Raw genomic sequence first — 46,956 nt, 5'->3', positions numbered from 1 at the left:
GCAGCGCCTCAAGCGCCACAGCAGCTTTAAACTTGTCTGAAAAGTTCCGTCGCTTTGTCATTCTCGTATCCATTCGTGCGCGTTGGATACATCTTAGCACGCTGTCCAAATTTGCCGGACCACTTCACCCTCGTTGCTGGACCAGTTCACCGCCGGTAATGGTGTTCGCGCAAGCGTACCCGCCAGTGACGAGGCGGTGACGTTTCTGGCGCGGGTGGCGCTTGGGTCTCCGGCCGTTTGTTTGCTCAGGTCGCTGCGCCGTTATGCAAAAGAGCCGTCGCCAGATCTGGCATCGGCCTCTGCCAGTATCGCGCTAGGCTTCCTGACAATGTTCAACCACCGCGAAGTTCGACCTTTGCTACTTTCTGGCGGAGAGGAAGGCGCTTGGTCAAAAGTCATCGACTATTGCGCTGAACATGATCTTCAGGCCGTGCTCGATGAATATTTGTACCAGCTCACCGGAGGAAAACTGACCCCCGAAACCATTCCCGGAAAGCCGCCATACGAGGGGCTGGCTAGGCGAGTAAAAGATGCGGTGGGCCTGCGCACGGCGCAGATTACCGCGCGCAACCCGTTCACAGGCAAAAGCTTCAACATGCCTTCGCATCTCGCGGCCCGTTTTGCTGCAAACGCCGCGAAAGACGGCGAGGGCGGCCAGACGCGCCTGGACACCCTTCGCGAAGCGTTCAACTCGCCCTTCCGCCCCTTCGTTCTCGCATCGACATCCGTTGGGCAGGAAGGTCTGGACTTCCATCACTACTGCCACCGAATCTGGCACTGGAACCTGCCTGGAAGCCCAGCAGACCTGGAGCAACGCGAGGGTCGGGTTCAGCGATATCTCAATCACGCGGTTCGCAGCAACATTGCCACCTGCCAGGTTGCGGCCGCCCGCGAAACCGATGGCCCCGCTTGGCCGGCGATGCTTGCTGCCGCAGAAGAAGAGGCCCAAAACCTGGGCATGTCACGTTTAGGGATGTGCCCGCACTGGCTCTATACTGGCAATCTCGATGCACCTGCCCTCATTGAGTCTATTCTGCCTTTGCCTCCTTTTTCCCGCGAGGCGGGACTTGCACCTTGGTTGATAAAGACCACGGCACTCTATCGGCTTGCCTTCGGGCAGCCGCGCCAGTCAGACCTGCTCGCGATACTCGAAACTTCCGCATCCCAAGATATACAGTCGCTCATGATCCGCTTGGCACCAGGGGATTTTACACACCTACCCGATAGCGACTACACCAACCTGCAAGGAGACGAACAGCATGAAATACCTTGACCACGACGACCCAAAGATCTTCAAAGAATGCGTTTCGGCCATCACGTTGAAAGGCCGCCCGCAAGGGCTTCTGGAAGAGTGGCTTACAGAAGCAGAAATCATCGTTAATGTTGCCCCTGGGCCGCGGAAAGGGCCGAAAGAGGCACGGCCATGGCTTGCCGTGGACGAACTCGATGAAATGCTATGGGCGAGTAAAATCCGTGAGGCCGTGATTGAATCCGACCATCTCGAAACATCATCGGGTCTGTTTATGCTGAGTAATTTGGAGCGGATTACCATCTTCGTTCTAGGCGATTCCTTTGCCGATTCTGATCTCGAGACGTTCCAAAACGCCATAGAAAATTTGGAAAAATTAAGCCATCTCAGTATTGTGGTGGCTCCAAGTGCGCTCGCCTATGCAAAGGAGCACTTCGTGTGGAAACGTTCAGGCGTTACCTATGCCATCGCGACGGAATCTCGCCGCCGCAGTTAAAAACCTCGACATCGGCACCTTATCACCTCCGCGCTCTTACACTTCATCGCCCGCGGGTTTTGACCTGCCCCCCGAGGCTCCCTCATTCAAAACGGGAGTTTGCTTTGGTCAGGTGGCGGATCGTCTTCGCTACTAATTGATGTTTGCTTTTTCTTGTTTCTGGGCTTCGTGCTCGGTTTGGGCTTGCTCTTTTTCGTTGATGCTGTCTGCCCATCATCCTCCGCTTTACTTTCCAAGGGCGCAACTGTCGCGGAAACCATACTTGGCTGCGGTTCTGTCTCGCGATCAACTGCAACTGCAACTGCTTCAGGATTCGCGCCAGAAGGCCCACTTTCGTTATCAATGGCCTCGCTCACAGCGATCGAATGGGGCACCGTAACAGCAGGATTTCCAGGCGAAACTATTTGCATTCCATCCTCGGCTATTTCTTGTTCTTTGTTGCCTTGAAGTAGTGGAATTCCCCAACCAGTTTTGAGATCGGTCTTAGCGATAAGAGCGCCTACAGCAGTACCGGGCAACAACCCACCGAGAGCCAAAAGTGCTGTGGACAATATTAATTTCTGACTGTCAGGCCTGACTTTGGCGACAATATCTGACAGAATATGAAGATCCGAAACTAGTGCTCCAAGATCGGGTTCTTGCCCCGTATTCAAACGCAGCGCATGATGTTCACCGATTGCCACGGCCACAAACTCTGCCATCTCGATGCGGTCGAGAGGAAGTGCCTCAAAAGCATTAGAAAAGGCGGGGTCAGCGTTCTGGAAAAAAGCGGCATTCAACTGTCCGGTCCGCGCACAAGATGTGATGTAGGCTCTGGTCGTTCGACGCCATTCCGCATCATCTTCCGATGCAAGAAGTTCCCTCTGCTCTGCTGCAAGGGCCATATGCATCCACGCTTCAGCAGAAGTTCCGGCAATTTTTTCTCGTAGGTCAGGTTTCTCTGCGAGTAGCCGTGACATTTCAGCGATGCACTTTTTCGAATTTCTAAGAAGTTGCTCTTGCGGGCTTTGCGGATCAGATGGCCAAGGATTTGCCCAAGCCCAAGCCCAGATGCGGCGTGACTGCTGGTCTGCGCTCTCGCTGTTGTAGCGCTTTTTCCAGCTTACCCACGCGTCTTGGATACTTTCTATTGCAAGTTCAAGACTAGCATTCATTCGCTTTGCGGCGGGCGAAAGGAGCCGAGAACTGCGCTCTGACAGCACCTCGAACTTAGTTCCGTCCAAGGGAAGTAAAAGTGTGCCGTTTCCCGAGTCGCGCGGCGGCGTTTCGACATTGGCGATGAGAAAAGCGTCGTCCACAGGCTCGAGATCAGGTGCGAACTGCAGAGACGATTGAAAAGCTGCAGCGGCGCCGTCGCCGTGGCACCATACTAGGCGTTGCGACGCAACGCGAAGCAGACCCTTACTGTTCCAGTTCAGCAACTCAAGAAAAGTGATGACAACGATGTGCCTATTCATTTGATGGCTCCCGGTCAAAAAAACAGCTCGTCGTCTACATTGGTCGGGCGGCGCGGCTTCCACCTTTTCACGACGTCTTCTGGTAAATTGTCGAATGGCGTTTCCATCGCGCCCTGCGAGTGCGACAAGAACAAGTTCTCAAAACTTCTGGTTACGCCAACGAATGATACTGGGCGCTTAAAATGCTCAGATGGAGAAAGGGTGCTATTAGGCCCGCGGTTCAAGCCCGGCAGAAATACATTCTTAAAATCGAGCCCTTTGGCGCTGTGGATCGTCATCAGATAGACATGGGGACCCTTTTCGCCATGGATCAGCGTACCCACCTTGTTACCATAGTAGCTCAAAGGAATGCCTGCAGCTTGCATTGCGTCGTTCATGTTAATGTATCGTTCCGTCAGATCTCGCGGATGTTCAATCGGCAAGTTGATTGATCGCACACGGAAAACTGCTTCGTAGAAAAGCCTCAGATCGTGATGATGGTGAAAAAGCAGTGCCGAGGGGCTACCCGCGCCCGCGCGCACTGTCCATGCCTCGCTCAAAACCCACTCGACCTCTTCTTCCAGGGTGTCAAACTCCACATCCCTGATATCGGCATCTCCCACTTTGACAGGATCTGCTTCAACGATGTTGTCTGCAGCAGGATAAATCGATACTGCAACTCGCTTGAGAGACGGAGTTAAGCGGAATACTTCCCGCAGTTCGTGGACCATCGGATCGAAGACCTGAAGAATGTCATTGTAAGACGCCGTTTCATCATAAATGGACTGAACGAAGTCACCAGCCAGAACAACGTGACGGGACTTGCGTTTTATCTTATCGAGCCAGTCCGCTTGCAGATCTTGAACTTCATCGACAAAAACGTAGTCCGCCTCCCGATCTCCGTACATAAAGCTGTGTACCGTCGAAAACTCGATGCGTTTCATAGTCGCCTCATCGAGCCCCGAGCCCATTAATGCTGTCTTGGTCATTCCAACAAGCGCATGGGTATAGCTCAAAAAAACGATGCGTGATCCAATCCGGTCTGCGGCAACACGTTCAAGGACGTGGGTTAAAAGTACAGATTTCCCGCTCCCCGCGAACCCATTAATGAAATGGTTCCTCGCATCGATACCGCGTGTGATTTCTTGGATAATTGCCGACTGTTGTTGGCCAAGCTTTTCAAACGGAACATACCACCCCAAACCATCAATTTCCTTCTATCGCGGGTCTGGCAAGAGCAGCGAGGTTATCTTCTGAATACGCTGCGGATGTCTGCTGCTTGGGTGAAAGCGTCTTTGCACGAGCTTCAGCTTCCTGAGCAACATCCGTCTGGCCAAGTTCGCGTGATACACTTGCCAGCACGCGGCATCCGCTCTCATCAATATTGTGCGTGCTCAGCTGCTGGCTGAGCTTCTTAGCGGATCGCTCTAGGAGTTCAGTCCCTTCTGAGTCCCCTTTCCTCAACAATACCCGCCCAAGAGCGAGGATAGCGGAGTGGTAGTCCGGCTCATAGCGAAGCGCTTCGCGGAATAATGTTTCCTTCTCGTCCGAACCTTCAACATTGATGGCCAAATTGTAGGCCGCAGCAGCCGAGGGCTCTCTCTCGTAGGCCTTCCGCGCCCACAGTTCCTTTAGTTGATGTTTTCCAGCGCGAGCATAGTTATAAGTGATAGACACAGCAAAGTTGCGCGTCGGATCAAGCTGCTCAGCTTTCTGAAACAGTTCAGCGGCAAGTTGATGATCGCCTGCAGATTCGGCGGCGTTCGCATAAGCAATTACTTTTGCCGCCGGCGGGCGCGGGCCATGTTTCAGAAGCACTTCGTTGAAGGCCTGTTTCGCCTTTAGGAGTCTTGCCTCGGTTTCCGATACGGGTCGGTTGGCCATCGGGTTGAGCATAGCAGTTTTTGCGACGCGATCTCCGATCCGCGCCTCTACCACAAGCAGTTTGTCTCGCGAAATGCTGGCAGAAATTGAAATTCTGGTGCCACGCTGAAAGCCCTTTCGGTCTGGAGAATCGATCACGATCACGCCAAGCAGCTTGTCTGCTGTTGAGACACAGATCGGTATCTCGATGCGTTTCTGCCCCTCGTCTTCCACGATAAGTTCATCACTTATGGTCACTTGGCTGGGCAGCGGAGTGGATGCCGGAAGGATCGTTTCAAACGCGCCACCTCGGACCAACGCGAGGATCGGTTCAGAAGTAATCGGTTGTATGAAGTCAAAGCCACAACCATTGTACCAGTATGAATGCAGAGCCGCACCCTTTGAGACATGGCTTCTAAGATCCTTTGGCACGATCGCTTCGACTGTCCCTCCAAGCGCCTTCATTACAGTATGACGGACGATAGTATTTTCACTGCTGCCACCGATGAAGAGAACGCCGTCTAGATCATCCGCAGTAAGTCCAGACTTTTCCAGAGCATCCTGGACCGGGATAAAAACATGCGCAGTGCGATCGTCCGCTGGCACTGGAAATCGGGTGAATGGCTCGAGCGCAGTGGCAAGGTCAATGAGCGTGGCACCAGGTTTCGGCAGATGGAACTCATCGGCTCCTATCTTGAAGCTTTCAATATCCAGAGCAGTCACCCGCAGGTCACTGGCCTCTCGCAGCCCGTCGGTCGTCTCGATGCCCTTGTCGCGTGCGTGCTCAAGAAGTCGGATCTTCAGTAGCTCTGCTGTGGGCTGAAGCCTTGGCAGGATCCGCTCTTCGATATCCCGTTGGGACGGTTGCACAGGAGCGGACGATTCGATGAGTTGCGGCAGCAGCACCTGACGGGCAAGAGCGAGATCGATATCGTCGCCGCCAAGAGCAGTAAAACGCGAAACCGCCAAGTTTCGAGACACGATCCCCTCCTCACGACTCTCCAGACAAAGCACCGAAATGTCGCAGGTACCGGCGCCAAAATCGTAAACCAGGACGTTGATAGATCGTTCGCGCAGTAGCTCCAGAAGCTTACTGTCGTTCAACCCTCGTGATGTCTCGAAGAGGTAGGAGAGAAAAGCGGCGTTCGGTTCATCTATAAGAGCGACCGAACTGGTAACTATACCCGCGGCTCGCAAAGCTGTCTCCAGATCCTTGCGCTGGTTTGCCTCAAATGAGGCGGGCACAGACACACACCACTCGGGCGTTTTCGGCAATTTTGCGGTATCCAGCGCGGTTTGCACGCCTCTCTTTATGAAGCGGAAGAACATTGCTGCGGCGTCTTGTGCGGACTCGATCTTGTGGCCAGACTTGAGCACACCAGCGCGCACGGCCGTCTCTGGATAAGTTGGACCAAGATCGACGCCTAAACGCATTTTGAACGAAGAAAATACATTTCGCCCTTCGTGGAGAAAAGATCTTTGGCGGAATGCTTCGCGCCCGAACACTAGCCGTTTGTTGACATAGGCGATGACGGTATTGACCAAGTGATTGCGCGTCATTACGCCATCCTGGTCAGGTTGCTCGATGATAAGAGCATCCACCTGTTCAGCTCCGTCCCTTAGTGAGACTGCACTCAGAACGGTAGTCGAGGTGCCAAAATCCATTCCGATGTACGTTTTGTTCTGAAGACTATTTTCAGGCAACAATGGTTCCGGATGGCGCAGCACGGCAAGCGGGCTTTTTCTAGATGATGTTGCAGCTTTTGCGGGCTTCAACATAGATTCCTGATAGAGGAGTTGCTTCGCTGCAGCTCGAAGCTGGTCGGGTAGAATTGAAGACTTGTCGATGCATGCAACGAAATCAGCACTACTTTCAAGGTCACGCGCCTCAATTGCAACTGGAATGCCATCGGCCGGGGAATGTGCATGCCTGTTCCGTATAGCCTTCATCGCTTCCAGAAGATCATGAAACTCCCGTGTCGCGCATTTCTTGACAGTCATCTCCTCACAACTGGCCAAAGCCACCCGAATAAGGGCCGCGAGGTCCAACTGCCCAAGCGACTGCCCCCGCGCTTTCTGAAGGCGATGAGCCTGATATGGATTAAGTTGATCTAAGACGTAGAACTTCCACCATCGATCACCACCTATAGCCGGAAGTGTGTTCGAAAGGAAAACGGAGAGGACTTGCACAATATCCTTCTGAAAAATAGGCCAAGTACTCAAGTAGATTCCCCCAAAGATTTAACAGTAATCTGATTGCTGGCGGTAACCATTACCATCCCCATTTTTTGTACCCACTTTTTGAGAACAAATGGGCGATTTAGTGATGCTTTTTGGGCAGCCTCTCCGAGGAGCGAGCGATGGCGTCCAACGAAGCGCAAGAGGTGAGTGAAATTGATGGTAACTTCCTCCGCGCACAAGAATGGGTCTGCTCGTCTTGCACGTCCACGTCCCCTCTACCGCATCTACCACACTAAATTACCAAGATGAATCACTCTCAGCATTTGCGCAACTAAGCCTAAGCATGGACGATCAATACTCACTGAATCCTGAACGGCGCGATGGATGTCGAGCGGATACTGTTTTCAGACGACGCCACGCCACATCCGAAACCGCCCTTGCCCCGTCACTTCCCGGATCAGACCTCGTGTTTCCATCCACGCGAGGTTGCGCTGGACTGCTGCCCGGCTTGCACCCGTCAGGGTTTCGGCCATTCGGGCGGACAGGAGTGGCCATTCGTTCAGCACCACGCGCAAGGCCCGCGGCGTGCGGCCCGACAACGGACCCATCACAATTTCAGCCCGCGCCGACCAGGCTTCAATATCGTCTAAATGACGCGTCGCGTTTAGAATGGCATTCTCCATACCGTCAAGCCAGCGGACTAGTCGCTCGGCAGGCGGGCCACTAGCACGCAAGCCCCCAGCCCCGCCCATCGCCATCGGCGCGAAGGCCGCCCCTTTTCCCTCGCCGGCCGCGATGCGCCCCGCCGTGACGGCTGCTTCCATCCGGTCGCCTTGCTGTCCGAGGCCCGCGAGGTTCCAGAGGTGAAAGCCCATGCAACTGCGGCTAATCGGATGCAGATCAGCTGCTGCTGCCATCAGGTCGAGCCACCCGCCTGCGCGATCCGCGAACGGCTCGGCATCATCTGACACGTTTTCGGGATCGCGGCGATCGAGAAACGAGGGCAGGTCTGCCTCGGGCACGGGACCGCCCGTCAACCGCCGCACAGCCCATGCGGCACGCGCAAGCGCCCCAATGTCCTCTTGCACGCCCGACAACTGCATGGACATCCAGAGCGCCAGCCGATCCGAGCCGACCCGGTCGCCCACGAACCAACTGAGATCTGCAGCTTCGATAAGGGCGAGCCGATGTCGCCATCCCTCCGGGCCGCGGTGCAACCGGTCGTCCAGCGCGCCGAGCCGACCGGCCACTCGGCCGAGACGGGCGGCATTGCCCGCCTCGGCTTGTCGCCAATCGTCGACGACTGCGGTTTCATGTGGCTCTGACTTTGTTCCGGGCGGCAGATAGTCCGGCTCCTCTTCCATCGGGCCGGGCAGGAACCACAGGTCGTCCTCGGACGTCTGTTCAGGCTCCTCCGCGACCTCAAAAGGATCGTCAAACGTATTATACTCTAAAGGCACCTGAGTCTTCATATCTGCAAAATACGGCACTTCTGCATATTACCCAAGGGTTTTCCAAAGATGTGTCTGCACACCTTATATAGCATGCGCGTGCGACGGCCCGCGAAAGCTCCCTGATCCTGCTGGCTATACTGGAAACCAAGGGGTTTCTGACGAATAGCGCAACAGAGCACGCCCTTGCATTCGTTTACAAACGGTCGTTTATCAGTGATGTATGAAACTGCAAAAGGCCTGTTTTGATGCCATTGATAGGCTACGCGCGCGTTTCAACCGAGGATCAAACCCCCCTGCCCCAGTCGCAGGCCCTGAAATCCGCGGGTTGTGCCGAGATCCATGAAGAACAGGCCTCGGGCGGAAATCGTGCGCGGCCGGTCCTTGCGCGCGTGTTGGAGCGCGTGGTCAAGGGCGACACTCTGGTTGTCGTTCGGATCGACCGACTGGCGCGGTCGCTGTCGCATCTGCTGGAGGTGATCGAGCGGCTGGAGGCCAAGGGTGCTTTCTTCCGCTCGATCCAGGACCCCATCGACACCGGATCCCCGCAGGGCAAGTTCACGCTGCAGGTTCTGGGGGCCGCGGCCGAGTTTGAACGCGCCCTGATCCGGGAACGCACGAAGGCCGGCTTGGCGAGCGCAAGGACCAAAGGACGCGTGGGCGGCAATCCGGGCCTGCGCGCGCGAGACCCTGCTGCTCTTCGCAAGGTGCGGCTGGCGCGACAGGACGGTTACATGGAGCGTCTGAATGAGACCGCGCAAGACTGGGTGCCCCATGTGCGCCGGTTGCGCCCCGACTTGGCCTGGGAGGACGTGTTGCGCATCATCAACGGCCCCTTACCCGAGGCGCGTCGCTGGACCCAAAGCCGCCTAATACGCGCTGTGAAGGCCTATGTCCGCGACGGCTTCCTGCCTGCCGAGGTTCTGGCCCGCGCCGGGCGCCGCGAAACGGACGACCGCCTGCCCGCCATCATCGCCGGCATTAAGGGTACGGACCCCGACATCACGCTTCAGGCGATTTGCACCCGGCTGGAAGCGATGCGCGAGCGCACACCCCGCGGGCGGACAAGCTGGCAGCCTTCGTCGGTGAAAATGCTATTGGAGCGGGCCGAGAAACTGGGGTTGCTTGAGTGACCTTTGGGAATCAGATTCGTTCAGAAGTAGAGAAAGGTCCCTATGGTTATCGCGTATATCTTGGGTCACCACGCCAATGGCACCACAAGCAGTTGTTGAGACGCAGGGAGGAGACGGCGTAAGTTATTGTATTATGTGTATTTTTTTCTGCGGGACCGCCGTGTCCGAGAAATCTCTTGCCCGTCAAGGCTTTTAGTGACATTTTTCCAGAAGAACGCAAGCCATCAGTTTCGGTCGGTTTCGCGTTCTTTCTCAAATTAGACCCGAAACACGGGCAGCGAGACGAGCATGAACGAGCAGCGGATTCGAATGGATCAAAAGATCCAGGCCATGGCAACACGTCTGAGTAAGTCGCTCGATGTGAACATGCGCAAGTCCTTTCTACCAGATGAGCGAAAGGCCTTGCGGCGTTTCAGTTCAACAGAGGTTGCCCAAGTCCTTGGGGTCAGCCAAGACTTTCTAAGGAAGATGTTCTTCGAAGACAGGCTCAATCTAGGCGAGATCGAGACAGACGCCCGCGGCCGTAGGTTCTACACGGCAGAGCAAATCGACATCGCCCGTCATGAGATTGCAGCGTCAAGCACAAAGTTCCATCACATCGTACCTCGCCGCCGAGATGGGGAGCAAATCCAGATCATCTCTATCGCCAATTTCAAAGGCGGAGCGGGCAAGACGACAACGGCAATTCATCTGGCACAAAAACTGGCCCTAGATGGATACCGAGTCATGGCAATTGACCTAGACCCTCAGGCATCCATGACCACCATGTTCGGTTTCCGGCCGGAGCTAGATTTTCCTGAAGTAGGCACCGTCTATGATGCCCTTCGCTATGAGGATCCCGTCCCTTTCCGAGATATTTTGCTCAAGACATACTTCCACAATCTTGACCTGGCACCGGCCGGTTTGCTTTTGTCCGAGTTCGAAACGGAAACTGCACATGCCCTTCGGAACAACATCCGTCCGCCGTTCTATCAGAGGCTTGCCCTGTGCATAAATGAGGTCGAAGCCGACTACGACGTTGTCGTCATCGACTGTCCTCCCCAGCTCGGATTTACGACACTCTCTGCCTTGGTTGCATCAACTTCGCTGATCGTGACTGTCATCCCGAGCATGCTTGATGTGGCCTCTATGGCGCAGTTCCTGCAGCTCACGTCCAGCCTAATGGCAACAATCGCAGATGTAGGTGCTTCTCCAGACTGGGACTTCATGCGATTCCTGATCACACGCTTTGAGCCGAATGACGGCCCCCAAACACAGATGGCAGCTTTTCTTCGGACAATGTTCACCGATGATGTACTCACACAGCCATTCCTGAAGTCTTCTGCTGTTTCGGATGCGGGCCTTACCCAACAGACGCTCTACGAAATTGCAAGATCCGATTTTCACCGGCAGACCTATGATAGGGCAATTGAATCCATCAACGGGGTCGTTGACGAGGTTGAAGGTCTTATCGGGACCGCATGGGGGCGCAAATAATGGCCCGCAAAGTTACATTCGACATTCCTGACGACGAGGAAAAAGTGGAAGATCCCTCCTTTTCCTCCACCCAAGCCCAGTCCAGAGCCCCTGCCCTTTCCGGCATGGCCCGTTCCCTTCAAGATGCAGCACAATCTTCCATTCAGGAGATCAGTACGGATCTGATCGATGACTCTGAGTTCAAGGATCGTCTTTCACTAGATGACGATCAAGAGATCCGGGAACTTGCCGAGAGTATCGAGAAACAAGGCCAGCTAATCCCAATACTCATCAGCCCGACAGGACGCCGATACAGGGTAATCTACGGGCGTAGACGTCTCGCAGCGCTTCGCCTGATCGGAAAGCCAGCAAAGGCCCTGATCAGATCCCTCGATGAAGATCAGGCTATTCTTGCTCAGGGACAAGAAAACAGCTTCCGCAAGGACCTTAGCTGGATCGAAAAGGCCCTATTCGCACGTTTTCTCCTGGATTCCGGGAAAGATGAAGGATTGGTCTGTGATGCCCTGAATATCGACCAGAAGGCGCGGCGCGGCGGGGCTAAGCTCACCGGCCTCGCCCGGATGAAGCAAGTCACATCCTGCATTCCCACAGAGATCATAGAAGCAATTGGACCTGCCTCGGGGGTTGGTCGTGATCGCTGGTATGCGGCTGCGAAATCCTACGAAAGCCTCGGGTTTCCGGCCGGAAACCAGAACTTCACGGCAGAAATTTTGAAATCCAAAGATGCCGGGAACGGTTCGGACAAGCGATTCGCCACCTTTGAGGTAATGATGCGGAGGCAAAAACCTCCTTCCCTCTCAGCGATCGCGACAGACTACGGCTCTGTAAAGATCACCAAAAGGAACGTGGTCATTACCGTTAAGAGCAGTGAAAACGGACTTCATGCATGGATATCAGAGAACCCGAAGGCCGCCTTAGCGGCTTTGGCTGCCGCGCGAGCGGCGGACAAGAGTGCGGGTATGAGTGCCACAATCGACACCAACGAGGTGGATAGGAGCCAAACCGTCCTGCCGAAGCCCACAAGTGGTGATCCTGACGATTTTTCAAATTTGGCCGCCCCGACATCGGAGGATCTCGACGTCGAGGACACGTAACCAAAGACAACAAAAACAGAGCCGAAAGGAGGACACGTCAGAAAAGGAAAGACCCCCCGAAAGCAACGCTTCCGAAGGGCCTCAATTAGCTTCGACACCTGATTGATACCCCGAAGGCGAATCGATTTCAACACCGTTCGCGGTGAACGGGGAAGCTTTTTCTGTCAAAATCATCATGAGACAGGTATTTTCTCACACCCCCGCCTTGGCGGAACGATCTTCTGTACTCAGTACAAACCCGTACAGGGTCATCGAACCGATCCGAGTGCTTCGCAAAGAACTCGGGCTAACACCAAATGATCTAGTAACGCTTCAGGCCTTGATCAGCTTCATGCCGAAGAAGGCTGGACAAGTGGCTTCAATGACCATTGTCTTCCCCTCAAACGCGTCCTTGTCGGAGCGAACGAACGGCCTGAACGAGAGAACGATCCGGCGGTGTATCGGACACCTCGTGGATGCGGGGCTGATCCGCCGCAGGGATAGCGCAACCCGGAAGCGGTTCCCTCTTCGCTACGGTGGATTGATCAGAGATGCATTTGGCTTCGATTTGCAGCCAATGTTTGAACGGGAAAGAGAGCTCACCGAACACGCAGAACAGCTTGTGGACGATCAGGAAAAGCTACGGTCACTTAAGGCCGAGGCACTGGCTCTTCGTGTCGAAGCTCTGCGTCAAGCAAAGGATGAGGAGACAGTCTCGTTTCTCCAAAAAGTGCGCAACATCCTACGGCGTGCCACTCTGAAAGCCGAAGAGATCATAGAACTCATCAAGAAATTGGCAGAGTTGACCGGAGTAGAAATCAAAGAGTTTCCGGCCGGAAACCACGACGCTCACGCACTGATGCCCGACGAAATGTCCGGCGACGACGGACAAAATGTCCGGCACGTAGAACCCACAAGATTGAATATAAAAAAGGATGCGATAGGTGGTCACACCAGCTCTGATTACCGGGAACGAGGAGACCCAACCACTATGGCTTGGGAAGACCTAAAAAACGTGTCAGAGTTTTTCCCCAATGAACCAAGAGACCATCAATCGGTTATAAGGATTTTGGCAGACGTAGGGAAGTTGCTAAGAATAGGACAAGACAAAATCTTAAAACATCTCAGAGAACACGGCCCAGGACGGCTTCTTCTTGCACTCGACGAGATGCTTCTGAGGGCCAGCTCAGGGCATGTGAGAAATACCAACGCCTACTTCGACGCAATGATGAGGCAAGGAATGTGATAGCAAACTTGCAACGAGATGGGCATTACCGACCACTATCAAGGAAGCCAATGACGGCGACACTTAGCAACCTCCATACGGAAAAGCGTCAACACCGCGGTGGTCAGAGAATCAACACGAATCTTTATGAACATCAAGATGACGGCGCGCTAAGCAAGCTTTCTTACATCCGGGACAGTCGGCCTTCGTCATCCACAACGTCAAGTCTGCATCCTTCGCCAGTCCAGCGCCACAGCACAATGTTGTTGTCTACCGCCGATGTGCCCTTAGCAAAGCTTCGGATCAGAAGGCCCGCAAAGCCGTCAGTGATGAGACTGGCGGCAAAGTCCTGCGTCGGAACAGTTTGCCCATCGAGCATCCTTGCGCGCCAGCCCGGATCTGCGAGTGTGCCTTTTGTCATTCCGTATTGCGCAACTGCGTCTGCGTTGCGGGTATCAAGAATCGGGCCAAGGTCGGCAGCGTAGGACACAAGGATCGTGGGCTGCAGGCTTCCCACCTGGTTGGCTTCGCGCAACGCCGTGGTTGGGTCGAGCGCGGTGTAGAGGGCCGGGGTGCCCTTCGCGTTGAATCGCCCTCCATAGAGTTCAGCACCACGCCCAGAGAGAGGTTCACGCGCATAGACAGGGTTGAGGGCGCGGTAGAGCGGACCTGTATAACGCCCAGCGTTAAGAGGCATCAGGCAAACACGCCTGCGTCGACCGCGTCTATGTATTCGAGAACCTGCTGCGCCTTGCCGTCCTGCACCAACTGCATCGCGGTCCGGCCGTCAAACCCGGGCAGGGGCTCTGAGCGATACCAGGCATAAGCCATCAGTTCCGACCCGAACCGCGGCTCGACCTTGTTGAGCACTTCGACCAGTTCGCGCAAACGGCGCTGTGTCTTGTCCGAGCTGATACGGCTCCGCCGCTGCATGGCATCCTTGCCAAGACCAACCGTCATTGCGATCTCCTCTGCCGAGGTGCGCAGCGCTGCTGCGATCTTGCGCGGTTCAAACTGTCCGCCTTCTGCAAAGTTTGTGATGTGCATAACGTTACTCCATACGGTCATTATGACGGTATATAGCGGCAATATTACCGAATATCAAGTCAACAGCAGTGAACTCCGCGTTTCTCCCAAGAAATTCATGTCCCGGTAACACGCACATCTTGGAAAATGCCGCAGGTCTTGGTGCTTTGAGCACTGCCTGAGACGTATATTTGAAGAAGCTGCCAGCCCTGTCGGTTCTGCCCGCCAAAAAGTGAAAGTGTCCTTCGGGTTTTGTGACTGACGGATGAGGGCCTTTGGGGTCCCTCAAATGGGTCCGGGCCGGATTCCGGTCTGTCTTTCTTGACGAAGGGCATTCCCATGCAAACAGGTGTCTTGCGCGTGTTGCGCGCGACCGCTGCCTCCTGGTGGCGGCACAAGGAATTGCGCCGAACCGGCAAGACCGAGCTGGCGCGGCGGCTCGAACGCGAGACTGTGTTGCGCGATCTCGGCTATCTCAGGCAGGCGGCGACATTGCCGGACGCGCATGTGATCTGCGGACATGGCGGGACGTTCATCCATCTCGGTTGGACCACCGTGTCCACGCTCGCGCCGATCGAGCGCTTGCCCTTGGCCGCTCTTGCGGTCGCACGAAGGACGCCCTTCATCGATATCCGACCCGTCACCGATGTGATCGCCTTCGCGAACCTGCCCCGCGTGCCGCGGGACGGATCGATCGACCCTGAATCTTGGGGTCCCGGCAGGTCCATCCCACTGACCACCTACATCGACATGGTCGAAAAGCTCGGTGCGAGGATCGCCAACGACCCGCGCACCCGTCGGTCAACCTGAATCCCATTCTCTCTCATCAACACACGAAAGGACGCCAGCCATGGCCCGATCCCGCACGCCCAAATTCGATGCCTCCGAGGTCATCACAAACGAAATCATCCGCATCATCGAGCGCGGCGTCCTGCCGTGGCGCAAGCCCTGGACGGCAGGTGGCAGCTCTCGTCCCCTGCGCGTGGGCGGTGAGCCCTACCTGGGGGTGAACAACTTCCTGCTGACCATGCGGACCGTGATGGCAGGCCACAGCTCGCCCTTCTGGATGACGCTGCCGCAGGCCAATGCGTTGGACGCAAAGGTCCGCAAGGGCGAAAAGTCCTCCGTCGTGGTGTATTACGGCCAAAGTCGGAAAGGCGCCGATAACGACGACGACTGCGGCGATGGCGATGATCACTCCGAGGAGGCTCGGATCTTCCGCTTCCAGAAATCATATCGCGTGTTCAATGGCTGCCAGATCGAGGGTCTGCCCGACAGCTTCTACCCAGACCCGGAGCCAACGCCCGAACATCCCCCTGCAGAGCCCATCCCGTATATGCAGACATTCTTCGATGCGATCGACATCACCACGGTATTCGCGGGCGGCGAGGCCTACTACCTGCCGCCGGTGGACAAGGTTTACATGCCGCAGGTCACGCGGTTTCAGGACCCGCGCAATTTCTACGGGGTCTGGGCGCATGAGCTTGCCCATGCCACGAAAGCCCCGCATCGGCTGAACCGCGATTATGGCCTCTCGCGGTTCGGCAATACTTCTTATGCCCGCGAAGAGATTGTGGCCGAGTTGACCTCCTGTTTCCTGGGACAGGAGCTTGGGTTCACGGCGCATACGCTCGAGATGAATGCCGCTTACCTCTACAACTGGCTGCGCGTTTTGCGCTCGGACAAAACCGCGATCTTCAAGCACGCCGCGGATGCGCAGCGCGCCTGTGACTACCTGATCGCCAGCTCGGAGGCGGGCAGGGCAGGGGGCAGCGCCGAGGCTGCCTGATAACACCCCGCAAACGGAGATTCCCATGTCACACAAGGACCCAAAGACGCTGCGGGTCGCCTGTTTCCCTGGTGGTCACCGCAGGATCATCACCTTCGAACGCGGTGCCTATTGGTGGAGCCAGTCCGAGGGTGCTTATCCGCTCTCGGCAGCGCTTGAGAGCATCACGGAAAAGGGCGGCTGGATCGAAACCATCCCCAACCCGAACTACAGAGGCAGACGGCTGTTCGGGTAAGGCACCTTCGGCCTCGGTTCTTCCGCCACGTGGAAAAGAAAAAGCAGGCTTTGAGAAGGGTGTTTCAACTTCTCAAAGGAGAGCCCCATGACCAGTACCGCTCAATCCCAGACAGACCGCCCGGACCCGACCGTAATCGCCGCACAGAACGACGCGTTCCGCCAGCTCGCCTGTCTCGGCATCCCGCCCGCGCAGCCCATCCAGGGCCGCATGCATGTCACCCGTTCGCTCATGGAGGCCGATGATGGCTTCATGGCGGAGGCAGTAAAGGCCACGGGCACGTTCGAGACGTTTGAGCCCGAAAACGACCCCGAAGGCTGGCACGATTTCGGGGCGGTCGAGATCCGGGGTGAGACCGTGTTCTGGAAAATCGATCTCTACGAGGCTGACTCGGATTTCCGATACGGGGCCGAGACCCCGGACAACCCCGCGACCACCATGCGCGTGCTGACCATCATGCTGGCGCGCGACTGGTAGGGCAGGGGGCAGCCTCAATCCTACACCTCCGACACTCAAGGCCCGCTGACCCTCAAAGGGCAAAGCAGGCCTTTTGTCGTTTTGATCCCCGAACCCGGGGATTGGTCGCGCGGATGATCGCGCAGACCGTTTCATACCTATCGAAAAGGACATCCCATGACCGCAAACTTTGCCCCTTTCACTGTCGCAATTGGCGAGCTAATTGCGCATCCCGCCAATGTGCGTAGCAAATCCCCGGAAACCTATGACCCCGAGAACATCGCGCATCTCAAAGCCAGCATCGCCGTGCTGGGCCTGCTCCAGCCGCTCCTGGTCCAGAAGATCGATGGTAAATACGCCGTGCTCGCCGGCGGCCGGCGTCACGCCGCGCTGAAGGAGCTGGTCGCTGACAAGGCTGCCAAGGGGTTCACCGCGAAGACCAAGGTGGACTGCCGACTTGTTCCGGACGATTGCGACGTGACCACAGCCCTGTCGCTCGCTGAGAACGTCACCCAGGCACCGATGAACGCGATCGACGAGTTCGAGGCCTTCGCCCGGATGATGGAGGTCGACGGCCAGACGCCCGAGACGATCGCCAAAACATTCGGCACGACCGTCGCTGCCGTGAAAGGCCGGTTGCGCTACGGCCTGATCCACCCCGACATCCGCGCCGCGGCCCGGGCCAAGGTGATCACGCTCGACACGATGAAGGCTTTCGCCGAGCACCCGAGCCAGGAGGCGCAGCGCGAGGTCTTCGAGGCGCTTACGAAAGACGGCGGCTATCTGCAGGCCTATACCGTCCGTCAGTCGCTCAAATCCCGCGGGGTGCAGGTCAGCGACGATATCGGGGCCTTCGTGCGCGAAGACTACGTGGCACGAGGCGGCGCTGTCGCGGCTGATCTTCTGGAAGAGCATTCCGTGCTCGAGGATGCGGCGCTGGTTGAGACCATCCTGCTCGAGAAGCTCGGTGCCGCCGCCGAGGACGCCCGTATGAGGCTGGGCTTTGCCTGGGCGGATGCGATGGTGCGCTATGATTACGCGACCATGGCCGACTTCGGTCGCGTCTATCCCGGCCCGATCGAGCCGGATGAGGCCGCCCAGAAGCGCATCGATGAGATCACCGCCGAGCTCGAGAAACTGCAGCTCGAGATGGAGGACGAGGGGCTCGAGGAGGACGCCTACACTGCTCTCGACGACCGCGTGGACGCCCTGGAAGAGGAAGCCCGCGACCTGCAGGAGGCCTACAGCGCCGAGGACCTCGCGCGCTCTGGGGTGATTGCGTCGTGGTCGGGCGGTAAGGTCACGCTCCATGTGGGACTCGTGCGCCCCGAGGACACCGTGAAAGAGGAGGGCGCGCGCGGCTCCTCGAGTAACCAGACGGGGGAGGAGGCCCCGGACGCTGGCGAGATCAGCTACCCGGCCTCGCTGGCTGAGGATCTCAAGACAGAGCGGGCCATGGCCCTTGGCGCCGCGATGGCGCTGCATCCGGAGGCCACGCTTGACCTGACGCTCTTCAAGCTGGTGAGTGACGTTCTGTACAGCGGAATGGCCGTGACGCAGGCGATCAAGATCGAGGCCCGCAAAGAATACCGCAACCACGCCAAGATGGACGAGATCGACGAGACCTCGCTCGAGCAGGTGGCGGCAGCGCATGATGCGCTTGATCTGTCCTGGCTCGATGACGCCCGCGCGCCCGCCGATCAGTTCGCGGCGTTTCGCGCGCTCGATGCGGGTGAGAAGGCCAAGCTCGTGGCCTATGCCACGGCCAGCACCACGCAGTCCTGCTTCGCGCGGGATCCTAGGCGCGACAGCCTGATGCATGAGTTCGAGATCGAGGTCATGCCCGACATTCGCGCACATTGGACGCCGAACGCGGCGCTGTTCAACCGCTTCAAGAAGGCCTGGCTCCTGAAGATCCTTGGCGAGGATCTGGGTCTCGCCCAGGAGGCGGTAACGCTGGCCTCGTCGAGCAAGAAGGAGATCGTCGCCTTCTGCGACAAGCTCTTTGCCGAGCCCTTCGCCACGCTCACGGACGCGCAGCGCGCTGCGGTGGCCGCCTGGTGCCCGCCCATGATGCAGACCGCCGGTGTCGCCTGTGATGAGACGGCGCCCATCGTGGAAACCCCGGAACCTGACGGAGAGGTCGCGCAGGCGGCCTGACGCATCACGCGACCCGCGCGAAACATTCCGCCCGCGCGGGTCGACCCTCTCACACCCAACCGAAAGACATCCCCATGGCTATTCTCAAGTTCTCTGCCTCCGCAGTCGCGGCGCAGATCGCTCATGCGCGCGCCTGCAAGACCTTCCTGCCCAACTGGAACGGGCCCATTGATCGGCCTGCCTTGATCCTCATCGTCGGCAATGGCGTGCATCTGCGCTCGAACGGCATCGATGGCACGACCACCCGCATCGTCACCACCGAGCAGGCCGATCCCTCCTTCGCCTTCGCCGATGGCATGAACCCGTTTCGCGATACGGATTGGATGGCGCAACGGCGCATCGCATTCCGCGATCTGACCGGCCAGTTCTACACCGACATCCTCGATGATGTGCAGGTGCTCATAGACCGGGGGCAGGGGACGATCCGGCTCGCCACAGATGGCCACAGCATCCGTGTCTTCGTGCGCCGGGCCTCGGACTATCTCATCGGCGGGACCTACGAGGTGCCCTCGGGCCTTGGCGGTACCTTCCGGGTCATCCTCAAGGATGCCTGCGATACCTTCGCGATCGTGCAGAACTGCGGTAATTGCGAGGATTTCGACGCGATGCAGCCCTATCGCGTACCGCTCGATGCGCTGATGGAGATCGATGACCGGAGGGCGGCATAACGCGCCCTTTCTCAAACAAGCATCGCCAATACCCTGCCGGGCCTGCGGCCCTCTCGGGACATTGGCGACAACAATTTTCCCCAATGAGAGAAAGGACTCTGAAATGGGGTGGCTCTTCTACACCGACCGCCGCGTCCAGACCTACGCGGATGAGAAAGCGGAAATCGCTCGTCTTTGCAGCTTCGAGACCGACACGCGCAAGACCGAACTGGTGAAAGCCTGCAAGGTCGGCTCCACCTGGTATGCTGCGGCGCGGATCACCAATCTCGATGGCGCCCCAGTCGAGGACGCGACCTATGTCACCGATCCAGACGGTTCCATCACCTTCGGGGCGGTGTTCCTGACGCGCTACGACGACGGTTGCTGGGGCTACAAGGACATGGAGGAAAGCGCCGGCCCCGTTGAGTCCCGCGCGCCACTGTCTTTGCTCAACCTGCTCTCCAGTCTGAAAGACTCCGACAGCTACGCGCAGGCCTGGCGCCAGCGCTGCAGGGACTGGGCCGCGATCCCGGACTACCAGGAAGGCGACAGGATCAAGCTCGCCGCTCCCGTCAGCTTGAGTGATGGCAGTACCTGCCAGATCGTCACGGCCACCCACTACAGGCGGGGGCGGCAAAAGCGGCGGTGCTATCGCATCGAAGAAACTGGCGGCCTCGTGCGCCTCTCGAAAGCCTCGCTCGCCGGATCGGCTCTCCTCAGTTCCGCGAAAGGCGCGTCAAGCCCGGTGTTGGCGGAGTTTCTGGCCGGGCGAGATTAGGTCCTGCGTCGGACGGTTGATCGGCCGGTCCGGCGACGGCACATCCTGTGGCTTGTCTTGACAAGGCAATGCAAATGCATTACCCACGCGAATGCGTTAAAGCTCATTTTTTTCAGGAAACTGCCATGACAGCGCTCGCACAAGATGTATCGAAGCTCACGGATCGGTATCAGACGACCGTGCCGGCGGGTGTGCGCAAGCAGCTCAAGCTGGGCAAGGGCGACCAGATTCGCTACTGCACCGAGCCGAGTGGCAGGGTCTATATCGAGCCCGTGCGCAGCGACGAGGAAGATCCCGTTCTCGGAGCCTTTCTCGATTTTGTCGAGGCCGATATCAAGGCGCATCCGGACCGCATTCGGGCGTTCGATGGGGCTTTGCATGACCGTCTTGCAGCACTGGTCGGAGACGTTGACGTCGATCTTGATGCGCCGCTATCGCTCGAGGATGAATGAGCGGCGATAGCGTGCCCGCCCAAACGCCCCTTGTCGTAAACGGATGGTCGATCTATGCGCATCCGCTCTTTCTGGACCAGCTCGAAGGGCTGACCCTCGAGGCCGAGGCGCGAAGAACGCGCGATCCCAAGACCTGGCGCAAAAAGAACTGCACGAAACGGCTGGCCGCTATCTTCAAGCTGGTGACCGAGGCCATACCGGCGGATCCGGGTGCCGCGGCATTCCGGCAAGGCGGCACACTCGGCGATCATCGCAAGCACTGGTTCCGGGCGAAATTCTTCCAACAGTATAGGTTGTTCTACCGGTTCAACAGTGACGCGAAGGTCATCGTGGTGGCATGGGTGAACGACGACAAGACCCTGCGCGCCTACGGCAGCAAAACGGATGCCTATGCGACATTCAAAGGGATGTTGGAAGATGGCAATCCACCTGACAGTTTCGACGCGCTCATCAAAGAAGCCGCGACGGCAGAAAAGCGTTTCGAGAAGTCTCTTGAAGCGGCGCCTGGCCGTTGAGATGGCTTTGGGAGCGCCCGCGACGCACAGGCAGCGCTATGGTTGTCAACCAAATGCCCGAACGCCTGTATCCGCGCGCGCCACCTGCCAGCCTGGCAAAAGGCAGAGGAAGACGTCAAATCATTGCTCAAAGAGAAGCGATTGCCAGCTCTCTAGCGGGCCTCTCTCAAGGCGGAACGCGCGCGAATTCGCATCGTGATAGGGCAGATTTCGGGGGAGTAATCGGCCAAGATATGGTTTTGCCTTGGGCAGAACCAAACTTTCTGCAATGCAATGATGTCAACCGAGGGGGATCAGGGTGGACGCGTTTCTTTCAAAGATGGTTCGGGCCGTGGAAGCGCCAAAGTTGCCGTTGCAGCAGTCAGAGCTTTTACGGCGGTGTGGCAAGGATCTTCTGACGCGCCCGGACCTCTGCGCTGCGCTGATCCAAGAGGCCGCAAGTGGCCCATTGTCGGACGGCCAGATGGCGATGCTGGTCGCCGCACTGGATGAGGCCCGCATGGCCGATGAGAACGGGCAGCGCAAAGGGCGCACCTTCCTGGATGACATGCGCGATGTGGTGGCCTTGCTCGACGCCGACTTGACATCCCAAACGGCCTTGTCTCTCTCCAGCGCCTGGACGCGTGCGGGCCTGACCCCGCCACCATCGCTGGCCCATGCGGTCATCTCCGAAGACCCGGATGCCTTTGCTGACATCAACGGTATTCCCGACATCCCCGATGAGATGTTCGACGGCATCTTCAAAGGCTTCAATGACATCGGCGAAGACTCGGTTTCGGCCATGCTGGCGATGCTGGACGAGATGCTGCCAACCTTGCCGCCAGAAGCGCGCTTTGCTTTCATTCGCAAACTCGCTACCCGACCAGAGTCCCTATGTGGAGATGCCGCCGCAGCGCTGCTTCTTGCGACAGACGCCTCGGTGAGCTCCGGCGCGCTAACCGGTCTCGCTCTGCGCCAGCAGGCGGGTGATCTGTCTCAAACCTTGTTATCGCGCATCACCTTGATCCGAAGCTGGCTACAAGACCCTGACACCTTGCGCGGTATGGATGAGATCATCCGATCCGCCCTCAAAACTGGGACGCCGGCAACTGACACGCGCTCAAAACCCAAGATCCACCGCGTTGTATCCTCGATGGTCGATGGCAGCGGTGCGCAGAGCCTCTCTATGGCCATTCAATCGGGTGGCCGACGTGCTTTGGCGGTGGTGCTGCTCAAACAGGGGTTTGGCGTGAAAGACGCTTTTGTGCTTCCGTGCACCAGCGCCTCCGAGCAAAAACAGATGATCGCGCAGATTGCAAATGAGTCAGGCGCCTTGGAGGCAACAACAGATTATGCGTTCACCGCTCTGTCCTGGGCGCTTGCGGACGGTCAAGCGAACGGGACAATGCCCGCCGCGGGTCTGCTCGATGTCGTCGAGACCGCAGGTTTTGCCGATCTGCGCCCGCGATCGGCAGATATTGCAGACATCGCGGCCATTGCTGACCCCGAAGGCGCCGTCTCCACTCTCTCCGTCCGCGCACGCGGCAGCCTGATCATGGCGAGTGAGCATTGGCCTGATCACTTCCCGATCTCGGACAGCTGGTTCGAGGACAGCGACGCATCGTCAGATGCCATCGAAAGTGCAACGACCCAAAATGCCATGACCCGCAAGCTTTGGCAGCATCTGGAGACCCGCCGCGACTTTTGGGCCATGATCTTTGCCCGCAATGCCGCCTTGCTGGCGGCTGCAAAGAACCCCACAACGCCTGAGCTTGTCGCCGTGGCCCAGGCCATGTCCGAGGGCCGCGACCTGAAGAAGGCCCCGATCATGCATTTCGTGCACGCCATGAGCTTTGAGGCGTGGGTTCATCAGGACGCGCCGCCGATGCCGTTCGGCGGTCTTGAGGTCACCGAAGAACGCGCGGCCCAGGGAACCTACGCCGAGGTCGCACCGTTCGGCACAAAGGAACAAAAGGCGCTGGATAAGCTTCTGCGTCCGGCCAAGATCACACCCGCCTGGATGGAAGGCTTTTTGACAGGTCTTTGCACCGCTCCCAAGTTCATCAAACCCTCCGAGTGGATCATCACGGTTTTCAATGTCGTGGCAGAAGATCTCGCCTCCGATGCGGACTTGCAAAAACTCCTCGGCCTGATCGTAATAGCCTACAATCACCGTCTGTCCTTGCTGCGGGACGGCGCTCCGGCGGAGGCGCTGTTCCCGGCGGACCCGGTCCTGTTTTCCATCTGGGCTGACGGCTATTTGACAGCATGGGAAGCGCACAAACCCCACTGGCCTAACAAATCCCTCGGCAAAGACGGCAAAGCCATGCGCGCGCTCCTCGAACAGGCGGCGGATTTCAAAACCAAACCGGACCAAGCTCCCGCCTTGCACAAATGGCTGATCAAGCAATGTGACAAGCAGAAATGATAGCTTTCTTGGGTTGACTGTCAGGATAAGTCGCGGAAATCGGAAACTGCATGCTTTGCGCGCAAATCGGGGTGGAACCTGAATTCGACCAGAGCGCCGCCTATGTCGAAGGGTGGCTTGAGGCGATGAAAGAGATAGAAATTTCAAGGCTCTTATCGTTCGGGAAACTTTGCTGTAACCTTCGATCAACACGTCAATGGGAGACCCGAGTTGAAACAGCCTTCAGATCGCAAACAGGCCTGCGACAAAGTCGACGGGTCCAAGGTCCAATCCCCCGACCGCCGGTCTCAGGTCGTTCTGAGCGTTACCGATATACCGAGTTACCTAGGCGAGCTTCTGGATAGGGGGCTCGACGACCATTTCCGTGACCGCTGAAACGAAGTCCCACGATGCCTGGTTTCGATCCAGGGTGCAGGAAGCGCTCAAAGACCCGCGCCCGCCGATATCGCACGCCCACGCGATGCATCAGTTGCAGACGTTGATTGACGAAAAGTGCCAGGAGCAAACTTGACCTAATGCAGAGGTTTCGTATATACATATGTATAACCACGGGAGGCCTACCATGATCGAAGCAAAAATCCGCAAAGTCGGCAATTCCGCCGTTGTGACACTCAGCACCGAGATGCTCGCGCTTCTGGATGCCAAGGAGGGGGATACCCTCTATGCGGTGCGCACGGATGATGGCGGGCTGAAGCTGATGACGGAAAACCCCGAGCTGCAGGCCGCACTTGCGGCAGCCGAGATCGTCATGGATGAGAACCGCGATCTGCTTCAAGCACTTGCATGAGCGATTGGGTCTGGGTTCCGCTGGCGGCCTTGTATGTCGTCCATGATCGCCAGATCGCGCGCCACGGCGGTGCGCCGGGGACCCGTGATCCGGCTCTTCTGGAAATGGGATCCGCCCGGGCGTTGAACCGGGCGTCCTATGAGGACGCAGATGTCTTCGCGATCGCGGCGGCCTATGCCTATGGCATTGCCAAAGCACATGCCTTTGTCGATGGCAACAAGCGCACCGCTTTCGTGGCAGCCTTTACATTCTTGCGGCTCAATGGCGTGTATCTGCGACCCGATCCCGGAAAGGGTGTCCGGATGATGGAAGACCTTGCCGCCGATCAGGTGAGTGAGGACGCATTTGCCACATGGCTGCGCGACCTATCCACGGAGACCGACGCAGTCTGATCGCATTGGCGATCCTGTCTGGTCCTTTCTGATCTGACCCTGTTTTTGATTTCGGATACTCATCCGCAAAAGGGAAAAGTGGGCTTTTTGTCCTTTGGAACTCAGACCCTGATCCAAAGGAAAAACCCAATGGCCAAGCCTAACCCGACAAAACCGGCTCTCTCAATCTCCGATACTGACCTCGCCACCGCCCTGAAGCAGATCGGAGTGGAGATCGCGCACCAGCCGCTGCGCAGTTCAGTCTTGGCCCGGATCATGCGCGAGACGTTTCATGGCAGCGATGCCAGCGGCGCATGGGATTGGCGCATGGCTTATGACCTGATGCAGGCCGCGGCTGTTCAGATGCTGCTGCGTGAGGGCGCCAAGGGCGACATCGCCGGTGCAAAGCTCCTCGCCTCCCTGCTCCTGACAGAAACGCGTCGGTCAGAGCAGCAGATCCGGCTGCAGCAGTTTTCCACGCCTCTGCCGTTTGCCTCCCTGGCGGTGCAGGCGGCTGCGATCCGCAAGGGCGAGACCGTGCTCGAGCCTTCCGCCGGCACGGGTGCCTTGGCCGCTTTCGCCGCCCGGGCCGGTGGCACGGTTTTGCTCAATGAAATCGACCCCTTTCGCCAGCGCCTCCTGAGGGCCCTCTTCGGCGGCCAGGTGACAGGCCATGACGGCGAGCATATCGACGATCTGCTGCAGACGCCGGTTCTGCCCGACGTCGTGGTGATAAACCCGCCCTTCGCCTCCTCGGTCGATCGCTCCCGGGACAAACACATCGCCGCCAAGCATCTCATCGCTGCCGCGAAGCGCCTGGCACCCGGCGGGCGGCTTGTGGCGATCATGCCACCCGGGTTCAGCCCGGAGCGTGATGCCGCGCATTGGACACGCGCCTGCGGCCTCCTCACGCTGCGCTTAGCGCTGACGATGCCGGGACAGGTTTACCGCAAGCTCGGCACGTCTGTGGAAACCCAGTTGATGGTTTTTGACAAGGTGCAGGAGGACGGCGAATTCATCCGCGCCACAGTCCAGGATCTGGACGAAGCCCTTCCTTTTGTCGACGCCGTGACCGCGACCCGGCCCGAGATGCAACCCGTACAACAGCCAGCGGCGATCCCTCACGGGCGGCCGACCGTTCCATCATCTGCCCCGCGCAAGACCGCCACCGCGCCTGCCGCCGTTACCAAACCCCAGGCGAATGCCGCCATTTCGCTCACTTTCACGAACCTTGAGACACCGCGCGACAACACGCCCGTCTCGGACATCTATGCGCGCTACCGCCCGCAGCGGATCGAGATCGCAGGCGCGCAAGAACATCCAACGCCCTTGGTCGAAAGCATCGCCATGGCCTCTGTCGCGCCACCCGTGCCTTCGGCTGCCGCCAGTTCGGAATTACGCCTGCCCGCGCGATTGATCGAAGAGGGACATCTCTCCGAGGCGCAGCTCGAGACCATCATCATGGCGCATGATGCCCATGGGCGTGACCTGCCGGGGCGGTTTGCGATCGATGACGACCAGACCAAGCTGACGCGCGCCGACGATGACCCCGATGCACGGGCCTATCGCCTCGGCTATTTCCTCGGAGACGGCACCGGCTGCGGCAAGGGTCGCGAATGCGCAGGGCTCATCCTCGTGAACTGGCTTGCCGGGCGCAGGAAGGCGATCTGGGTCTCCAAATCCGCCACGCTTATCGAGGACGCGATCCGCGACTGGACCGATCTTGGCGGCTCGCCCGCCGACATCCAGCCGCTCTCGAAATGGAAACCGGACCAGCCGATCCCCATGAGTGACGGTATCCTCTTCGCGACCTACGCCACGCTGCGCTCTGCAGGCAAATGCGGCACCACGCGGCTGAGCCAGATCTTTGAGTGGATGGGCGATGACTTCGACGGCGTGCTGGCTTTTGATGAAGCCCATGCCATGCAGAACGCGGCAGGGTCCGAGCAGGGCAGGGGGGTCAAACCCTCGCAGCAGGGTCTTGCGGGCCTGCGGCTGCAACTGGCCGCGCCGCACGCTCGCGTCTTCTACATCTCGGCCACGGGTGCCACGAGCGTGCACAACCTGGCCTATGCCGCGCGTCTGGGTCTCTGGGGGCAGGGCCCCGAATATCCCTTCCCGAGCCGCGAAAGTTTCGTCTCGGCGATGGAGGCAGGCGGTGTCGCTGCCATGGAGGTGGTCGCGCGCGATCTCAAGACGCTCGGCCTCTACACGGCCCGCGCCCTCAGCTTCGATGGCGTGGAATACGATGTGCTCGAGCATGCGCTGACCCCGGCGCAGACCGAGATCTACGACGCCTACGCTGGCGCGTTTCGGACGATTCACCACAATCTCGAAGCGGCACTGACAGCAACCGGCATCAACAATGCTTCAGGGGAGACCAATGCGTCGGCCGCACGCGCCTCGGCCAAGTCCCGGTTTGAAAGCACCAAGCAGCGCTTCTTCAACCATCTCCTGATGGGCATGAAAGCCCCGACTATCATCCGCGCCATCGAGGACGATCTGGCGGCGGGCCATGCTTGCGTCATCCAGGTGGTCTCGACGGGTGAGAGCCTGCTGAAACGCCGACTTGAAACGATGGACCCCGAGGACGAGCTGGTCGAGGGCGCGCTGACGCCGCGCGACTATGTTCTTGGCTACCTCGAACAGGCCTTCCCGATCCATGCGCAAAAGCTGGTCGAGATCGACGGCAATATGGTGGCCGAGCCGCTCCGGGATGAGACCGGTGCGCTGGTCGTCTCGCGCGAAGCGCTCGCTTTACGTGACGCGGCGATGATGGAGCTGATGACGCTCGCCCCGATCCCTTCGGCGCTCGACCAGATCCTCTGGGCGTTCGGCGACGAGGCCGTGGCAGAAGTCACGGGCCGATCGATCCGGCCATTGAAGGCCGAGGATGGTCATCTCTTCATCGAGAAGCGTGCCGCCAGCAGCAATTCGTCTGAGACCCAAGCCTTCATGGACGGCGAGAAGGATGTCCTGATCTTCTCCGATGCGGGCGGGACGGGCCGCTCCTATCATGCCTCGAGATCGGCGAAGAACCAGAAGCGGCGGCGGCACTACCTGCTGGAGCCCGGCTGGCGCGCGGATGCGGCGATCCAGGGGCTCGGCCGCACGCATCGCTCGGCCCAGGTCAGCGCGCCTTTCTTCCGGGTCTGCACCTCCGATGTGCATGGCGAGAAACGTTTTACCTCGACTATAGCCAAACGCCTCGACCAGCTGGGGGCCCTGACAAAAGGCCAGCGCGAGACCGGCTCGCAAGGCATGTTCCGCGAGGAGGACAATCTGGAGAGCCCGATCGCACGGGCAGCACTGCGCGGCTACTTCGCCGATCTTGCCGCCGGGCGCGCCGAGGCGATGAGCTACGATAGCTTTACCGATTGGACAGCCCTGCGGCTGATCGACAAGGACGGGGTGCTGCTCGAAGAGCTTCCGCCGATCCAGCGGTTTCTCAACCGGGTGCTGGCCTTGCCGATTCATATGCAGAACGCGCTGTTTGCGGAGTTCATGAACCGGATCGCCGATCAGACAGAACGGGCAAGGGCGGCGGGTACACTCGATCTCGGGGTGGAGACGCTGCGTGGCGAAACGATCGAGCAGGTCTCCACCGAGGATCTCTGGACCTGCCCGAAATCCGGTGCGGTCACGCGGATCATCGGGCTTGAGGTGACCGATCCGGTCCACGTCCTTGGGGCCGAAGAGGCCATATCGCGCAGTCCCGACAAGCTGCCGATGGTTAATCGCGCCTCCGGCCGCGCGGCGCTCATCTCGGCGCGGCCCATGCAGATGTATGACGAAGACATCGTCACGCTGATGCGCAAGGCGGTGCGGCCCAACGGGTCGAGCTATCTGGAGGAGGCGCGGTTCGAGTCCTCCGCCTGGGAAGAGATCGACAGGCCCGAGTTCACCCGCCTTTGGGATGCCGAGGCTGCGTCCCTGCCCAAGACCACCACGACCAAGCTCTACCTGTTGACCGGGCTGCTGCTGCCAATCTGGAAGGACATTCCGACCACCAATGAGCGCATCTACCGGGTCGCGCCGGACGAGACGACCGCCATGATCGGGCGCACGCTCAGTGAGGAAGGGGCGGCCGCGCTGCGCGCCCGCTTCCTCGTCTCCAACCCGCAAACACCGCAAGAGATGCTGACCGCTGCGCTCGGCACCAACGCGCCTATCGATCTGGGCCGGGGGATGACCCTGACCCGTCGCCGTGTCGCAGGCGAGATGCGCCTCGAGCTTTGCGGTGCGGATAGGGGCATGATCGACGGCCTGAAGGCCCTTGGCTGCTTCACCGAGATCATCGCCTTCCAGCTGCGGGTGTTCCTGCCGCATGGGGACGGGATCGACACAGCGGGCATTCTGGCCCGGATTGTGGGGCAGGGAGCCGCCATGACGGCAGAACGAGCCGCCTGAAAAGTCAAAGCGGGCTTCGGGTTGGGCGTCGCAGATCGGGATTTGGCCGGTCTGCGCTTTCCGGCCGCGCGCTGACCAATGCCACGCCCGGCCCCCCAACTTCTGACAAGAGGACAGACCAATGACCAATCCCCAGATCGATTATGCCGCAATGGCGGCTCAGTGGCGCGCGGAGCGCGAAACCAACTTGAAGGCATCCCGCACGGAGCTGCTCGCGCAACTACGCGCGCTTGGCATCAGCGAGGTCACTGCCGAATACGAAGGCTATGGCGACTCCGGCAATGTCGAGGATGTGACGGTGCAGCCTGCAGAGGTCCAACTGCCGGAGTCGCTTGCCGCAGAGGTCGGCGACTTCGCCTGGTCGCTCGCCTATCACCATCACCCGGGGTTCGAGAACAACGAGGGCGGCTTTGGTACGCTGACCTGGGACATCGCAGCCGACAGTATCACCCTCGATCACGCGGACCGTTTCGTGGACTGCTCGCACAGCTATGACGAGGGGCTTTGAGATGGCGCATCCGCTTCATCATGCAGAAAGCTCAGCCCGGAAGTTCGGCGGGGTGCCGTCTGACTATCAGGCTGTGCACGACTGGTTCGACGCCTCGAAAGAGCACCTCGCGCTCTTCACGCACAGGGCGCTGCGCCACCATGCCCAAGGTCTGTTCGAGGCCGAACGTGTCTTCGGCCTGACCCTGACCAATAGCGCGGGACGAGACATCCCCGTGCGCTGGATTGGCGAACAACATGTCCGCGAAGACTGCCAGGGCCGCATCCCGAGCATGGCGGACTGGCTGCGACGGATCCAGCCAGAGCCGTGGATGGCCAATGGCCATATCGAAGGCCATGTCGGCATCGAGCCCTGCGGCGATCCAAGGGCTGCCTGGGCGTCCGAGGTCGCCGCCGGCAGAACAGTTCTTGGCCTGAAGGATTGGATGGCGGCGCGCGCGACGCAAGCCACGCAAAGCGCCTGATAGCTCCCGGCTCTTCGCCAAATGAATGCTGCGCGGAAGCCCGGTTTGAAGATCGGGCTTCTTGCGCCGTTTCCCCACCATATTTCTTTTGGAGGATCGCATGACGATCGATGAAATCAAGGCTGCCGTCGATGCCGGCCAGACCGTGCATTGGGCCAATACCGGATACCGCGTGCACAAAGACCGGCTCGGTCAGTACCTGATCACCTATGTGCCGAACGGCAGCTGCATCGGTCTGACCGACCGGGGCGGGCAACGGTTGAACGGAGATGAGGTGGAGTTCTTTATCGCTGGATCGGAGGAGGCCCACGAGGAAAATCCGGGCCGCCAATCAAGACCAGACGGGCAGGGAAGGGGTACAGCACCCGGAGGCGCGGCGGCACACCCACTCAGACGGCAGCGCTGAGTCGAGGGCGGGGCATAAAGGGAAAGCAAGCTTTCGGTTTTGTGACTCCTCAAGGGGTCGAGAAAGCAATCCCGGATGCGCTGGCAAGGACGTCAGGCACCGGCCAATCCAAAAGGAACCATCGCATGTTCGCAGGAACCCTCACCCGCAATGCCGAGACCGCAGCCGCCGAGTACACCGGCATGATCCACGGGACGCGCTTTGACATCGCGATCCAGCTCGAGGCACGGGCCAAGATGTCCGCGCGCAGCCCGGATTACGACGTGACGGCGGTCAATAAATCCGGCCGCAAGGTGCGCATCGGCACGGCTTGGAACGAAACCGGCAATACCAGCGGCAACCCCTACATCTCGATGCAGCTTGACGTGGGTCTCGGCCCGTTCCGGGTTAACGCGGTGCAGACGAAAGAGGCGCGCGCGGCCCAGAGCGGCGCGTTCGAGATCATCCCGTTGGTCTCGAACGGCCTGATGAAATCCGGCTCGATCTCGGGCGAGCTCACCGCGATGGACGCGGACAACGCCTTCATCGGCTACATCGCCAACATGATGTTCGATCTGGAGTTCATGCTGATCGAGAACAGCTACAAAGCCGAGGAGACCCACCCCGATTACCGGATCGAGGTCAGCTCGCCGCGTGGCACGCCGATCCGCGTCGGCTCGGCCTGGATGGCCAAGAGCAGCCGCACGGGCAATGACTACCTGTCGCTGCTGATCAACACGCCCGATGGCGATCTGCGCGTCAACGCCGTGCAGAACGAAGAGCAACGTGGCGGCCAGACCTTCTCGATCATCCCGTTCATCGATAGCGGTGAGCAGTCGCAGGACGCGGGCGCGGGGCTGTCGCTGGTCGCGTGATCAGCGCGCGAGATTAGACCAGCCGCACCGAAAGGGGAGCCGTGGGAACACGGTTCCCCTTTTTGCTGTGTTGGCGTCGTTGAGAGATGATATCAATGATCGCGGGACCCCGACTAATTTCGGTCGTGGCATACGCAGCGCCAGCTATGCTGCGGCTGCAAAATTGCGCGACGGTTCGACCCAAAGCAGTCGGTGGGAGTGCGTTTGCTTACTCCAATAATGCGGCGGATCATTAAGGTGGGCATATAAGAGATTGCCCACGGCTGAAAGCGCAAGCCCACTACGTAAAAAAATCTGCCGTCCTGCCAAGATAGTGGACCCCGTCTCAGGATACCTTCTTCCTGAAAATGCTATACTGAAAGCTCTGACGGTTGCCCTTCGGCGTGATGTGCATATGCCGTCTCGTATCGATCAGGTCGAACTGACCGGGATGCAATCGGTCGAGTTCCTCTGCCAAAGCTTCAGGCGAATAACGCACCACCGAGAGCCCCGAGCACTTCTCGGGCCCATCCTCGGCAAAGGTCGCGATGATAGCAATCCCACCGGAACGGAGCGCCCGTGTCATGGCGCGCACATAAGCAGCGCGATCCTCGGCGTCGGTCAGAAAGTGAAATACAGCCCGGTCGTGCCAGACCGCGTATTCCCGATCGGCTTGCCATCTTGTCACGTCTGCGTCGATCCACGTGATCTCGTCGCTGTGCGAACCGAGTCGCTGCCTGCTCTGGGCCAACGAGCCGTCGGAAAGGTCCAGCGCGGTAAGCGGGCCGAGACCCGTCTCGAGCAATGCATCCACCAGCCGCGACGCTCCGGCACCAACGTCGATGAAAGCCTCGCCGGGTTTTAGATAGGTTCGCACAAGATCCAGCGAGACCTCGGGCGTCGCCTCGAACCAGGTCAGTTCGTCTTCTGCGCGCGCGTCATAGACGCCGTCCCAGTGCTTTTGTTCACCCGCCATCATCGCTCAAACCTCCGTTGAAATCAGGGTATAGCGGAACGCGTCAAAGCTGGAAACCGGAACTGATCGGCCGATAACGTCAAGCACCCAGTATCTTTGAGCAACGCTGACAAGATGCCTCGATTTGCGCCATTGCAGTTATCGGCGAAGCGTCTCGATGGATAGTTCATGCCTGAAATTCACGAGGTCATGCGGCTTCGTACCGGGTGAACACCTCAGTATTGCCATACTGGCGGATCAGGAAGACATCATACGCCTCCCGTTGGCGTTCCGGTCCCATAAACGTAAAATGCAAAACACGGGTTGTGGAACGCCAGCTGCGATCGAGATGCTCGCGGCATTGCAGGCGAAGGCGGAAAACAGGTTCTGCTTGATCGCTAGCGCGCGGTGAAAGAGGCACCTGCGGTTTCCCGCAGGTGCTATCGATTAATTGCTTTGGACGATCTCGCTGTAATCGCCACGCAACTGGATCGTGATCGTGATCGCCGTGCTATCGCGGTTCCGCCAGAACCACCCGTGATTGCCGGCAAAGGGGGCTTCGATACTGCCCTCGCCAGCCGTTTCGCCGCGGCCACGCTCGTAATCGATCGACTCGCCGCCGCCATGGGCGTGGAGGTCAAAGTTGATCCGCCCCCCGGTCGCTGTCCATGCGTATTCGACGACATTCCCGGCTTCCATCGTCATCTTGACTTCGGCGCTGGCCCCGGGTTCGAGGGTGAATGTCACTTCGTCTCGCCAGACTTCTTGCGCCTCTTGGGCATGGGCAGTGCCGATAAACAGACCGAAGACGGCGTCAAGAACGCTCGACGATTGGTCCTGACCAAGTTGCTCGTCCAGCAAGCGGTCTTCCTCAGCCTCTGCGGCAAGCTCCAGCTTGATCTCGCCCATTTCGGTCAGCCCGAGAACGCGACCAACTCCGGTCGGGTCAATGGCATGTTCTGCGGGCAGGTAGATGGTGACCAAGATCACCACTGCTCCGATCCCCGCGATGACGCTTGAGCGGAACAATTGCGCCTTGGTCGGCAGGTCTTCGAGGTTCGGTTTGGGTGCGTTGTTCATGTGAATATCCAATCTATGCTTATGTTGAGGCGATGTAGCCGGCGATCTGATAGCCGGTTAGCCAGATGCCGAGGCCCATCATCACCAGGTTCGCGACGGTGGCCTGCCGCATGAAGTCGGGGTGGCGGCGCCAATACCCCATGACGATCAGGATCACTGCGAGCGCGAGCAGTTGGCCCACCTCGACCCCGACATTGAACGCCAGCAGGTTCGCCAGAAGCCCATCCTGCGGGATGTCATACTCGAGGATCTTGGTGGCGAGGCCCGTACCGTGGAACAGACCGAAGATCAGCGTGGCAGCCTTGGTATTGGGCTGGAACCCGAACCACTTCTGATAATAACCGAGGTTGTCGAGCGCCTTGTAGACCACGGACAGGCCGATGATCGCGTCGATGATGTAAGCGTTGATGCCCCATCCATACCAGACGCCCAAGAGCATCGTGACCGAATGGCCTATGGCGAACAGGCTGACATAGATGCCGACGTCCTTCATCTTGTAGAGAAAGAAGACAACGCCGAGCAGGAACAGGATGTGGTCGTAGCCGGTCACCATGTGTTTGGCGCCGAGATAGATGAAGGGGATGATCTTCACCCCCCAGATTTCCTGAATATAGCCCGCGTCACCGGCGGTAACGTTATGGGCAAGAGCTTGGCTGACGGTCAGCATGCATGCCGCCAGCAGAAGTAGGGTCAGCGTGGCGATTTGGCGTGGTGCCAAGGCGCGCAGGACCCGCGAAGTTGAGGTCATGTTGGATCTCCGGTGTGTTTTGTTGACTGATCGGTGAAGCCGCGCGGAGGCGGCACCGATCAGACGCGCGGAGGTCGTTCGATCAGATATGCGCGATGCGGCCCGCTCGAAGACGGGTGAAGCCGGAAATTATCCCTGTATCCCCAGGATGGGTGCCCGCTTGCGCCGAGCGCGAGAAGAGCCTGACTGTGATCATGGTCGGCCACATCATGGCTATGTCCATGAAGCGCCGCGTAGAAGTCCGCCTCGAACCCGTGCGAATGGCCGTGTTCGGCAATCATTTCAGCATGATCGGCAACAACATCGAACACAGACGGGGTGTGGCTTGTGCTGGGCGCAAGGGACCAGACAACAACCGAAAGGCAAAGAAGCGCCGCAAGCGCACTTCGTCCGTATGTTCGCAAGGGTTTCACCGGTTTGCCTGCCTGCTCGTTTTCAGTTCGCGGCACGTTGATCGTGCCAGCTTGTTCTATCCTCTGGGGGAGGATAATCTCTTTTTATGACAAAGCCCCATGTGCATGCAACCCACCCCGCTCTCGTTGCCCGGCTGAAGCGCGCCGATGGGCATCTTCGCGCCGTGATCGACATGATCGAGGCGGGAAAGCCCTGCCTCGAGATCGCGCAACAGATGCAGGCGGTGGAGAAAGCCATCGCAAACGCCAAGCGCGCACTGATCCACGACCACCTGGACCATTGCCTCGACGTCGAGCATTCGACTGCCAATCGCGACGAACTGAAAGCCATTTCACGATACCTCTGAGGTCACCCCTGTGCTGGAAGTCCTTGCCGACCGCACCTACCGCCATCTCTTCGCCGCGCAGGTCGTGGCTCTTCTGGGCACGGGGCTTGCCACGGTCGCGCTCGGACTTCTCGCCTACGATCTGGCGGGCGACAACGCAGGCCTGGTCCTGGGCACGGTCTTCACCATCAAGATGGTCGCCTATGTGGGCATCGCCCCCATCGCAGGCGCGTTTGCCAATCGGGTGAACCGGCGCGCACTTTTGGTGGCGCTTGATCTTGTGCGGGCGGGCGTGGCGCTTTGCCTGCCTTTCGTCACGGAAGTCTGGCAGGTCTACATCCTGATCTTCCTGCTGCAATCGGCCTCGGCGGCGTTCACGCCAACCTTCCAGGCGACGATCCCCGACGTGCTGCCGGACGAGGCCCGCTACACCCGCGCGCTGTCGCTCTCGCGGCTTGCCTACGATCTGGAGAACATCGCCAGTCCGATGCTCGCCGCGCTGCTGCTCGCTGTCATGAGCTACAACTCCCTCTTTCTCGGCACAGTGGTCGGATTTGCGGCCTCCGCGGCGCTGGTCGTCTCGGTCTTGCTGCCCAGCCCGAAACCGTCGCAGCCGCGCGGCATCTACGACCGCACGACCCGGGGCATCCGCATCTACCTTGCCACACCGCGCCTGCGCGGGCTTCTGGCGCTGAACATGGCCGCCGCAGCGGCAGGCGCGATGGTGCTGGTCAATTCCATCGTACTGGTGCGCAGCACGCTGGGGCTGGACGCCTCCGAGCTGGCATGGACGTTGTTCGCCTTTGGCGCAGGGTCGATGATCGCGGCCCTGCTTTTGCCGAGGGTCCTGGACAAGGTGTCAGACCGCCCGGTGATGGTGGGCGGCGCTGCGCTGATGGTGGTGACACTTCTGGGACTGGCAACCGAGGTCGCGACCATTGGCCTTGTCTGGCCGGTCCTGCTTAGCGCGTGGCTGTTCGTGGGGCTGGGGTATTCCGCTGTCCTGACGCCATCCGGGCGGCTGCTGCGCCGCTCCGCCCATGCCGAGGATCGCCCCGCGCTCTTCGCCGCGCAATTCGCCCTGAGCCACGCCTGCTGGCTGCTCACCTACCCCCTGTCGGGGTGGCTGATGACGCGGTTTGGGCCCGTTGCGGCACTTGGCGTCTTGGCAGGCCTTGCGGGAGCAAGCATCGTCGCGGCGCTCCGCTTCTGGCCAAGCGAGGACCCGGAGACCTTTGAGCACACCCACGACAACCTCCCGCTCGATCACCCGCATCTGCACGGAACGCGGCGGCATGCCCATTCCTTCGTCGTGGACGAAGAGCACCCTCGCTGGGCGTCTCAACTTTGAGCGACCGGCAGAGCCCTTGGCTCGTCGCTTGACCGACAGGGCACCTCCCTGGATTTCGCCTGGAACCTATGCAGCAGGATAGGTCGAGAAGACTTCTGTCGACCCGTCGCGCAGGATCAGGAACACCTCGTATGCCTCGCGCTCAGTTTCGGGACCCATGCCGGGAGAACCGTAGGGCATCCCGGGCACTGCGAGGCCGACTGCATTGGGGCGTTCATCCAGCAGACGGCGAATGTCGGCAGCGGGGACGTGCCCCTCGATCATATAGCCATCGACGCGGCCTGTATGGCAGGAAATCATATTCTGCGGGATGCCGTTATCCAGCTTGTAGCGCATCAGCAGCGTTCCGAGGCTGGGTTCGGTCGTGACGGCGAAGCCGTTGTTCTCGAGGATCTCGATCCAGGCCGAGCAGCAGCCGCAGTTAGGGTCCTTCATCACGTGGATCGCCGGTCCGGCGCTTTGTGCCAGAACCCGCAGGGGCGATGCAGCGAACAGTGCTACCCCTCCGATCAGGAGCGTGCGACGGGAAAAAGTGTCTTGGGTCATCTGATTTTCCTTTCGATGTTGGATATTGTGCAGGCAGGTCAGAGGTCAACTCGCCTGAGCCGCAAGGCGTTGGTAATCACCGAGACCGACGACAGGCTCATCGCCGCTGCCGCAATCATTGGCGAGAGCAAAAGTCCGGTGACCGGGTAGAGCAGCCCTGCTGCGATGGGAACGCCAAGCGCGTTGTAGGCGAACGCGAAGAACAGGTTCTGCTTGATGTTGCGCAAGGTGGCCCGGGCGAGCTTGCGCGCCCGCACGATGCCCATTAGGTCACCGCCCAGCAGGGTGATACCGGCGCTTTCCATCGCGACATCCGCGCCTGTTCCCATGGCGATGCCGACATCGGCGGCGGCCAGCGCGGGGGCGTCGTTCACTCCGTCGCCGGCCATCGCGATCTTGTGGCCCTCGCGACGCAATTGATCGATCAAGTCCTTCTTGGCCTCGGGCAGCACACCCGCCCGCACCTCGTCGATGCCGAGCTTAGCCGCCACTGCCTGCGCCGTGCGTTCGTTGTCGCCTGTCGCCATGATGACGCGCAGCCCCTGGGCGTGCAGTTCCTTGATCGCCTGCGCGGTGCTGTCCTTGATCGGATCGGCCACCGCCACGATGCCCGCAAGAGTTCCATCAACAGCGACGAACATCGCCGTCTTGCCCTCGGCGCGCAGAGTGTCGGCCTTGGCTTCGGCCGGGCCCGTGTCCAGCCCCATCTCCCGCATCATCGCGGCATTGCCGAGCGCTACCGCGCGTTCGCCGACCTTGCCACGCACGCCCTTGCCGGTGACGGCGTCGAAGTCCTTGGCCTCCTGACGCGGAGCGCCCTGGGCCTCGGCCCCCTCGACAATCGCCTCTGCCAGCGGGTGCTCAGACCCGCGCTCGAGGGCCGCCGCCAGAGAAAGCAGGTCCGTCTCCGCCACATCGCCAAGCGCCACAGTGTCTGTCAGTTTCGGCCTGCCCATGGTCAGCGTGCCGGTCTTGTCGACGATCAGCGTGTCAACAGCCGCCATGCGTTCCAGCGCCTCAGCGTCCTTGATCAGCACGCCCGCCTGTGCCCCGCGCCCGGCCGCCGTGGTGATCGAGATCGGTGTGGCCAACCCGAGCGCACAGGGGCAGGCGATGATCAGTACGGATACGGCCGAGGCGATGGCGAAAACCAGCGCCGGTTCTGGGCCAAAGATCATCCAAACCACGAAGGCGAAGATCGCGATGCCCACAACGGTCGGTACGAAAATAGCGGAAACCCGATCTGCCAGCCCTTGGATCGGCGCGCGCGAGCGTCGCGCGTTAGACACCATGGTCACGATCTGCGCCAGAACGGTGTCAGCACCGACCTTGCCCGCCTCGATCACAAGGCTGCCATTCTTGTTGATAGTGGCCCCTGTCACCGCATCACCTGGACCTTTTTCGACGGGCATGGACTCGCCAGTCAACATACTTTCGTCCAGCGACGAGCGGCCCTCGATCACCGTTCCGTCGACCGGGACCGCATCGCCGGGGCGCACCCGCAGCCGGTCGCCCTCCATGATGTTCTCCAGCGGCGCGTCGTATTCGGTTCCGTCCGGCAGGATGCGTCGTGCGGTCTTGGGTGCAAGGTCCAGAAGCGCGCGGATCGCGTCCCCGGTGCGTTCGCGCGCTCGCAGTTCGAGAACTTGGCCCACGAAGACCAGAGCGACGATCACCACCGCCGCCTCGAAATAGGTGCCGACGCCGTGGCCCATCCGATACTGCTCGGGAAAGACGCCCGGCAGGAATGTTGCCACGATCGAATAGAGATAGGCCGCTGCCACCCCGAGGCTGATCAACGTCCACATGTTCGGCGACCGGTTCACAAGTGAATCCCAGCCTCGCTTGAAGAACGGTAACGCCGCCCAGAGGATGATCGGCGTCGCCAGAACGAACTCCAGATAGCTGGCGGTCTGGTGGCCGATCCAGTCGCGTACTGGCAGGGCGACTAGTTCGCCCATCGTCAGGATGATGAGCGGCACCGCAGCCGCCGCCGAGATCCACATCCTCCGCGTGAAGTCGGTCAGCTCCTCGCTGGGCTCATCCGAAGGCACCATCGGCTCCAGCGCCATGCCGCAGATGGGGCAGGCCCCGGGCGCGTCACGCACGATCTCGGGGTGCATCGGGCAGGTGTACTGGACGTTGGCCGGAGCAGCCTTCTTCTGCCTGGCAGCGCGGCCTGAGGCATAGAACCAGGGATCCGCCTTGAACTTTGTCTGGCATTTCTCCGAGCAGAAATAGAACGTCTCGTCCTGGAACTCCGCGTGACGTCCGTCCGGCTTGACTGCGACCGTCATCCCGCAGACCGGGTCCTTTGCCGTCTCTGTCCCCGCCGGAATGTCGGGTGCCGCGTGATGATGATCATGCTCCATGGTCTGCCAGCCTTTCGATGTCTTGTTTCAGCTTGCGGCCTCCAGCCGTTGGAAGCTCAAGCTCTTTTTAGTAATGGTCGTGAGCGTCTTCCGGGGCGGGATTGCGTGCGAGGAAGATCCCGACAAACAGGAACACCAGCGCCATGCCGGTCGCGCCTAGAACGACAATGAGGGGGTCGGACTGCCACTTCATCGCGGCGAAGGCGGCCAGCACCGCCGCGTCCAGCGCGATGGCCGTCAGCAACACCCAGCCCTGCGCGCCGATCTCCTCGCGCAGGTGCCGGAACACGCCCCAGTGGATGATTATGTCCATCACCAGATAAAAGAAGGCCCCAAGAGACGCGATCCGGCTTAGGTCGAAGAAGACCGTCAGAAAGCCCGCGATCACGACCGTGTAGACGAGTGTGTGGTCCTTGATCGTGCCCGGCATCCCGAAATGGCTGTGCGGGATCATCTTCATGTCGGTGAGCATCGCCAGCATCCGAGAGACGGCGAACACACTCGCGATCAGACCCGACGCGGTGGCCACCAGCGCCAGCGCCACCGTCAGGTAGAAGCCGGTCTGACCGAGGGAGGGCTGGGCCGCTTCGGCCAGCGCGTAGTCCTTCGCCGCCACGATGCGGTCGAGCGGCAGGCTCGAGCCGACCGCGAAGGCCACCAGCAGATAGACGACGACGCAGATGGCGATCGACCAGATGATGGCCCGGCCCACATTGCGGTGCGGGTCGGTGACCTCTGCGCCGCTGTTGGTGATGGTCGTGAAGCCCTTGAAGGCCAGGATCGACAGCGCAACCGAGGCCACAAACCCGGTGGCGCCCATGTCTCCACCCGTCGCCTCGAACGAGATGCCGCTCGCCCAGAGACCGGCTGCCCCGAACAGCGCGATGCCGCCCACCTTGAGAACGGCCATGACGATGGAGAACAGCCCGACCGACCGGTTGCCCGATACGTTCACGAGCCAGGCGAAGACGATCAGCCCGACACCGAGGATTGGCACCAGCACGCTATCCGGATCGCCGCCGAACGCCCGCAGCGTGTAGGTGCCGAATGTGCGCGCGACGAGGCTTTCGTTGATCACCATCGACAGCGCCATCAGGAGGGCGGCGCCCGCCGCGACCGTTGTCGGGCCGTAGGCCTTCTTCAGGATCATCCCGATGCCGCCGGCTGACGGAAACGCGTTCGACATTTTGATGTAGGTGTAGGCGCTGAACGCGGTCACGATGGCGCCGACGACGAACGAGAGCGGGAAGAGCGGTCCGGCGAGTTCGGCGATCTGTCCGGTCAGCGCGAAGATGCCCGCGCCGATCATCACACCGGTTCCCATGGCCACTGCGCCTGGCAGGGTAATGCTGTTCTTCTCGTAATCGCTTTTCGTCATGGATTTTCCTTTTCAGGCTTTTGCCGCAGCGCCACCCAGAGCAGCGGCAGCCCCGTCACAAGCCCGAGTCCGAGCACCGCCCATGTCGCGCGCCCGAGGTCTCCGCTAACCGCCTCACCGCCGAAATGTGCCAGCAGGAAACTTGCCGGGATGATCCCCGCCAATGTGGCGAAGGCGAAACGCCAGGCGTGCATTCGGCTCAGTCCGGCCGCGTAGCTGATCATGTCGAAGGACACGAAGGGCATCAGGCGGCTGGCAAAAACCGTCGCCGTCAACGCGGTCTGCGAGCCGAGAAGCCCGGCATCGACGCGATCACCGAACACCCGCCGCAAGACATCATGCCCCAGAACCCGTGCGAGACCGAAGGCGATCAGCGCCCCGAACTCGGCGCCGATGACGACCTGCACGGTCCCCCAGAGATGTCCGTAGGCCGCTCCGGCCGCCAGTGCGATCGGCGCGCTCGGGATGGGGCTGGCCACGACCGCAAGGGTCATAAGCGTGACGATCAGGACCGGCCCCCAGAGACCGGCGCGCGCCACCAGCATTTCCAGACGCTCAACGTCCAGAAGGCTGCGCGCCTCGGCGAATACCGAAGGCGCGAACTGCCAGACAGCGAGCAGTCCGATCCCGAGGATCGCAAGGCCCGTGAGGATGGCGGCGCGCAGGCTCATCTCAGATCGCCTCGACGGCTTTCGCCAGGAGGTCGCGCACCTCGCCCGCCACGGCCGTCAGTTCGGCGTTCTCGATCGCCTGCATCGACGCCACAGGATCGATAGCGCTGACCTCGACGCTGTCCTCGACTTCGCGCAGGATGACGTTGCAGGGCAGCATCGCGCCCACCCGCGGCTCAATCCCGATGGCCTGGTGCGCCATCCCGGGGTTGCAGGCGCCAAGGATGCGATAGGCCGGCATCTCGACATCGAGCTTCTTCTTCATCGTCGCCTTGACGTCGATCTCGGTCAGGACGCCGAAGCCATGGTCTGCCAGCGCCTTGCGTGTGCGCGCATCAACCTCGTCGATTCCCGCGTCCGAGATCATGCGATTGATCGTGTAGGTCATTTCTGAGTCCTTTTTTCTCACTTCCGAAGATATTTGATCAGTGCAGCTATGGCCAAAACCACCAGCACGAGGATCAGCAGGCCGAAGAGCCAGCCAAACCCCATTCCGAAACCCATTCCGGAGCCCATGTCGTTCCAGTTCATCATCTCATCCTCCTGATTTTCACACGCAGGGTGCGTCTTTTGGCCGACCCTCACGACAACATGGGGCAGGACAGACTAGGATCGGTGCCGGGCGGGGCGCCCTGTCCGAACGCCCCGCCGGGATCAGACCGAGGTCGTGACGGCGAACTCGGTCATCATCCCCGTCGCAAGGTGCGGCATGTGGTGGCAATGCAGCATCCAGCGCGCGGCCTCGCCTGCATCGAGCGCGACATCAACCATCGACATTGGCGGCACATGGACAGTGTCGCGCAGCGCGCCGGCAACGCGCCGCCCATTAATCCCGACCACTTGGAATACGTGGCCGTGCAGATGCATCGGGTGGGCCATCATCGACATGTTGTGGAACGACAGCACGACCCGCTCGCCGCTGCGGACGGTGATAGGCTGGTGCTGGCCCCAGACGGCGCTGTTGATCGTCCATACATAGGGCTGCATTGAGCCGCCCAGCATCAGCATCTGGCTGCGGTCCACGGGTCGATCCGGCAGGGTGTCCAGCGCGATGAGGCGCGCCTCCTGCGCAAGATCGGTGTCGAACGCGGGTGCCGCGGTCTCCGCCATGGCATCGAGGCGCCGGACCTCGGCACCCTGCGTGGCAAGGATCAGGCCGGTACGTTCCCGCGCACCTTCGCGCAATGCGAGGATCGGCCAAGCACCGCCTTCGTTCGGCAGGTCGATCTCGATGTCGAGCCGCTGGCCCATCGCCAGCCCAAACCGTGAGCCCGCGATAGGCTGGACGGCGTGCCCGTCCACCGCGACCAGCCTCGCCTCGGCACCGCCGGTTTCGATCCAGAACACCGTCGCTGCGGCGGCGTTGATCACCCGGAGCTGGATGCGCCCGCCGCGCTCGACCTGCACCACCTCGGGGTCCGACAGCGTCCGGTCGTTGGCAAGATAGGCGTCCCAGTCATAGTCGTTCAGGTCCATGGCCATGCCGCCCATCTGGCCGCCCATGCCCATCATCCCGCCCATGCCGGGCATGTTGCCCATCGGCATGCCGCCCGTGGCGCCATGGCCCATGGCCCCGTGATCCATGCCCTGCATCGCCCCCATGCCTCCCATGGGAGCGCCTTGATCGGGCACTGCACCGGCACCATGGCCCGCGCCGTGCCCGACGCCATGACCTGCGCCGATCTCGGCCAGAACCTCCTCGGGGGCCTTGAAGGAGAAGTCATGAAGGAACATTACGACCTCCTGTCGGTCGGCAGCCAGGTCCTCCTGTGAGCGCACGATCAGCGGCGCTGCGAGAAGCTGCATCTCCTGGGTGGGCACATGGCTGTGCATCCAGTGGGTGCCCGGCCGTGCCTCGAAGTCGTAGGATCGGGTCTCACCCGGGGCGAGAAGGGGCATCGGCATGTCCGGCACGCCGTCCTGCGCGTTGGGCGGGATCTGCCCGTGCCAATGGATGATCGTGCCGACGTCGAGATCGTTGATCAGATCGACACGGAACCTCTGGCCGGGGTCGAGCAGAAGTCCCTAGCCGCTGGGACCTGCGAGACCGAAGACGGTAGCGGCGCGCCCATTGATCTCGAGCGTGCGGGTTGCGGTGGACAGGCTGATCGGAGCCTGCGCCTGGGCGAAGGCAAGTCGGGGAATTTGTGCGGCGGCAATGGTGGCTGCACTTGCGGCGAGAAAGCCGCGTCGCGAAAAGGTGTTCATGGTCGTCTCCTCGGGACATCCCGTCCCGTTCATCAAGGTCGATGTGACGCCGCGGGCATATGCCCGGGCGCGCTCAGAGGAGACGGAGTTTGGGAGGCCTTTCGTTCAGTCCCGGCGCGCGGCTGACGTGGATGGCTTCTGACGGAAAGTCATGGCTGGCGGGACCGTGTGCGTGACCGGCAGCCCCGCCCGGCGACGTCAGGAAGGTCGCAAGACCCGTGCACACGAAGTCACACATTCCGGAATCGGCCGATCCACAGTGCTGTCCAGCGTCACAGTCGAGGTTCGCAATGTCCGCCGAGTGCATCATTTCGGCGACATGCGTCGCGTGATCCGGCCCGGAACTCAAGCTCATGCGCGCGGCATGAGCGGAAGTCACCGTTGTCACCACGGTGATCGCGAGTACGGCAAGCATGGTGACGAAGCGTGTGAACATGCCTTAAATATAGGCACTGTTCACGAGAATGTCCATTGTCACAGTCGGCGCGTGTCTGGCGAGAATTTCATCTCAGCATGAAGCCGAAGAATTTCAGCCGTAAACGGGTTTGAAGTATCGAGAAAAGAGGTCCGAAGCAGTTTTCCGTCAGCGATGTGAAACTGTTTTCATGGTAATATTATCTGTCAGTCTCCACCGACCATGGCACGGCGTTGCTTCCTACTCAAATTGCAACTTTAAAGAAGCTGCGTTGCCGCGATTGAAGCACGCATGAATCTCTTGTGCCGGTCATTCGCGGCTTCAGACCCTATCGAATGGCACCAATTTCGCGTTCGGCGCATTGCTGCCGGTCGAGTTCAACGCGATGAGTGGCAGCAGATGAAAAATGCTGCGTATGCAATACTGCAAGGTTACTGGCGGTTGCTTGTCCATCCTGCATGATCTTGCGTATAAAAGCGCGTTAGCGGGTCCGTCTCTTTTTGGATGCGGGAGCACTGCCCCATCAACCGTAGGCAGAGCCTTCCGGCCTCCCCTGCTCGGCTTCGCGTGTCGCAGGGGAGAACGGCCCTTCGGTCCGTCGCGCATTCGGCCAGGCGGCCTCACCGCGGCGTTGCGCCTGGCATCCCGGTTTGCCCGCCTCGCGAGCACGTCCCTCCCCGGCCGCTCCGCCGGATTGCGCTCTGGTCTGTTTTGCGGCGCAAAAAGATCCCGCCGCTTCATCCGTCTCCCGCGTCCGGTCGGGCCGTTTGCCTGCTCGTGTCGGGCAAACCTACCGTCAAAACACACACACATGAGCGTGGAAGCATATCCTCCGGATGGCCCCCAAATCAGCCCGCCTCAAGGATCGCAAAACTTTTCGGCGCGGGCGGGGCCTGTGGCGCGGGGCGGTCTCGTGCGTGAGCGCGCGCATGTGTCAGGTGTTGCGCGCGGAAAACTTTTGCGCCCGGCAAGCCGGCGGCTGCGCCGTCCCTGACCCGGGCAGATTCGGAAACCAGGCATTCGGCCATGCCCCCACACTCACGTGGTGGCCTTGGAACCGAACACTGGAGACCAGACATGGCTTACGACAACGCAAACACCTACGAGACCATCGAGCTTTTCGGGCTGACGGAAAAAGACGCACAGCTGCCGATCCCGGAAGATCACGTTCTGACCGACCGCATCATCCGCGAGAGCTTCGAGACCCTGCTCGGTCAATTGCGTAATACCGGCCTCGAGGCAGAAATCGAACCGCTGGCCCATGGGCTCGCCACGATCCTGCAGCGGCGCAAGGTGGCGCTCGGCAAGGAGGTCGACCGCACCGCCGACAAGATCGGCGCTCTGGCAAAATCCCACGATGGATCGGAGATCGCCGAGACCGCGCTCGAAGAGGCGCAGGCGCGCTTCCTGCAGCTGCGCGAGATTGTCGGCGCCATCGAGGTGATGAGCGAGACAGCGGCGGAATGCTACGAGATCGAGACAGGCCACGCTTTCATCCCGGCGGCAGGCTCGCGCGCGAGCGTCCGGGCGCAGGAGACCGGGGCGGTCTTCGAGGCGCGGCAGCTCCTGGAGCAGCACGATCGCGAGACTGCCGAGAAATCGGAAGTCGAGGGGGTGCCCCTGATCGTCTCGGGCGCCACCGACTGGACCGATGTCGATGTGATCTTCAACACGCTCGACAAGGTTCGGGAGCGGATCAAACAGAACCGCAATCAGGAGATCTTCCTCTGCCACAAGGGTGGCAAGCACGGGGCGGAGATGATTGCGGCGCGGTGGGCCCGGGCACGCGGAGTGGCGCAGGCGCGCTTCGATCCGCGCTGGTCCGCGCACGGTCGGGCGGCACCGTTCAAGTGCAACGACGAAATGCTGGACGACAAGTTCGCGGCGACGGGGGTTGTCCTCTTCGGTGGCAATGGCGTCGCACTGAACCTCGGGCAAAAGGCGGAAGCGAAAGGCCTGACGGTCATGCGGGTCGCCGATCCGGCGAAGAAAACCGCGGAGATGTAAACTGAGAGGGTCGCCTTCGGGCGGCCCTTTCGTCATGTCTCACGGAGCGCGCGGTCGGTGAGGCGTGATCGGCAGGGGGCGGCGGCCAGCACCGGCGTCCCGTCCACCCGGTCCGCCAGAGTGCGGCACATCCGCGTCGGTTCGGGCTGGGGGCTATGCGCGCTTCACCGGCATCGTCGGCAGGTCAAGACGCGAGGGCTGGAGACGTCACGGTTGAGGCTGAAAAAAGCGCCTGCCAAGCGGCAGCAATCCGGAACATGGCACCCATACGTTGGGGGCATGAGCAAACTGGGCCAGCGTCTCTCGACATGATCGAGGCCAATGGCGACTGCGTGATGGCAGAGGTCATCCAGGTCTCTCCTTTTTGCTTAACATGTGGATCGCACGGGGTCGGCCCGTTCGTGCCCTCAGCTCACGCTTCGGCAAGCACAAATACGGCTTCCACGGCGGAGCCGCGGACCCTCCGCATTTGCGCTTGCGACCGGGCCTCTTGCCCCCGTGCTGGGTGATCCCCATCGCAACAAGGAGTAACCTGTCAACGGCGGAGACAAAACCGGCCATTTGGCGGCGCAAAACCAGGCCAGTGGCGGAGCACCAAGCGCCATGGCGCGTGCGCTCCCCAAATAGCTGGCGCGTGCCATGGCGCATTGGCCGGGAGGG

General features: G+C 60.2%; 45 protein-coding genes and 2 pseudogenes. 29 read left to right on the top strand and 18 right to left on the bottom strand.

Going from position 1 to position 46,956, the window contains the following annotated elements; genetic code table 11:
• Positions 1-133 precede the first annotated feature (133 nt).
• Positions 134-1,273: a helicase-related protein gene (locus tag ROE7235_RS11945; RefSeq protein ID WP_220669563.1), complete on the top strand. Its 1,140-nt coding sequence runs from the start codon at positions 134-136 to the stop codon at positions 1,271-1,273.
• Complete coding sequence (locus ROE7235_RS11940) at positions 1,260-1,745, top strand: hypothetical protein (protein WP_121095756.1); 486 nt, start codon at positions 1,260-1,262, stop codon at positions 1,743-1,745. Before ROE7235_RS11945 ends, ROE7235_RS11940 begins: the two co-directional genes overlap by 14 nt.
• An 86-nt stretch (positions 1,746-1,831) precedes the next feature.
• Here the strand turns inward: ROE7235_RS11940 and ROE7235_RS11935 are convergent, their stop codons facing one another.
• The 4 genes from ROE7235_RS11935 to ROE7235_RS11920 form a co-directional block, all read right to left on the bottom strand.
• Entirely contained in the window at positions 1,832-3,202 is a 1,371-nt protein-coding gene (locus ROE7235_RS11935) for a hypothetical protein (RefSeq protein ID WP_121095755.1), read from the bottom strand.
• A gap of 14 nt (positions 3,203-3,216) precedes the next feature.
• The gene (locus tag ROE7235_RS11930; protein ID WP_121095754.1) at positions 3,217-4,383 is read right to left on the bottom strand and encodes a 3'-5' exonuclease; all 1,167 of its coding nucleotides are present in this window, start codon (positions 4,381-4,383) and stop codon (positions 3,217-3,219) included.
• Positions 4,384-4,387: 4 nt separating this feature from the next.
• A complete protein-coding gene (locus ROE7235_RS11925) occupies positions 4,388-7,267 on the bottom strand; it encodes an Hsp70 family protein (RefSeq protein ID WP_121095753.1) in 2,880 nt (959 codons plus the stop codon).
• Positions 7,268-7,629: 362 nt separating this feature from the next.
• A complete protein-coding gene (locus ROE7235_RS11920) occupies positions 7,630-8,697 on the bottom strand; it encodes a hypothetical protein (RefSeq protein WP_121095760.1) in 1,068 nt (355 codons plus the stop codon).
• A 227-nt stretch (positions 8,698-8,924) separates the two neighbouring features.
• Here ROE7235_RS11920 and ROE7235_RS11915 point away from each other — a divergent pair, with 227 nt between their 5' ends.
• The 4 genes from ROE7235_RS11915 (at position 8,925) to ROE7235_RS11900 (ending at position 13,604) form a co-directional block, all read left to right on the top strand.
• Positions 8,925-9,809, top strand: a complete 885-nt coding sequence (locus ROE7235_RS11915; RefSeq protein WP_121095752.1) for a recombinase family protein — start codon at positions 8,925-8,927, stop codon at positions 9,807-9,809.
• 288 nt (positions 9,810-10,097) lie between these two features.
• Positions 10,098-11,285 (top strand): plasmid partitioning protein RepA, encoded by a 1,188-nt coding sequence (gene repA / locus ROE7235_RS11910; protein ID WP_019956879.1) that lies wholly within the window; start codon positions 10,098-10,100, stop codon positions 11,283-11,285.
• Positions 11,285-12,379, top strand: coding sequence for a plasmid partitioning protein RepB (gene repB / locus ROE7235_RS11905; protein ID WP_245963948.1), 1,095 nt, complete (start codon positions 11,285-11,287; stop codon positions 12,377-12,379). The genes repA and repB overlap by 1 nt, the downstream gene beginning before the upstream one ends.
• A 175-nt stretch (positions 12,380-12,554) precedes the next feature.
• The gene (locus tag ROE7235_RS11900; protein WP_121095759.1) at positions 12,555-13,604 is read left to right on the top strand and encodes a helix-turn-helix domain-containing protein; all 1,050 of its coding nucleotides are present in this window, start codon (positions 12,555-12,557) and stop codon (positions 13,602-13,604) included.
• A 163-nt stretch (positions 13,605-13,767) separates the two neighbouring features.
• Here the strand turns inward: ROE7235_RS11900 and ROE7235_RS11895 are convergent, their stop codons facing one another.
• Both ROE7235_RS11895 and ROE7235_RS11890 read right to left on the bottom strand, forming a co-directional pair.
• Positions 13,768-14,280, bottom strand: a complete 513-nt coding sequence (locus ROE7235_RS11895; RefSeq protein ID WP_121095750.1) for an RES family NAD+ phosphorylase — start codon at positions 14,278-14,280, stop codon at positions 13,768-13,770.
• The gene (locus ROE7235_RS11890) at positions 14,280-14,630 is read right to left on the bottom strand and encodes an MbcA/ParS/Xre antitoxin family protein (protein ID WP_074788326.1); all 351 of its coding nucleotides are present in this window, start codon (positions 14,628-14,630) and stop codon (positions 14,280-14,282) included. Before ROE7235_RS11890 ends, ROE7235_RS11895 begins: the two co-directional genes overlap by 1 nt.
• A gap of 318 nt (positions 14,631-14,948) precedes the next feature.
• Here ROE7235_RS11890 and ROE7235_RS11885 point away from each other — a divergent pair, with 318 nt between their 5' ends.
• The 19 genes from ROE7235_RS11885 (at position 14,949) to ROE7235_RS11800 (ending at position 31,847) form a co-directional block, all read left to right on the top strand.
• Positions 14,949-15,419 carry a hypothetical protein gene (locus tag ROE7235_RS11885; RefSeq protein WP_074788325.1) on the top strand — a complete coding sequence of 157 codons (471 nt, stop codon included), beginning with the start codon at positions 14,949-14,951 and terminating at the stop codon, positions 15,417-15,419.
• 40 nt (positions 15,420-15,459) lie between these two features.
• On the top strand, positions 15,460-16,398 hold the full coding sequence (locus tag ROE7235_RS11880; protein ID WP_074788324.1) for an ArdC family protein: 939 nt from the start codon (positions 15,460-15,462) through the stop codon (positions 16,396-16,398).
• Between the two features lie 25 nt (positions 16,399-16,423).
• A complete protein-coding gene (locus ROE7235_RS11875) occupies positions 16,424-16,633 on the top strand; it encodes a DUF6330 family protein (RefSeq protein WP_074788323.1) in 210 nt (69 codons plus the stop codon).
• Between the two features lie 87 nt (positions 16,634-16,720).
• Positions 16,721-17,110 carry a DUF3768 domain-containing protein gene (locus ROE7235_RS11870; protein ID WP_074788322.1) on the top strand — a complete coding sequence of 130 codons (390 nt, stop codon included), beginning with the start codon at positions 16,721-16,723 and terminating at the stop codon, positions 17,108-17,110.
• A 156-nt stretch (positions 17,111-17,266) separates the two neighbouring features.
• Entirely contained in the window at positions 17,267-19,249 is a 1,983-nt protein-coding gene (locus ROE7235_RS11865; protein ID WP_085880494.1) for a ParB/RepB/Spo0J family partition protein, read from the top strand.
• A gap of 74 nt (positions 19,250-19,323) precedes the next feature.
• Positions 19,324-19,917: a regulator gene (locus ROE7235_RS11860; RefSeq protein WP_092892257.1), complete on the top strand. Its 594-nt coding sequence runs from the start codon at positions 19,324-19,326 to the stop codon at positions 19,915-19,917.
• 103 nt (positions 19,918-20,020) lie between these two features.
• Positions 20,021-20,674, top strand: a complete 654-nt coding sequence (locus ROE7235_RS11855) for a DUF6927 domain-containing protein (RefSeq protein WP_121095749.1) — start codon at positions 20,021-20,023, stop codon at positions 20,672-20,674.
• Between the two features lie 125 nt (positions 20,675-20,799).
• The gene (locus ROE7235_RS11850; RefSeq protein ID WP_005668772.1) at positions 20,800-21,126 is read left to right on the top strand and encodes a type II toxin-antitoxin system PrlF family antitoxin; all 327 of its coding nucleotides are present in this window, start codon (positions 20,800-20,802) and stop codon (positions 21,124-21,126) included.
• Positions 21,123-21,641, top strand: coding sequence for a type II toxin-antitoxin system YhaV family toxin (locus ROE7235_RS11845; protein WP_121095748.1), 519 nt, complete (start codon positions 21,123-21,125; stop codon positions 21,639-21,641). The genes ROE7235_RS11850 and ROE7235_RS11845 overlap by 4 nt, the downstream gene beginning before the upstream one ends.
• Positions 21,642-21,960: 319 nt before the next feature.
• A complete protein-coding gene (locus ROE7235_RS11840) occupies positions 21,961-24,048 on the top strand; it encodes a YecA/YgfB family protein (RefSeq protein WP_121095747.1) in 2,088 nt (695 codons plus the stop codon).
• Positions 24,049-24,086: 38 nt separating this feature from the next.
• Complete coding sequence (locus tag ROE7235_RS20550; RefSeq protein WP_281272861.1) at positions 24,087-24,392, top strand: zincin-like metallopeptidase domain-containing protein; 306 nt, start codon at positions 24,087-24,089, stop codon at positions 24,390-24,392.
• Between the two features lie 20 nt (positions 24,393-24,412).
• The gene (locus ROE7235_RS20945) at positions 24,413-24,559 is read left to right on the top strand and encodes an antitoxin PaaA2 family protein (protein WP_369596565.1); all 147 of its coding nucleotides are present in this window, start codon (positions 24,413-24,415) and stop codon (positions 24,557-24,559) included.
• A gap of 51 nt (positions 24,560-24,610) precedes the next feature.
• Positions 24,611-24,835 (top strand): AbrB/MazE/SpoVT family DNA-binding domain-containing protein, encoded by a 225-nt coding sequence (locus tag ROE7235_RS11830; RefSeq protein ID WP_085880501.1) that lies wholly within the window; start codon positions 24,611-24,613, stop codon positions 24,833-24,835.
• Positions 24,832-25,227: a type II toxin-antitoxin system death-on-curing family toxin gene (locus ROE7235_RS11825; RefSeq protein ID WP_121095746.1), complete on the top strand. Its 396-nt coding sequence runs from the start codon at positions 24,832-24,834 to the stop codon at positions 25,225-25,227. Before ROE7235_RS11830 ends, ROE7235_RS11825 begins: the two co-directional genes overlap by 4 nt.
• 129 nt (positions 25,228-25,356) lie before the next feature.
• Positions 25,357-29,616 carry a strawberry notch family protein gene (locus tag ROE7235_RS11820; RefSeq protein WP_121095745.1) on the top strand — a complete coding sequence of 1,420 codons (4,260 nt, stop codon included), beginning with the start codon at positions 25,357-25,359 and terminating at the stop codon, positions 29,614-29,616.
• A gap of 121 nt (positions 29,617-29,737) precedes the next feature.
• Positions 29,738-30,124: a DUF6878 family protein gene (locus ROE7235_RS11815; protein WP_121095744.1), complete on the top strand. Its 387-nt coding sequence runs from the start codon at positions 29,738-29,740 to the stop codon at positions 30,122-30,124.
• A 1-nt stretch (position 30,125) separates the two neighbouring features.
• Positions 30,126-30,587, top strand: a complete 462-nt coding sequence (locus ROE7235_RS11810; RefSeq protein WP_121095743.1) for a DUF6915 family protein — start codon at positions 30,126-30,128, stop codon at positions 30,585-30,587.
• A gap of 100 nt (positions 30,588-30,687) precedes the next feature.
• On the top strand, positions 30,688-30,993 hold the full coding sequence (locus ROE7235_RS11805; protein WP_121095742.1) for a hypothetical protein: 306 nt from the start codon (positions 30,688-30,690) through the stop codon (positions 30,991-30,993).
• Between the two features lie 125 nt (positions 30,994-31,118).
• Positions 31,119-31,847, top strand: coding sequence for a DUF736 family protein (locus ROE7235_RS11800; RefSeq protein ID WP_121095741.1), 729 nt, complete (start codon positions 31,119-31,121; stop codon positions 31,845-31,847).
• A 325-nt stretch (positions 31,848-32,172) separates the two neighbouring features.
• Here ROE7235_RS11800 and ROE7235_RS11795 read toward each other — a convergent pair whose 3' ends face one another.
• The 4 genes and pseudogenes from ROE7235_RS11795 to ROE7235_RS11780 all read right to left on the bottom strand — a co-directional run bounded on the left by ROE7235_RS11795 (position 32,173) and on the right by ROE7235_RS11780 (position 34,609).
• On the bottom strand, positions 32,173-32,805 hold the full coding sequence (locus ROE7235_RS11795; RefSeq protein ID WP_220669562.1) for a class I SAM-dependent methyltransferase: 633 nt from the start codon (positions 32,803-32,805) through the stop codon (positions 32,173-32,175).
• Between the two features lie 184 nt (positions 32,806-32,989).
• Positions 32,990-33,082: pseudogene (locus ROE7235_RS20545) on the bottom strand (DUF411 domain-containing protein); the annotation flags it as partial.
• 146 nt (positions 33,083-33,228) lie between these two features.
• The gene (locus ROE7235_RS11785; RefSeq protein ID WP_121095740.1) at positions 33,229-33,861 is read right to left on the bottom strand and encodes a transmembrane anchor protein; all 633 of its coding nucleotides are present in this window, start codon (positions 33,859-33,861) and stop codon (positions 33,229-33,231) included.
• Positions 33,862-33,880: 19 nt separating this feature from the next.
• Positions 33,881-34,609, bottom strand: coding sequence for a HupE/UreJ family protein (locus tag ROE7235_RS11780; RefSeq protein WP_121095739.1), 729 nt, complete (start codon positions 34,607-34,609; stop codon positions 33,881-33,883).
• Positions 34,610-34,797: 188 nt separating this feature from the next.
• Between ROE7235_RS11780 and ROE7235_RS20140 the strand changes: the two genes are divergently transcribed.
• The 3 genes from ROE7235_RS20140 to ROE7235_RS11765 are packed head-to-tail and all read left to right on the top strand — an operon-like array spanning position 34,798 to position 36,699.
• Positions 34,798-35,112, top strand: coding sequence for a hypothetical protein (locus tag ROE7235_RS20140; protein WP_183073496.1), 315 nt, complete (start codon positions 34,798-34,800; stop codon positions 35,110-35,112).
• Positions 35,109-35,369: a metal-sensing transcriptional repressor gene (locus ROE7235_RS11770; protein WP_121095738.1), complete on the top strand. Its 261-nt coding sequence runs from the start codon at positions 35,109-35,111 to the stop codon at positions 35,367-35,369. Before ROE7235_RS20140 ends, ROE7235_RS11770 begins: the two co-directional genes overlap by 4 nt.
• 10 nt (positions 35,370-35,379) lie before the next feature.
• Positions 35,380-36,699, top strand: a complete 1,320-nt coding sequence (locus ROE7235_RS11765; RefSeq protein WP_121095737.1) for an MFS transporter — start codon at positions 35,380-35,382, stop codon at positions 36,697-36,699.
• 66 nt (positions 36,700-36,765) lie between these two features.
• On the opposite strand, the gene ROE7235_RS11760 is transcribed toward ROE7235_RS11765, so the two are convergent.
• The 8 genes and pseudogenes from ROE7235_RS11760 to ROE7235_RS11725 all read right to left on the bottom strand — a co-directional run bounded on the left by ROE7235_RS11760 (position 36,766) and on the right by ROE7235_RS11725 (position 44,310).
• Positions 36,766-37,245, bottom strand: a complete 480-nt coding sequence (locus tag ROE7235_RS11760; RefSeq protein ID WP_121095736.1) for a DUF411 domain-containing protein — start codon at positions 37,243-37,245, stop codon at positions 36,766-36,768.
• A gap of 38 nt (positions 37,246-37,283) precedes the next feature.
• Positions 37,284-39,617 carry a heavy metal translocating P-type ATPase gene (locus tag ROE7235_RS11755; protein WP_121095735.1) on the bottom strand — a complete coding sequence of 778 codons (2,334 nt, stop codon included), beginning with the start codon at positions 39,615-39,617 and terminating at the stop codon, positions 37,284-37,286.
• Positions 39,618-39,684: 67 nt separating this feature from the next.
• Entirely contained in the window at positions 39,685-40,995 is a 1,311-nt protein-coding gene (locus tag ROE7235_RS11750) for an APC family permease (protein WP_121095734.1), read from the bottom strand.
• On the bottom strand, positions 40,992-41,666 hold the full coding sequence (locus ROE7235_RS11745; protein ID WP_121095733.1) for a TVP38/TMEM64 family protein: 675 nt from the start codon (positions 41,664-41,666) through the stop codon (positions 40,992-40,994). The genes ROE7235_RS11750 and ROE7235_RS11745 overlap by 4 nt, the downstream gene beginning before the upstream one ends.
• 1 nt (position 41,667) lies before the next feature.
• Complete coding sequence (locus tag ROE7235_RS11740) at positions 41,668-42,054, bottom strand: DUF302 domain-containing protein (RefSeq protein WP_121095732.1); 387 nt, start codon at positions 42,052-42,054, stop codon at positions 41,668-41,670.
• A gap of 17 nt (positions 42,055-42,071) precedes the next feature.
• Positions 42,072-42,200 (bottom strand): hypothetical protein, encoded by a 129-nt coding sequence (locus ROE7235_RS20820; protein ID WP_281272860.1) that lies wholly within the window; start codon positions 42,198-42,200, stop codon positions 42,072-42,074.
• Between the two features lie 120 nt (positions 42,201-42,320).
• A pseudogene (locus tag ROE7235_RS11730) lies at positions 42,321-43,874 on the bottom strand (multicopper oxidase family protein).
• A 73-nt stretch (positions 43,875-43,947) separates the two neighbouring features.
• Positions 43,948-44,310, bottom strand: a complete 363-nt coding sequence (locus ROE7235_RS11725; RefSeq protein WP_245963944.1) for a hypothetical protein — start codon at positions 44,308-44,310, stop codon at positions 43,948-43,950.
• 1,056 nt (positions 44,311-45,366) lie between these two features.
• Between ROE7235_RS11725 and ROE7235_RS11715 the strand changes: the two genes are divergently transcribed.
• Positions 45,367-46,296 (top strand): DUF2493 domain-containing protein, encoded by a 930-nt coding sequence (locus tag ROE7235_RS11715; protein WP_121095729.1) that lies wholly within the window; start codon positions 45,367-45,369, stop codon positions 46,294-46,296.
• Positions 46,297-46,956: the final 660 nt, after the last annotated feature.

The sequence above is a fragment of the Roseinatronobacter ekhonensis genome (assembly GCF_900499075.1).
In the GTDB taxonomy this organism is placed as follows: Bacteria; Pseudomonadota; Alphaproteobacteria; order Rhodobacterales; family Rhodobacteraceae; genus Roseinatronobacter; species Roseinatronobacter ekhonensis.
The sequence above is the reverse complement of the archived record's forward strand: the minus strand, read 5'-3'. Positions and strand labels throughout refer to the sequence as shown.

What these genes read in the sequence shown, in the direction of transcription:
- ROE7235_RS11770 (WP_121095738.1), top strand. Translation starts at nt 35,109, where the DNA reads ATGACAAAGCCCCATGTGCATGCAACCCACCCCGCTCTCGTTGCCCGG.
- ROE7235_RS11750 (WP_121095734.1), bottom strand. Translation starts at nt 40,995, where the DNA reads ATGACGAAAAGCGATTACGAGAAGAACAGCATTACCCTGCCAGGCGCA.
- ROE7235_RS11940 (WP_121095756.1), top strand. Translation starts at nt 1,260, where the DNA reads ATGAAATACCTTGACCACGACGACCCAAAGATCTTCAAAGAATGCGTT.
- ROE7235_RS11890 (WP_074788326.1), bottom strand. Translation starts at nt 14,630, where the DNA reads ATGCACATCACAAACTTTGCAGAAGGCGGACAGTTTGAACCGCGCAAG.
- ROE7235_RS11920 (WP_121095760.1), bottom strand. Translation starts at nt 8,697, where the DNA reads ATGAAGACTCAGGTGCCTTTAGAGTATAATACGTTTGACGATCCTTTT.
- ROE7235_RS11755 (WP_121095735.1), bottom strand. Translation starts at nt 39,617, where the DNA reads ATGGAGCATGATCATCATCACGCGGCACCCGACATTCCGGCGGGGACA.
- ROE7235_RS11840 (WP_121095747.1), top strand. Translation starts at nt 21,961, where the DNA reads ATGGTTCGGGCCGTGGAAGCGCCAAAGTTGCCGTTGCAGCAGTCAGAG.
- ROE7235_RS11845 (WP_121095748.1), top strand. Translation starts at nt 21,123, where the DNA reads ATGAGCGGCGATAGCGTGCCCGCCCAAACGCCCCTTGTCGTAAACGGA.
- ROE7235_RS11855 (WP_121095749.1), top strand. Translation starts at nt 20,021, where the DNA reads ATGGGGTGGCTCTTCTACACCGACCGCCGCGTCCAGACCTACGCGGAT.
- ROE7235_RS11915 (WP_121095752.1), top strand. Translation starts at nt 8,925, where the DNA reads ATGCCATTGATAGGCTACGCGCGCGTTTCAACCGAGGATCAAACCCCC.
- ROE7235_RS11885 (WP_074788325.1), top strand. Translation starts at nt 14,949, where the DNA reads ATGCAAACAGGTGTCTTGCGCGTGTTGCGCGCGACCGCTGCCTCCTGG.
- ROE7235_RS11895 (WP_121095750.1), bottom strand. Translation starts at nt 14,280, where the DNA reads ATGCCTCTTAACGCTGGGCGTTATACAGGTCCGCTCTACCGCGCCCTC.
- ROE7235_RS11865 (WP_085880494.1), top strand. Translation starts at nt 17,267, where the DNA reads ATGACCGCAAACTTTGCCCCTTTCACTGTCGCAATTGGCGAGCTAATT.
- ROE7235_RS11810 (WP_121095743.1), top strand. Translation starts at nt 30,126, where the DNA reads ATGGCGCATCCGCTTCATCATGCAGAAAGCTCAGCCCGGAAGTTCGGC.
- ROE7235_RS11745 (WP_121095733.1), bottom strand. Translation starts at nt 41,666, where the DNA reads ATGAGCCTGCGCGCCGCCATCCTCACGGGCCTTGCGATCCTCGGGATC.
- ROE7235_RS20820 (WP_281272860.1), bottom strand. Translation starts at nt 42,200, where the DNA reads ATGATGAACTGGAACGACATGGGCTCCGGAATGGGTTTCGGAATGGGG.
- ROE7235_RS11825 (WP_121095746.1), top strand. Translation starts at nt 24,832, where the DNA reads ATGAGCGATTGGGTCTGGGTTCCGCTGGCGGCCTTGTATGTCGTCCAT.
- repA (WP_019956879.1), top strand. Translation starts at nt 10,098, where the DNA reads ATGAACGAGCAGCGGATTCGAATGGATCAAAAGATCCAGGCCATGGCA.
- ROE7235_RS11860 (WP_092892257.1), top strand. Translation starts at nt 19,324, where the DNA reads ATGGCTATTCTCAAGTTCTCTGCCTCCGCAGTCGCGGCGCAGATCGCT.
- ROE7235_RS11850 (WP_005668772.1), top strand. Translation starts at nt 20,800, where the DNA reads ATGACAGCGCTCGCACAAGATGTATCGAAGCTCACGGATCGGTATCAG.
- ROE7235_RS11820 (WP_121095745.1), top strand. Translation starts at nt 25,357, where the DNA reads ATGGCCAAGCCTAACCCGACAAAACCGGCTCTCTCAATCTCCGATACT.
- ROE7235_RS11935 (WP_121095755.1), bottom strand. Translation starts at nt 3,202, where the DNA reads ATGAATAGGCACATCGTTGTCATCACTTTTCTTGAGTTGCTGAACTGG.
- ROE7235_RS11760 (WP_121095736.1), bottom strand. Translation starts at nt 37,245, where the DNA reads ATGACCCAAGACACTTTTTCCCGTCGCACGCTCCTGATCGGAGGGGTA.
- ROE7235_RS11900 (WP_121095759.1), top strand. Translation starts at nt 12,555, where the DNA reads ATGAGACAGGTATTTTCTCACACCCCCGCCTTGGCGGAACGATCTTCT.
- ROE7235_RS11870 (WP_074788322.1), top strand. Translation starts at nt 16,721, where the DNA reads ATGACCAGTACCGCTCAATCCCAGACAGACCGCCCGGACCCGACCGTA.
- ROE7235_RS11780 (WP_121095739.1), bottom strand. Translation starts at nt 34,609, where the DNA reads ATGACCTCAACTTCGCGGGTCCTGCGCGCCTTGGCACCACGCCAAATC.
- ROE7235_RS11805 (WP_121095742.1), top strand. Translation starts at nt 30,688, where the DNA reads ATGACGATCGATGAAATCAAGGCTGCCGTCGATGCCGGCCAGACCGTG.
- ROE7235_RS11880 (WP_074788324.1), top strand. Translation starts at nt 15,460, where the DNA reads ATGGCCCGATCCCGCACGCCCAAATTCGATGCCTCCGAGGTCATCACA.
- ROE7235_RS11815 (WP_121095744.1), top strand. Translation starts at nt 29,738, where the DNA reads ATGACCAATCCCCAGATCGATTATGCCGCAATGGCGGCTCAGTGGCGC.
- ROE7235_RS11800 (WP_121095741.1), top strand. Translation starts at nt 31,119, where the DNA reads ATGTTCGCAGGAACCCTCACCCGCAATGCCGAGACCGCAGCCGCCGAG.
- ROE7235_RS11785 (WP_121095740.1), bottom strand. Translation starts at nt 33,861, where the DNA reads ATGAACAACGCACCCAAACCGAACCTCGAAGACCTGCCGACCAAGGCG.
- ROE7235_RS11830 (WP_085880501.1), top strand. Translation starts at nt 24,611, where the DNA reads ATGATCGAAGCAAAAATCCGCAAAGTCGGCAATTCCGCCGTTGTGACA.
- repB (WP_245963948.1), top strand. Translation starts at nt 11,285, where the DNA reads ATGGCCCGCAAAGTTACATTCGACATTCCTGACGACGAGGAAAAAGTG.
- ROE7235_RS11715 (WP_121095729.1), top strand. Translation starts at nt 45,367, where the DNA reads ATGGCTTACGACAACGCAAACACCTACGAGACCATCGAGCTTTTCGGG.
- ROE7235_RS11725 (WP_245963944.1), bottom strand. Translation starts at nt 44,310, where the DNA reads ATGTTCACACGCTTCGTCACCATGCTTGCCGTACTCGCGATCACCGTG.
- ROE7235_RS11740 (WP_121095732.1), bottom strand. Translation starts at nt 42,054, where the DNA reads ATGACCTACACGATCAATCGCATGATCTCGGACGCGGGAATCGACGAG.
- ROE7235_RS11875 (WP_074788323.1), top strand. Translation starts at nt 16,424, where the DNA reads ATGTCACACAAGGACCCAAAGACGCTGCGGGTCGCCTGTTTCCCTGGT.
- ROE7235_RS11795 (WP_220669562.1), bottom strand. Translation starts at nt 32,805, where the DNA reads ATGATGGCGGGTGAACAAAAGCACTGGGACGGCGTCTATGACGCGCGC.